Genomic DNA, 54,528 nt, shown 5'->3' with positions numbered 1-54,528 from the left:
CGGCGTGCTCGCCGCCCGCGCGGCCGGCATGGACGTCTACGGCTACACCGCGCTGACCGACCCGGCGAAGCTGACCGCCGCCGGCGCCACCGGCCTGATCGCCGACCTGGCCGAGGTCCCCGCCCTGCTCGGCTGAGCGCCCGGCCCCGGCCCGGCCCCGCCGTCGGCCGCGGGGGAGCGCCGGCGGTTTCCGGCGTGCGCACCCCCTCCCGGAAGCGGCCGTCCGGCCGTACGCTCTCGCCTCACCACCGCCGTACCGGCCAGTAGTGAGGTGCATGTGCGTACCGAGGGTCCCGCCGTCACGCCCCGGCTCCGGGCGGCCCGGGCCGCGCTGGCCGCGAGCTTCCTGCTCCAGGGCGTCACCTTCGCCCTGCTGGTCACCTGCATCCCGGAGATCCAGGACCGGTACGGGCTGAGCGACGCGCTGCTGCCGCTCTTCCTGGCCGCGGTGCCGGTCCTCGCCGGGGTGGGGTCGGTCGCCTCCGAGCGGCTGGTCCGCCGCACCGGCGCGCGGGCCGTGCTGCGGGTGGTCCAGCCGGCCGTCTGCGTCACCCTGGCGGCCGTCGGCCTCGGCGACGCGCTCTGGCAACTGGCCCTCGCCCTGGGCGCGTTCGGGCTGCTGGTCGGCGCGCTGGACGCCAGCATGAACATGCTCGGGGTCGGCCTCCAGCACCGCTACGGCCGCTCCGTGATGCTCGGCTTCCACGCCGCGTTCAGCCTCGGCGGGATCCTCGGCGCGGCCGTCGCCGGGCTCGGCGCGCACGCCGACCTCGGCCTGCCGGTGCTGTTCGGGACGGCGGCCGCGGTGATCGCCCCGTTCGCGCTGCTGGCCGGTCCCTTCCTCGCCGGGCCCGCCGACCTCGGCGACGGCGTCCGGAAGTCCGCCGAGGCCGCCGAGGCCGCCGCCCGGGCGCTCCCCTGGCGCCCGCTGCTGCCGCTCTGCCTGGCGATGGCCTTCGCGTACATCGCCGACGCCTCGGTCTCCAACTACAGCGTCAAGTACCTGACCGACGGGCTGGACAGCCCCGAGGACCTCGCCAAGCTCTCCTACCTCGGGTACATGGTGGCGATGCTGCTCGGCCGGGCGCTCGGGGACCGCGCCGTGCAGCGCTGGGGCGCCGTGCCGGTGGTGCGCACCGGCGCCGCGCTGGCCGCGCTCGGCTTCGCGGTGGCCGCCGCCGCACCGGGCGCCTGGGCCGGGATCGCCGGCTTCACCGTGCTGGGCCTGGGGATCTGCGCGATCATCCCGCAGGTCTTCGCGGCCGGCGGCCGGCTCTTCCCGGCCGACCGGGACGCCGCGGTGGCCCGGCTCAACCTGTTCAACTACGTGGGCTTCCTGCTGGGTTCGCCCCTGGTGGGCGTGCTGGCGGACGCCGGCTCCTACCGCTGGGCCCTGCTCGCGCCGATGCTCCTGGTGCTGGCCGTCCTCCCGCTCGCCGACCGCTTCGCCCCGGCCCCGGCGGCCGCCGTCCCCGCCCGGACGGCCGTCCGCGACCAGGTCTGACCGGCCCGTACGACCGGCGTCCGAGGACCCGTTGCCGGGCCGCGCCGCCCCCACCCGCTACGGTGGAGGCCATGCCCGAAGCCGAGCGTGACCCCTCCTGCGGCCTGCACCTCTTCTGGGACGAGGCGGTCACCGCCTACGACTTCGGCCCAGGCCACCCGATGGACCCGACCCGGCTGGCGCTCACCATGCGCCTGGTGGAGGACCTCGGCCTCGCCGCCGGACCGGGGGTCACCGTCCGCTCCGCCCCGCCCGCCGGCGAGTCCACCCTGCGCCTGGTGCACACCGCGGAGTACGTCGAGGCGGTCAAGTTCGCCGCCGCCCACCCCGAGCGGCAGGACCCGCGGCACGGCCTGGGCACCGACGACAACTGGTCCTTCCCCGCCGTCCACTCCGCCTCCGCGCTGATCGCCGGCCAGTCCGTGGCCGCCGCCGAGGCCGTCTGGCGCGGCGAGACCCCGCACGCCGTCAACTTCGCCGGCGGACTGCACCACGCCATGCCCGACCGCGCCTCCGGCTTCTGCGTCTACAACGACCCGGCGCTCGCCATCGCCCGGCTGCTCGAACTCGGCGCCGAGCGGATCGCCTACGTCGACGTCGACGTCCACCACGGCGACGGCGTCCAGGCGGCTTTCTGGGACGACCCCCGGGTGCTCACCGTCTCCCTGCACGAGCACCCCGCCACCCTCTTCCCGCAGACCGGCTGGGCCAGCGAGACCGGCGGCCCCGGCGCCGAGGGCTCCGCGGTGAACCTCCCGCTGCCGGCCGGCACCGGCGACACCGGCTGGCTGCGCGCCTTCCACGCCCTGGTGCCCGAGCTGCTCGCCGCCTTCCGCCCGCAGGTCCTGGTCACCCAGCACGGCGCCGACACCCACCTGGAGGACCCGCTCGCCCACCTCGCGGTCACCGTGGACGCCCAGCGGGCCATCGCCCAGGAGCTGCACGCGCTGGCCCACGAGCACGCCGACGGCCGCTGGCTCGCCCTCGGCGGGGGCGGCTACGCCGTCGTCGACGTCGTCCCGCGCACCTGGACCCACCTGGTCGCCACTGCGGCCGGCCGCCCCGTCGACCCGGCCACCGAGACCCCGGAGTCCTGGCGCGCCGAGGTCTACCGGCGCACCCGCCGCCCGGCCCCGCTGCGGATGACCGACGGCGCCCGGCCGGTCTGGCGCGACTTCGACGCGGGATACGATCCGGCGGACCGGCTCGACCAGGCGATCCTGGCCACCCGCCGCGCCGTCCTGCCGCACCACGGCCTGATGCCCTGACCCGGGCGGCCGAACCGGCGCCCCCGCTTGTGAAGACCTGGTGCCCGGTCGCGTTCCGTGCGCACGCCGACTAGTGCAGACCGCCGATCGGCTACGTACTGCAACCGGCTTATCCCTCACCGTACGAGGACTGCGCTTCCCCCTCTTCCCACTGGTACCACCCATAACTACTCTGGGGATACACGTGTGCCGGTGGAGTCACCGGAGGGGAAGCCGGTGCCTTGCACACGGGTAAGGGTCGGGTGATGGTCATGAGTTCCGGCGAACGCCCCTTGCAGGACGTCGTCTTCCTGACCGTGGCCGAGGTGGCCGCGGTCATGCGGGTCTCCAAGATGACGGTCTACCGGTTGGTGCACAGCGGTGAGCTGCCCGCCATCCGGGTCGGCCGCTCGTTCCGGGTGCCCCAGCAGGCAGTGCACGAGTACCTCAAGGAGTCCTACGTGCGGCTCGAAAGCGCGTAGGCGGGCCGGCCGGGTACGGGGTCCACCACGGTGGACCCCGTATCCGTTCGCCCCGGATTCGCCTTGAGTTCGCCCGCCTCGGGGAGCGCGATTACGGCCCTGGGCGTGTGGAATGTAGGCTAGGCCCTCCGTCAGTCGTATGGACTCCGTCTCTCACGGGCGAGAGTCTCAGTGAGCGAGGGTTGTTCCGTGGGCTCTGTCATCAAGAAGCGTCGCAAGCGTATGGCCAAGAAGAAGCACCGCAAGCTTCTCAAGCGCACGCGCGTCCAGCGTCGCAACAAGAAGTAAGCGCCCCCGGCCGCGCCCTGCGCGCCCAGCGCTTCGCACCGCCCGCCCCGGCCCTCGTGGCCCGGGCGGGCGGTGTCGTTTCCCGGCCCGCCGTGCGGGCGCGGTACGGTGCACGCAGGTCTCCCGGGCCGAGGAATGGGGTGCAGCGCTGTGGGAACGGTCGTGCTCGTCACCGGCGTGGCCCGCCACCTCGGCGCCCGCTTCGCCGCCGAGCTGCGCCGCCGTCCGGGGGTGGACCTGGTGGTCGGGGTGGACGTGCAGCCGCCGCCACCGGCGCTGCGCGCGCTCGCGGAGCCGGAGGGGCCCGCCGCGCCGTACCGCTTCCACCAGCTCGACCTGCGCCGCCCCGCCGTGTCGCGGGTGATCGCGGAGCACGGCGTCGACACGGTCGTCCACCTCGCGGTCAGTGCCACCGGTCTCGGCTCCACCCACCGCTCGGCGGTGAAGGAGGCCAATGTGATCGGCACCATGCAGCTGCTCGGCGCCTGCCAGAAGGCGGCCGGGGTGCGGCGGCTGGTGGTGAAGTCGACCACCGGCGTCTACGGCTCGGCGCCGCGCGACCCGGCGGTGTTCACCGAGCGGACCCAGCCGAAGGTCCTGCCGGGCGGCGGCTTCGCCAAGGACGCCGTCGAGGTGGAGGGCTACGTCCGCGGCTTCGCCCGGCGCCGCCCGGACGTCGCGGTCACCGTGCTGCGGTTCGCCAACATCGTCGGCCCGGGCGCCGACACCCCGCTCGGCGAGTACTTCGCGCTGCCGGTGCTGCCGACCGTCCTCGGCTACGACCCCCGGCTGCAGTTCGCGCACGAGGACGACGTGGTGGAGGTGCTCTGCCGGGCCTCCTTCCCGGCCGCGCCGGGCACCGTGAACACCGGCACCCTCAACGTCGCGGGGGAGGGCGTGCTGCTGCTGTCCCAGTGCGCCCGCCGGCTCGGCCGGCCGACCCTGCCGCTGCTGCTGCCCGCCGTGAGCTGGATGGCCGGGCTGGCCCGGCAGACCCGGCTGGTGGACGTCTCGCCCGAGCAGCTGCGGCTGCTGACCCACGGCCGGGTGGTGGACACCACGCGGCTGCGCGAGACGTTCGGCTACCGTCCGGTGTTCACCACCCCGGAGGCCTTCGCGGACTTCGCCGCCGCGCAGTCCCCCGGCCTGCTGCCCCCGCAGCGGCTCACCGCCGTCACCGACGGCCTGGCCGCGCTGCTGGCCGGGCCCGACGGGGCCGGCGCCACCGCCCGCCCGCACCGACCCAGGAGCTGAACCCGCATGAGTGCCGCCGCCGACAACGCGCCGGGTGAGGCGAAGGTCATCCCGATCGAGTCCGCGCCGAGCTGGAGCGAGCCGCCGGCCGACGGCCCGGGGTTCGCCGACCGGGTCGCCGGCGTGGTCGGGGGCGCGCTGGCCGGGCGGCTCGGCGCCGCCGCGACCCGGGCGTTCGGCAAGGGCTGGGAGGACCGGGCCGCCGACGGCCTGGCGTTCCTGCGCCGCCGGATCACCGGCGACTACGAGGTCGACGAGTTCGGCTTCGACCGGGAGCTCACCGAGGAGGTGCTGCTCGGGCTGCTGCGGCCGCTGGCGGAGAAGTACTTCCGGGTGGAGGTGCGCGGGATCGGGAACATCCCGGCCGAGGGCGGCGCGCTGATCGTCGCCAACCACTCCGGGACGATCCCGCTGGACGCCCTGATGACCCAGGTGGTGATACACGACCACCACCCGAGCCACCGGCACCTGCGGATGCTCGCCGCCGACCTGGTGTTCGTGCTGCCCGGCGTCAACGAGCTGGCCCGCAAGGCCGGGCACACCCTGGCCTGCAACGAGGACGCCCAGGCCCTGCTGGAGCGCGGCGAGCTGGTCGGCGTCTGGCCGGAGGGCTTCAAGGGGATCGGCAAGCCGTTCGCCGAGCGCTACAAGCTGCAGCGGTTCGGCCGGGGCGGGTTCGTCTCCTCGGCGCTGCGGGCGCGGGTGCCGATCGTGCCCTGCTCGATCGTCGGGGCGGAGGAGACCTATCCGATGATCGGGAACTTCCGGACGCTGGCCCGGCTGCTGGGCCTGCCGTACGTGCCGATCACGCCGACCTTCCCGTGGCTGGGGCCGCTCGGGGCGGTTCCGCTGCCGACCAAGTGGATCATCGAGTTCGGCGAGCCGATCGCCACCGACCGGCACCCGGCGGAGGCGGCGGACGACCCGATGCTGGTCTTCGACCTGGCCGACGAGGTGCGGGAGACCATCCAGCACACCCTCTACCAGCTGCTGGTGCGGCGGCGGTCGGTGTTCTTCTGAGCCGGTGTTCTTCTGAGCCGGTGTTCTTCTGAGCCGGTGTTCTTCCGACGGCGGGCGGACGCGGCCGGGCCCCGGCGGACGAGGTGTCCGCCGGGGCCCGGTGCGTTCTCCGCGCCCGGTCAGCCGCCGAGGATCCGCAGGCCGGGCAGCAGGCCCGGGATCAGCGGGGGCACCTCGACGCCCTGCTGGGCGGGGTCGGCGCTCGCGCTCGGCGGTGCCTCGGCCGACGGCGCCGGGGGCTGGTCCGGCGCCGGGGCGGGAGCGTCGGCGCTGGGCGAGGGCCTGGCGCCGGTGAGCCCGCTGGTGAGGTCGTCGACCAGTCCGCCGACCGGGGGCGGGACGACGTTGGCCGGGCCGCTCGGCAGCGGCAGGAGCGGGGCCGCGGGCGCCGCCGGGGCGGGGATGCCGCCCTGCGGCGGGACCTGCGGGGCTACGCCCGGCCGGCCGCCGGCGGGGCTGTTCGCCGGGCCGCCGCCGGCGCCGCCCTGGGCCGGTGTGCCGTCGGCGGCGGGGTTGCCGCCGGGCGCCGTCCCGGCGGACGGCGCGCCGGAGCCGCCGGTGCCGGGGGCGTGGGTGCCGCCGCCCGCCCCGCCGCCGGCCGGCGCACCGCTCTTGGCGGGCTGCTCGGCCAGGTGCAGGGGCGCGACGTCCTGGCTTATGTCGTCGAAGAGCTGGTCCACCAGGTGGGCCTGGGAGGTGAGCTGGACCGGGAGCCGGGACTGGAGCTCGGCCCAGGTGCCGTCCTCGTCCTGGGCGAAGCCGGCCAGGGTGCGCATCGGGTCGAGCGAGCCGTTGTTGCGGTAGACCGCGCGCAGCAGGTCGCGCCCCTTGAGGGCGTCGGCGTGCATCGCGTCCAGCGCCCTGCGGACCTGGTCGACGGTGCCCGGGCTGAGCGCGCCGGCGGCGTCGGTCCGGCCGACCAGGGACCTCGCCTCGCCGAGCCGGGTGGCCGCGTTGTCGAGGAGCAGTTCGCCGCGTTCGCTGTCGGAGCCCGCGAGGTTGAGCCGTAGCCCCTCCAGCCCGCGCTTCATGCCGTACAGCGGGTCGCCGGGAAGGGCGTTGCCGCTGGCGGCCGCGGCGCCGGCGAAGCTGCCGACGGCGAGGCCGGCGACCAGCCCGCCGATCGCGAACCGGCGGCTCCAGCGTCCGCGCGGCGCGGTCCGGACGGTCCGGTGGCGGCGCTGCCGCGGCACCGTCGCGCCCGGGCCGCCCGCGAAGGCCTGCTCGAACGCGGCCGTCAGCTGGGCGCGTTGGACGGTCCGGACCTCGCGGTCGAGTTCCGGGGCGGGCAGCGCGCGGAGCGCGCCGACCGTGTCGATGAGTTCCGCCATCGCGGCCGAACCGGCGTGTCCGCCAGCGGTGTTGGCCGTTCCGTCACCCTCGGCAGCGCGTTGCTCCGCCTGGTGGGCCTCCAGCGCATCGGCGAAGGCCTTCGCCCGCCGGTGCTCCAGCACGTTTGCCGTCACGGGCCACACCTCCCTTCGTCGTTGTCGACACCCCGGCCTGCCGGACGGTTGCCCCGGCAAGCCCATGCCACTCCATCGGGTGAGAGGTCGCAATTCGACTTGACCGTACGCCTGGTGGAGGCTTGCACGCTGGCCAACGAGCGGTGCGGGCGGTCGGTTACGCGCGGCTGATCATCGGATCGACCGTTCACCCGGATGTGTCGGGCCGCCCCGGAAGGTGACGGCCCGCCCCCCGTCGCTCCTGCCGTTCCCCGGGAGTCCGCCCCGGACGTCCGCCCGTTCACCGCGCGTCGGGCGGGAGCAGACGGGCCAGGGTGCGCACGGCGCGGTACTGGAGGGTCTTGATGGCACCCTCGTTCTTGCCCATGATCCGGGCCGTCTCGGCGACCGAGAGTCCTTGCAGGAAGCGGAGGGTGACGCACTCCTGCTGCTGCGGGTTCAGCCGGCGCACGGCCTCCAGCAGGGCGGCGTTGGAGAGCGACTCCAGCACCGACTCCTCGGGGCTGCGCTCGCACTCGTTGGAGTCGAGCATCTCGCCGGTGGTGACCTCCAGCCGGAAGCGGCTGGACTTGAAGTGGTCGGCGACCAGGTTGCGGGCGATGGTCACCAGCCAGGCGCCGAAGTCCCGGCCCTGCCAGGTGAACGTGCCGATCCGGCGCAGCGCGCGCAGGAACGTCTCGCTGGTGAGGTCCTCGGCGGTGGCCCGGCTGCCGACCCGGTAGTAGATGTAGCGGTAGACGGTGTCCGCGTAGTGGTCGTAGAGCCGGCCGAAGGCCTCGCTCTCGCCGGCCTGGGCCCGCTCGACCAGCTCCATGACCGGGTTGGGCTCGGTCTCGTAGCCGGGGCCGGTGGTGGTGCGGGCCCGGCCGCGGCCGCCGGTGGTGCCGGTGCGGCCGCGCGCGCCGGCGCCGGCCGATCCGGCGGCGGTGGTGCGCAGCAGCGGTCCGGCGGCGGGTCCGTGACCGGACGGCGCTCCGGCGGTCACCAGTTGGGGGGTGGCGGCGAGCCGGCTGCGGAGCAGGCTGCGCAGCAGGTCCAGTCCGGTGGTGATCTGCCGGGGCGGGACGGCGCGGGCGCGGGGGCCGGGGCGGGAGGGGCGCAGGGGCGCGGACGACGGGCGGGAGGGTGCAGGCGCGTCGTTCCGGACGGGTGGGTACACGGGACTCCCAGAGGCAGAACTGTGGACGGATCACCTCCGCCTGCGCGGAGAGCACGCCCGTCCCGCCCGGTCGTACGTGGGGCGGGTGGGTGACGTGCATCCAGGAGAGGATAACGCTTTGTGCAATGACAGCTACACCGTGTGGTCGAAGTGGTCGTTTGAGATCCGCGAAGGGTGCAAATCCGGCTGACACTGACCGAACGCGTCATCGATCGTCTGGCTCAACGTGACAGAACAGGTGCGCCAGGTGACCAATTCGGCGGTGCGGCGGGCGGTTTCCCGGCCTGAGGGTCGGATAATCCCCGACTTTCGCGAGCGGGCGAACGATCAGATCCGGTCACGGGGTGGCGGGTTCGGTCGCCGGGCCCCGACGGCCGCGCGGCGCGCGGCAGTTCGCCCGTACGAGCGGCCTGGTCAGCGTGCGGATTGACCGCCCTCACCCCGGCGGGGGGCGCCCGGACGGGCGGCCGCGGAACGGGTCCGCGGCCCGCCGCGGACCGGCCGCGAGGCGGCCCGGGTGCGCCCGCTCAGCCGCGGTGCCGGCGGTGCAGCGCCACCCCGGCCGCGGCCGCGCCGGCCGCCACGCCGAGCGCGGCGGCGGCCGGCAGGCCGACCCGGGCCGCCTTGCGGCCGGTCCGGAAGTCCCGCACCCGCCAGCCCTGCGCCCGGGCGTGCCGCCGCAGCGCGCCGTCCGGGTTCACCACGTACGGGTGGCCGACCAGCGAGAGCATCGGGATGTCGTTGGCGGAGTCGCTGTAGGCGGCGCACCGGTCGAGGTCGAGCCGTTCGCGCCGGGCCAGCGCGCGCACGGCGGCCGCCTTGGCCGGGCCGTGCAGCAGCTCGCCGACCAGCCGGCCGGTGTACGCGCCGTCGCGGGCCTCGGCCACCGTGCCGAGCGCGCCGGTCATGCCGAGCCGGGCCGCGATGATCCGGGCGACCTCCACCGGGGCGGCGGTGACCAGCCAGACCCGCTGCCCGGCGTCCAGGTGCATCTGCACCAGCGCGCGGGTGCCGGGCCACACCTTGTCGGCGATGACGTCCTCGAAGACCTCCTCGCAGAGCGCCTCCAGGTCGGCGGTCCGCTTGCCGGCCACCACGCCGAGCGCGGTGTGCTTGGCGTCCGCCATGTGCTCCGGGTCCTCGGCGCCGTGCAGCCGGAACCAGGCCTGCTGCCAGGCGAACCGGGCGATGTCCCGGCGGCTGAGGAAGCCGCGCCGGTAGAGGCCGACGCCGAGGTAGAAGATCGCGGCGCCGCGCAGGATGGTGTTGTCGCAGTCGAAGAAGGCGGCGGCGCGCGGGTCGTCCGGTTCGGGCGTGTGGTTGCCCTCGGGGGCCCTGGGCGCCTTGCCGCGCCTGGCCGGCGGCGCCTCGCCGGGCTCGTCGGCGGGCGGCGTCGCCCCGGTGGGCGGCTCCGGCGCGGCCCGCAGGGCGGCCTCCGCCGCCTCGGCCGCGGCCTCGCCCGCCAGGGCGGTCCGGGAGCTGGTGGATCGCCTTGTCGGGATGAGCCTTCGGAGCACGGCCATGTCACCGAGCATAGCCAGCGACCTGCGCGGTAGCCGTGACGGCGGGGTGCCCGGCGGGTGAACGGGCGGAAGGCAGGTCGTGTCCGGCCGGTCCGTAGGGGCGTCGCACAATGGCGGGGTGAGCCCACTGCTGCGACGTGACAAGAACCCGGGGCCGAAGCCGGCCGACCGGACGGTGACCCTGGTGGCCAAGCCCGGCTGCCACCTGTGCGACGACGCCCGGGAGGTGATCGTCCGGGTGACGGCCGAGCTGGGCGCGGCCTTCGAGGAGAAGGACATCACCCAGGACGAGGAGCTCTACCGGCGCTACTGGGAGCAGATCCCGGTGACCTTGATCGACGGCCGCCAGCACGACTTCTGGCGGGTGGACGAGAAGCGCCTGCGCACCGCCCTCGGCGCCTGACCCCGCCCGCGCCCCCGCCCGCCGGGGGGTGCCCCCCGACCCCCGCCGTCCGGCGGGGGCGGTTCGCCGAATCGTTGCGAAGATTCCGCGTGCTCGGCTTGGGGCGCCCCCCTGCGGTCGGCTTACGATCGAACTCGTTTGCGCCCATGGGGGGCTGAGCACGCGAGGAGTGCCGCCATGCTTCCCGGCCGTTCCCCGGCAGCGCCCGCCGACCCCCCGGTGCCGGCCGCGCGCGGGGGCTTCGCCGTGGTGGACGTGGAGGCGACCGGCCGCAGCCCCTGGCGGCACCGGGTGGTCGAGGTGGCCGTGGTGCTGCTGGACGAGCGGCTCCGCCCGCAGGGCGAGTTCTGCACCCTGCTGGACCCGCTGGGCCCGGTCGGCCCCACCCATGTGCACCGGATCGAGCAGGAGGACGTCGAGGGCGCCCCGCGGTTCCGGGAGATCGCGCCGAGGCTGCTGGAGCTGCTGGCCGGCCGGGTGCTGGTCGGCCATCACGTCACCTGCGACCACGCGTTCCTGGACCGCGAGTTCGCCCGGATCGGGGTGCCGCTGCCGCCGGTGCCGCTGCTCTGCACCATGCGGCTGGCCCGCGCCCACCTGCCGGAGGCCCGCGGTTTCGGCCTGGCGGCCTGCGTGGAGGCGGCCGGTCTCGGCGGCTTCGCCGCGCACACCGCGCTGGGCGACGCCCGGGCCACCGCGGGCCTGCTGCGGCACTGCCTGGACGCGCCCTCCTGCCCGCCGGGGGACTGGACCGGCCCGCTGCGGGAGGCGGCCCGGGTGCCGTGGCCGAGACTGGGGCGGGCGCGCTCGCGCCCGTCCGGCGAGCAGGTCCCGCTGGTGGCGCGCGACGTCACCCGCCCGCCCGCCGTCCCCGCCCCGCGCGACCTGCCGGACCGTCCTCCGTACGGTTCCCGGCCACCCGCTGCACCGCCCCCGGCGACGGCCCGGAAAGCGGCCGGTGCTATGGGCTCGACGGCGTGATGCGCATCACTGTGCGGGGACAAATCGGACACCATCTTTGTGCACACGTTCACAAACGCATAGCCTGGCTGCCAAAGCCCAGCTTCACCCACAGGAGCACCGTGGCAATCGGCCGATCACCACAGAGCAGTTCGCAGACGCCCGACCCGGGCGCCGCGCGCCGACCCTCGCGTGCCCGGGGAATCCCCGAGGCGACGGTCGCCCGGCTGCCCCTCTACCTGCGCGCGCTCACCGCTCTCTCCGAGCGCTCGGTGCCGACCGTCTCCTCCGAGGAACTGGCCGCCGCGGCCGGGGTGAACTCCGCCAAGCTCCGCAAGGACTTCTCCTACCTGGGCTCCTACGGCACCCGCGGTGTCGGCTACGACGTCGAGTACCTCGTCTACCAGATCTCCCGCGAGCTGGGCCTGACCCAGGACTGGCCGGTCGTCATCGTCGGCATCGGCAACCTCGGCCACGCGCTCGCCAACTACGGCGGCTTCGCCTCCCGCGGCTTCCGGGTCGCCGCCCTGCTCGACGCCGACCCGGCCGTGGTCGGCAGCAGCGCGGCCGGCCTGCCCGTGCGCCACATGGACGAACTGGAGTCCATCGTGGAGAGCCAGCATGTCTCGATCGGCGTCATCACCACCCCGCCCGGCGCGGCCCAGCAGGTCTGCGACCGGCTGGTCGAGGCCGGTGTCACCAGCATCCTGAACTTCGCCCCGACCGTGCTGACCGTCCCGGACGGCGTGGACGTGCGCAAGGTGGACCTCTCCATCGAGCTGCAGATCCTCGCCTTCCACGAGCAGCGCAAGGCCGGCGACGAGCCGGACCGCACCGAGTCCGTGCTCGACCGGGCCCCCGGCCCGGTGCGCGCCGCCGCCGCCAAGCTCCGCCGGGCCGCCGGGGGCAGCGCCAAGACGCGCACGGCCGCCGAGGACGCGGACCCGGCGGCGAAGGGCAAGCCCGGCAACGCCGGCGAGGGCGAGCTGTCCGCGGTGATGCCGGCATGAGCACCGAGATTCGTGGGACCAGGGAGCGGGCGTGAGTCTTCTCGTCGTAGGGCTGAGCCATCGCACGGCCCCGGTCGGCGTGCTGGAGCGCGCCGCGCTGACCGGTGCGGTGCCGACCCGGCTGCTGCACGACGCGGCCGCGTCCGCGACCGTCGCCGAGGCCGCGCTGCTGAACACCTGCAACCGGATCGAGCTGTACGCCGACGTGGACAAGTTCCACGCCGGCGTCGCCGAGCTGTCCCTGCTGCTCGCCCACCACAGCGGGGTGGACCTGGAGGAGCTGACCTCGCACCTCTACGTCCACTACGAGGACCGCGCCGTCCACCACCTCTTCTCGGTGGCCTGCGGCCTGGACTCGATGGTGGTCGGCGAGGGCCAGATCCTCGGCCAGCTGCGCGACGCCCTGGCCAAGGCCCAGGAGGAGCACACCGCCGGGCGCGGCCTGAACGAGCTGTTCCAGCAGGCGCTGCGGGTCGGCAAGCGGGCGCACAGCGAGACCGGCATCGACAAGGCCGGCCAGTCGCTGGTGACCTTCGGCCTGGAGCAGGTCGCGGTCGGCGCGGGCGAGATCGCGGGCAAGCGGGCACTGGTGGTCGGCGCGGGCTCGATGAGCTCGCTGGCCGCCGCCACCCTGGTCCGCGCGGGCGTGACCGACCTGCTGATCGCCAACCGGACGCCGGCCCGGGCCGAGCGGCTGGCCGAGATCCTCGGCTCCGACGTCGCCCGCACCCTGGAGCTCGCCAAGGTGCCCGAGGCGCTGGCCGACGTCGACCTGGTGATCTCCTGCACCGGCGCGGCCGGCGTGGTGATCAAGGCGGACGACGTCGCCGCCGCCGTCGCCGCGCGCGCGTCCTCGACCCCGCTCGCCTTCCTCGACCTCGCCATGCCGCGTGACGTCGACCAGGCCGTGCACGAGCTGCCCGGCGCCCTGCTGGTCGACCTGGAGAGCCTCTCGCACGCCCACGCCGCCACCCCCGGCGCGGGCGACGTCGACGCCGTCACCGGCATCGTCGCCGACGAGGTCACCGCCTTCGGCGCCGCCCAGCGGGCCGCGCGGATCGCCCCCACCGTGGTGGCGCTGCGCGCGATGGCCTCCGAGGTGGTGGCCTCCGAGCTGGGCCGCCTGGACTCCCGGCTGCCCGGACTGGACGAGCGCTCGCGCGCCGAGATCGGCCAGACCGTCCGCCGGGTGGTCGACAAGCTGCTGCACGCGCCCACCGTGCGGGTGAAGCAGCTGGCCGCCGAGCCCGGCGGCGCCTCCTACGCGGAGGCCCTGCGCGAACTCTTCGACCTCGACCCGGCCGCCGTGCACGCGGTCTCGGGCACCCCGATCGGCGCCCAGCAGCCTGCGGGCGGGAGCGCCGGATGAACCGTCAGCCATCCCACGAGTACCACCGGGACGATCACCTCATGAATGGTCAACCGCTCACCGGCCGGACGCCGGAAGCCACCGCGGCCCCCCTGCGGCTCGGCACCCGGCGCAGCGCGCTCGCCATGGCCCAGTCGGGCATGGTCGCCCGGGAGGTGACGCGCCTCACCGGACGCCCCGTCGAGTTGGTGGAGATCACCACCTACGGCGACACCTCCCGTGAGGCGCTGGCCCGGATCGGCGGCACCGGGGTGTTCGTCTCCGCGCTGCGCGACGCGCTGCTGGAGGGCCGGATCGACTTCGCCGTGCACTCCCTCAAGGACCTGCCGACCGCCGAGCCCGCGGGCCTGGTGCTGGCGGCCGTCCCGCAGCGCGAGGACAGTCGTGACGCCGTGGTGGCGCGCGAGGGCCTGGCGCTGGGCGAACTGGTGGAGAAGCTGGCCGGCGCGGGCCGCCCGGCCCGGATCGGCACCGGCGCGCCGCGCCGGATGGCGCAGCTGAACGCCTGGGCCCGGGCCAACGGTGCCCAGCTGGAGACGGTCGCGATCCGCGGCAACGTGGACACCCGGATCGGTTTCGTCACCTCCGGCGAACTGGACGCGGTGGTGCTGGCCACGGCCGGCCTGAACCGGCTCGGCCGCGACGCCGAGATCACCGAGCACCTCGGCCACGAGGTCATGATCCCGGCCCCGGGCCAGGGCGCGCTCGCCGTCGAGTGCACCACCGCCAACACCGGCCTGACCGCCGCCCTGTCGGCCCTCGACCACGCCCCCACCCGGGTCGCGGTGGCCGCCGAGCGCGCCCTGCTGGCCACCCTGGAGGCCGGCTGCTCCGCGCCGGTCGCCGCGCTGGCCGGCTGGAACCACCAGACCGAACTGCGGCTGGAGGGCGTGGTCGGCACCCCCGACGGCGCCACCCTGCTGAAGATGTCCGCCCACGGTCCGATCGTCCTCGACGAGACTGCCGAGCAGCAGGCGGCGGCCCTCGGCCGCGCGCTGGCCGCGCGGCTGCTCGACGAGGGCGCGGCCGCCCTGATGGGGGAGCGAGCCCGATGAGCCCCACCGCCGCCACCGACAGCCCGTTCCCGGCCGACAGTCCCTTCGGGGGCACGATCCCCTCCGCCGGCCGCTGCACCTTCCTGGGCGCGGGCCCCGGCGACCCGGGCCTGCTGACCCTGCGCGCGGTCGAGGTGCTGGCCTCCGCCGACGTACTGGTCGCCGACCCGCTGACCGCCGCCGCCGTGCGCAGCCACTGTCCGTCCGGCGTGCAGGTGCACGCCCCGGGCGCGGAGGGCCCGGACTTCGACCTGGCCCGCCTGGTCGCCGAGGCCGTGCGGTCCGGCAAGCACGTGGTGCGGACCGTCGACGGCGACCCCGGCCTGGACGGCTGCGCGGCCGAGGAGATGCTCGGCTGCGCCGGTGCCGGGATCGCCTTCGAGGTGATCCCGGGCGTCGCCCAGTCGGTCGGCGTGCCGGCCTACGCGGGCGTGCCGCTGCGCGGCGCGGCCGGCACCGACGTCCGCTTCGTGGAGGCCGCGGCGCTGCTGGCCGGCTCCCCGGTGGACCTGGGCGCGCCGGAGACCACCCTGGTGGTGCGCACCACCCTGGGCCAGCTGCCGGCCACCGCCAACGCGTTGGTGTCCAACGGCCGCAAGCCGGACTCCGCGCTGAGCGCGACGCTCTCCGGCACCACCACCCGCCAGCGCACCTTCACCGCGACCCTGGCCTCCATCGCGGCGGACCTCAAGGCCGCCCGGGTGCTGCCCTCCCCGGTCTCCGCCCCGGTCGACCCGGCGACCGCGGTGATAGCCGTGGTCGGCGAGCAGGTCGCCCACCGCGCCTCGCACTCCTGGTTCGAGACCAAGCCGCTGTTCGGCTGGAACGTGCTGGTGCCGCGCACCAAGGAGCAGGCGCACGGCCTCTCCGAGCAGCTGCGCTCCTACGGCGCGGTGCCGCAGGAGGTGCCGACCATCGCGGTCGAGCCGCCGCGCACCCCGCAGCAGATGGAGCGGGCGATCAAGGGCCTGGTCACCGGCCGCTACGAGTGGATCGCCTTCACCTCGGTGAACGCGGTGCGCGCGGTGCGCGAGAAGTTCGAGGAGTACGGCCTGGACGCCCGGGCGTTCGCCGGGATCAAGGTCGCGGCGGTCGGCGAGACCACCGCGCAGGCGCTGGTGGACTTCGGCGTGAAGCCGGACCTGGTGCCCTCCGGCGAGCAGTCCGCGGCCGGGCTGCTGGAGGACTGGCCGCCGTACGACCCGGTGTTCGACCCGATCGACCGGGTGCTGCTGCCGCGCGCCGACATCGCCACCGAGACCCTGGTGGCCGGCCTGGTCGAGCTGGGCTGGGAGGTCGACGACGTGACGGCGTACCGGACGGTGCGCGCCTCGCCGCCGCCGGCCGAGACCCGTGAGGCGATCAAGGGCGGCGGTTTCGACGCGGTGCTGTTCACCTCGTCCTCGACCGTGCGGAACCTGGTCGGCATCGCGGGCAAGCCGCACAACGTGACCGTCATCGCCTGCATCGGCCCGGCCACCGCCAAGACCGCCGAGGAGCACGGCCTGCGGGTCGACGTGATGGCCCCGGCGCCGTCGGCGGCCGCGCTGGCCCAGGCCCTGGCGGACTTCGGGGCCAAGCGCCGGGACACCGCGACCGCCGCGGGCGAACCGGTCTACCGCCCCAGCGAGCGCCGTCCCGGCTCGCGCCGCAAGGCGGCGCGCTGACGCGGCGCCGCACCAGGGACCGGGGGCGGCCCGACCGCCGCCCCCGGCATCGCACCATCGTCCGGAGAGAGAAGCCGTGTCCGCTGAATTCCCGTACGTCCGCCCCCGCCGGCTCCGTTCGACCCCGGCGGTGCGCCGGCTGGTCGCCGAGACCCGGCTGCACCCGGCGGAGCTGATCCTGCCCGCCTTCGTGCGTGAGGGGATCACCGAGCCGAAGCCGATCTCGTCGATGCCCGGCGTGGTCCAGCACACCCGGGACTCCCTGCGCAAGGCCGCGGTGGAGGCCGCCGAGGCGGGGATCGGCGGCATCATGCTGTTCGGCCTGCCCGAGGTGAAGGACGCCACCGGCTCCGAGGGGACCAACCCGGAGGGCATCCTCCAGCAGGCGATCCGCGACGTGGTCGCCGAGGTCGGCGACCGGCTCGTGGTCATGTCGGACCTCTGCCTGGACGAGTTCACCGACCACGGCCACTGCGGCGTGCTGGCCGCGGACGGCAGCGTGGACAACGACGCCACCCTGGCGCGCTACGCCGAGATGGCCGTGGTCCAGGCCGAGGCCGGCGTCCACATGGTCGGCCCCTCGGGCATGATGGACGGCCAGATCGCCGTGATCCGCCGGGCCCTGGACGAGGCCGGGCACCAGGGCGTGGCCGTGCTCGCCTACACCGCCAAGTACGCCTCCGCCCTGTACGGGCCGTTCCGCGAGGCCGTCAACTCCTCGCTCCGGGGCGACCGCAAGACCTACCAGCAGGACCCGGCCAACGCCCGGGAGGCGCTGCGCGAGCTGGAGCTGGACCTCGCCGAGGGCGCCGACATGGTGATGGTCAAGCCCGCCATGCTCTACCTGGACGTGCTGCGGCAGGTCGCCGACGCCTCCCCGGTGCCGGTGTCCGCGTACCAGATCTCCGGTGAGTACGCGATGGTCGAGGCCGCCGCCGCCAACGGCTGGATCGAGCGGGAGCGCACCATCCTGGAGACCCTCACCTCGATCCGCCGGGCCGGCGCCGAGCAGATCCTCACCTACTGGGCCGTCGAGGCCGCCGCGCTGCTGAAGTAGCGGCTGCCGCGGCAGCACCCGCGCACGCCGAAGGCCGGGCCCCTCCGACGGGAGGGACCCGGCCTTCGTGCGCGCGTCCGGTCAGTCGCCGAGGTGGGCGAAGCCGCCGCCACCGCCGAAGAGGGCGGTGGAGGTGGCGGCACCTCCGCCGAACTCGCCGGCCTCGATGTGCGAGGTGTGGGCGATGCCGCCGCCCCCGCCGGCCGCGAACACCGGGTCGGCGGAGGCGACGAACCCGCCGCCGCCGGCCACGCCGACGTGCGCGGACGCCGCCGGGGCGGCGACGCCGGCCAGCGCCAGCGCGCCGATCGCGGTCAGGGTGATCTTGCCCAGCATGCTCTTCATGGATCTGCCCTTTCTTCCGGAGCGCCCGGTGCGGACGCTCTGCCTTGGGGGGTGCCGTCGGAACGCCCGGAGGGCCCGGGGACCAGACGTCCCCGGGCCCTCCGTCGCGCCGTGCGGCTGGATCAGCCGATCAGGTGCGAGACACCCGCGTCGCCCGAGGACTGGGTGTTCTGGCCCACGTTGCAGATCTGCTTCGGGGTGCTGTTGAGGACCGGGACCTCGATCGGCACGGCGATGCCGATGATGCCGACCGCGACGTTGTGGATCTCCGGCAGGCAGATGTTCGGGTTGTCCAGCACGTGGGAGTTCGGGCTGTGGTCGCCGTAGGTGCCGGTGTGGTTGGTGCCGCCGTTGCCCTGGGCGGAGACGGCGGCGCCGTCCGAGTCGGCGATGGCGCCGGCCGAGCCCGCGGACATCGCGATGGCGGCGGCGGCCAGGCCCGCGGCGGCGAGGGACTTCTTGATCATTTCGGTGTTCCTCTCGGGGGGTGAATCGGGGAGCGATTCGAAGGTGGTCGGTTCGGGTTGTGACTCTGCCGGGACGGGCGGGTCAGCCGATCAGGTGCGAGACGCCCGCGTCGCCGTGGCTCTGGGTGCCCTGGCCCTGGGTGCAGTACTGCTTGCCACCGCTGTTCGCGATCGGGACCTCGACCGGGACGGCGACGCCGAGCACGCCGACCGCGATGTTGTGGATCTCGGGCAGGCAGACGTTCGCGTTGTCCAGGAAGTGGAAGTTCGGGCTGTGGTTGCCGACGGTGCCGGTGAAGTTGGTGCCGCCGTTGCCCTGGAACGACCCGGCGGCGCCGTCCGCGTCGCCGATGGCCGAGGCCGGCGTGGCGGCGGCGGCCAGCGCCGCGGCGGCCAGGCCGGCGGCGGCGAAGGACTTCTGGATCATGAGGAGATCCCTCTCTGAAAAGCTCGGTTTCCGTGCGGTTTCCGTGCGTACAACGCGTTCAACGCTCAGACCCGGTCTGCGGTCACTGACGTCCAGATCAAAGAATCACGGCTCGGAAGGTTACGGGGATTCCGGAAAAGAGTCCGGGAGGCGCGGCGGTGGAGAGATTCCGGTCGGATTATTAACCCGAACCGGTTAACCGCCGCCATCGGGGGCGCCGGTCGCTCGTTGAGCCCATTGCTTTCGGTCGCGCCCGCGCGGCCGACTCCCTCTTTGATCTCCAGTACGGACAGGCAGAACGGTGAAAAGCATGAGGTTCTCCAAGCGGGCCGGCGCGATGCTGCTGGCGGTCGGTGCGGGCGTGCTCGCCTCCCAGGGGGCGGCCTCCGCCGCCCCCGTCAGCCCCGAGCAGGTCGGGGCGCTGGAGGACCAGCTGGCCACCCAGCAGGTACCGGTGGACATCCCGCTGGCGCCGCTGGACAGCCGGATCTCGGGCGGCATCCCGACCTCGCTGCTGATGCCGCCGCCGCCCGCCCACACCACCGGGGACGCGCTGATCCCGGACCGCATCGTGCCGGCGCTCGGCATCGGCAAGGTCGCCCCGACCGCGAAGGCCGAGCTGCCGCTGCCGCTGGTCGACCGCAGCGCCGACCTCGGCGAACTGCTGCTGGACGCCCCGGCCGCGCCGCTGCACGCCGACACCCCCGCGGTCGGCATCGGCAAGCCGCTCGCGCTCGTCGAGGACGGCACCGGCCAGCTGGCCGACGGCCGGCTCAAGCTGGACGAGATCGACCCGCGGCTGATCACCGGAGCCGTCCAGGCGGTGCCCGGGGCCAAGGCCTCCCTGGGCAACGAGGACGAGCGGATCTCGGTCACCGACTCGCTGGGGACCCTGGCCGCCACCGCGACCGCCACCACCACCGGCGTCGTCTCGGAGACCGGCCTGGCGGGCCTGGCGCAGGCCTAGCAGGACGCCCAGGACGCCCAGGGCGCCTCGGGATCCCCGGGGACGCCCCGGGACTCCCCGGGACGGGCGAGAGCCCGGCACCCCCTCACGACGGGGTGCCGGGCTCTCGCGGGTCGTGGCGGCTCAGCCGGGCAGCGCCCCGAGCAGGCCGCCGACCAGCGGCAGGTCGCGCGGACCGCCGCCGGCGCTGAGCGGGCCGGTCAGGAGGTCGGTGCCGACCGGCGCCAGCCCGGAGCCCTCCGGCTGGACGGTCGCCCCGTTGTTCAGCACGTCGGCGGAGGAGTTGGCCCACGGGTCCAGCCGCAGGTCCTTGAGCGGCGCGATGCCGTAGCCGAGGCCGGTGGTGGTGCCGCCGAGCGCCTGGGCGAGGTCGGTCTTGGCCAGGGCGGCGCCGCCCCCGGTCGGGGCCGCGTGCGCCGCGCCCGCGCCGCCGAGCAGCATCGCGGCGCCCAGGGCGGCGGCGAGGCCGGCCCCGCTCTTCTTCGAAACCATGCGTCTTCACCTTCGGAGGGAGGGGTTCCCCGGGCTCGCGGACCGTGCCCGGGTACGCCGAACCGCCCCCCGGCCGACGGGCCGGGGGGCAGTGCGGGCGGAACGCGTGCCGATCGGAATCAGCAGTCGTCCTCGACGTGCTCGACGTGCTCGTGCTGCTGCGGGACCTCGCCGTTGATGCAGGTGTTGCCGAACGCCGGGTTCAGCACACCGATCAGGTTGATGGAGTTGCCGCACAGGTTGACCGGGATGTGCACCGGGATCTGGAGCTGGTTGCCGGAGATGACACCGGGGGAGCCGGCGGCGACGCCCTCGGCACCGGCGCTGGCGGCGGCGCCACCCGCCGCGCCCAGCACCAGGCCGGCAGCGGCGGCGGAGAGGACGACGGCCTTCTTCACGTTCTGCATGGGGGTTGATCTCCTCGATCACACACGGGTTGAGCGCGCCGCACCCCGCCCGGTGGCGGGGTGCGGCGCGGGTGCGGTGGAGCCGCGGCCGCCGGCTCGGCGGCCACCGGTTCAGCCGGCGTTGACGCAGGTGTTGCCGAACGCCGGGTTCAGCAGCGCGATGATGTTGATGGTGTTGCCGCAGAGGTTGATCGGCACGTGGACCGGCACCTGGATCTGGTTGCCGGAGATCACACCGGGGGAGTTGGCGGCGACACCCTCGGCGCCGGAGCTGGCGAACGCGCCGCCGGCCGCACCGACCACCAGGCCGGCGGTGGCGATCGACAGGGCGGCGGTCTTCTTGACGTGACGCATGTGTTCTTCCTCCGTATTCTTCCCGACCGTCTGTGGAAATAGTCGGGAGCCGGGCGAGGGGAAATCCTGGCCCGTTGGCTTCTGGGAATGCCGTGATTGTCACTCGGGTGGCCCAGATGGCGCGTTTCGCCCATGGCTCGGGCGATGAGCGGCCGCCGCGGCACCGTGCGCCTCGAACGATTCCCGCACGGCCGGGAAGCATTCGTGTCGACGCACGACCGGGAGAATTCCGGACGGGTTTGGACCGGCGGCGGATCTCCTCGTCGTAGCGGGGCGTGAAGCGTGTTCCGACTGGAGAACGAGGCAGGGCGCCGGGGGAAACGGTCGGATACGGGTGTCACCCGATTGCCCGGCGCCGGGGCCGCGTTCCTCCGGACGGGTGACAGTGGGGGTGCCGTCGCAACCGGCCCGAGGGGGTCTCGTTGGAGATGTCGCACTCCCCGTGCATCTCTGTCGAACAGTCAGGAGGCTCCCATGAGCATCAAGAAGACGGCCGTCGTCGGCGCCGCTGTGGTCGGCATCGTCGCCGCCGGCGCCGGTACCGCGCTGGCCAGCTCCGGCGCGGAGGGCGTCGCCGCGGGCTCCCCCGGTGTCGTCTCCGGCAACCAGATCCAGGTGCCGCTGCACATCCCGGTCAACCTGTGCGGCAACACCATCGACATCGTGGGCATCCTGAACCCGGCCTTCGGCAACACCTGCGTCAACGCCGGCTGATCAGCCGCGAGTCCGGCCGGTGCGAGCCGCCGCTTCCGTGTCTCCCTCCTGGGGCGCGAGGTGGCGGCTCTCGGCGTTTCCGGGGCCGGCCGCCGGCACCGGTGCCCCGGCCCGGCGCCGGCGGCCCACCGGGCCCGGCACCGCCCACCTGCGCGGTTGATCCGTCCCCGACCCGCCGCCCGTCCGCCGGGTGGGCTCCCCCTCCGCCCGGCGACGGCGGTGCCGTAGGCTCGCCCGGCGCCGCGGTGTCGGTCGGCGCGCACCGGTCACGAGTGGGGCGGGGAGTACCAGAGCTGATGAGCGCGGCATCGAGCACCGGATCGTCGGGCGGTGGCGCGGGCGTGTCCCCGTCGTCCGCCACCCCTCCCCGGGACGCCCAGGAGGCACCGGAGACGCCGGAGACGTCCGAGGCGCCCGAGGCGCCCGAGGCGTCGGGCGCCACGGCCGTGTCGGCGGCGGGGCGGGCCCCGGGCCGGTTCGGCGCGGCGGTGGACCGCTACGCGCCCGCGCTCGGCGCGTACGCGGTGGTCAAGGCGACCGGCCTGACCGTCTTCCTGCTCCTGCTCTCGCACACCGAGGACTTCCTGAAGAAGGACCCGGGGCGCGGCGGCGGCGCCCGGCCCTGGGACGTGCTCGGCACCTGGGACGGCATCTGGTACCAGCGGATCGCCGAGAACGGCTACGACCCGCAGCTGATCCCGCTGCACGGCTACCCGCTGGCCACCTACTACGAGAACTCCTCCGCGTTCTTCCCGCTCTACCCGTGGCTGATGCGGCTGGTCGGGGCGGTCACCGGGCTCGGCCCGTACGGCTCGGGCATCGTCGTCTCGGTGCTCGCCTCCTTCGTGGCGGCGGCCGGGATCTTCGCCGTCGCCGAGCGGCTCGGCGGCTTCCGGGCCGGGGTGATCGCGGCGGTGATCTGGGGCCTGTTCCCCGGCTCGGGCGTGGAGTGGGCGGTCTATTCGGACTCGCTGTTCGTCGCCCTCTCGGCCTGGGCCTGCTACTGCGTGATGACCCGGAACTGGCTCGCCGCCGGCGTGCTGGCCCTGGTGGCCGGCCTCAACCGGCCGACCGCGGCCGCGCTGATCGCCGCCGTCTCGATCTCCGCCCTGGTGGCGCTGGTGCGGCGCACCGACGGGGTGGCCCGCCCGCTGACCGCGATGCTGATCACCCCCTGGGGCCTGCTCGGCTACGTCGCCTGGGTCGGCTGGCGGATGGGCGACTGGACGGGGTACTTCAAGCTCCAGCGCGGCGCCTGGAACCGCTACTTCGACTGGGGCGCCTCCACCGCCCGCAGCACCCTGGACACGGTCACCGGGCACTGGACGTTCTGGCAGTCCAACCCGGCGCCGGACCTCATCGCGGTGGGCCTGCTGATCGCCCTGCCCGGGCTGCTGGTGCTGCTGCTCCGGCTGCGGCCGCCGCTGGTCCTGGTGCTCTACACGCTGCTGACCGTCGTCCTGGCGCTGAGCAGCAACCAGATCTACGGCAACATCTCGCGCTACCTGCTGCCGGCCTTCCCGCTGTTCATCGGCCTGGCGGTGGCGCTGCGCCGGCTGCGGCCGTCGACGCTGGGCGGCCTGGTCGCGATGCCGGCGGTGGCGGCCGGCTGGTACGCGGGGTACGCGCTGTTCGAGCTCGGCATCCCGTAGGGAGTCGGCGCCGCGGGGCCGCGTAACCTCGACGCATGACGACCAGCCGCACGCCGCCCGTGCGTCAGATCCGCGACCTCTCCGGGCTGCTGGACCACGCCAGCCACGTCCTGGCGACCCGGATGGCGGCGGCGTTCACCGAGCTCGGCGTCACCCCGCGCGCCTACGGCGTGCTCTTCCACGCGCTGGCGGCCGAGCGCACCCAGATCCAGCTGGCCGAGCTCGCCGACCTCGACAAGACCACCATGGTGGTGACCGTCGACGAGCTGGAGAAGGCCGGGCTGGCCGAGCGGTGCCCGTCCGTGGCCGACCGCCGGGCCCGGATCGTGCGGGTCACCGAGGCGGGCGCGCAGGCCGTCGAGCGGGGCACCGCGATCGCCGACCGGGTGCACCGGGAGGTGCTGGAGTCGCTGCCGCCGGACGAGCGGGCGGTGTTCGTGACGGCGCTGGGCCGCCTGGTGGACGGGGGCGGGGCGCTGTCCGATCCGGTCGGGGGCGAGCGGACGGTGCGCCGCGCGCGCCGTGCCCGCGGCTGAGCCGGGGGGCCAGGCCCGGGCGCGGCGGTAGTCGGTTTCCGGTCGGCTTGTATGCTCCACCTGGCGCCAGGGGGGACGTCCTGGCCGCTGATCGTTCGATGGCACAGCCGTGAAGAGGTGCGGGGATGTCGGGTCGCCGAGACAGGAGTCAGCCCAGCGTGGCCCGGCCGCGTCCGGAGGGTTCGACCGGCTCGGCGGGTTCGACCGGTGCCCGGAGCGGTTCGCCGCGCACCGGTTCGTCCGGTTCGGCCGGTTCGTCCGGGTCCGTCCCGGCGCCCCGGCCGGGCGGCCGGGCCGAGGCCAGGCGGGCCGCGCAGTCGAAGGGCCGCGGCGGAGCGGGTGGTGACGGAGGGTCGAACGGCCAGGGTCACCGCCGGTCGGGCGGCCGGGGCAAGAAGCCCCGGCGCAACGTCAAGAAGATCGTCGGCTGGACCGCGGTCGGCGCGCTGGTGCTGATAGCCGGCACCGGCGGCGCGATCTACTTCAAGCTCAACGGCAACATCAAGACGATCGACGCCGACGCGCTGAGCAAGGACCGCCCGCCGGAGGCGCAGGCCGACGCCAACGGCAACAAACCGGTGAACATCCTGCTGATCGGCTCCGACAGCCGCGGCGGCGACAACTCGGACCTGGGCGGCGGCGACAGCGAGGGTGCCCGCTCGGACACCACGATCCTGCTGCACGTCTACGCCGACCACAAGAACGCCATCGGGGTCTCGATCCCGCGCAACACCCTGGTCACCATCCCGCCGTGCAAGCTCCCGAACGGGAAGTGGACCAAGGAACAGAAGGGCAAGGACGTCCTGTTCAACGCCGCCTTCACGGTGGGCGGCACGGCGGAGGGCAACCCCGCCTGCACCCAGAACACCGTGGAGAAGCTCACCGGCATCCGCGTCGACCACACCATCGTGGTCGACTTCCAGGGCTTCGCGGCGATGACCAAGGCCGTCGGCGGCGTCGAGGTCTGCCTGCCCAAGGACATCTACGAGAAGGACCTCAACGAGAAGCTGCCCACGAAGGGCTCCCTCGTCCTGAAGAAGGGTCCGCAAAAGGTGGAGGGCCAGCCGGCGCTCGACTACGTCCGGCTGCGACACGGCATCGGCGACGGTTCCGACATCGGCCGGATGAAGCGTCAGCAGGCCTTCATGAGCTCGATGATCAGCACGGTGAAGAAGAAGGGCCTGGAGCCCACCACCCTGCTGCCGCTGGCCGACGCCGCCACCAAGTCGCTGCGCGTCGACGAGGGGCTCGACACCGTCGACAAGCTGATGTCCTTCGCCCTGTCGCTGAAGAACATCGACCTGCACGACCTCAAGTTCGTCACCCCGCCGTGGCGTTACAACGAGGCCAACCTCGACCTGGTGAAGCCGGACGTGGACCGGCTGTGGGAGGCGATCCGCGCCGACCGCACCCTGGACGGCAAGGACGCCACCGGCGAGCAGCCCGACGCGCCCGCCACCCCGGCGCCCCCGGCCACCCCGGAGGCCCCGCCGACCACCACCGCGCCCCCCGCGCACACCGCCCCGGCGGTCCCGATCAAGGTCTTCAACGGCACCACCTCCAACGGACTGGGCGCCAGGGCGGGCGAGGCCCTGAAGGCGGCGCAGTTCACCGTCGGCTCGGTGGGCCAGGCGAAGTCCACCAACAAGCTCACCACCACGATCGAGTACGGCGCCGGGCAGAAGGCCAACGCCGAGAAGGTCGCCGAGCTGTTCCCCGGCGCCACCCTCACCCCCACCTCGGCGGCCGGCATCAGCGTCGTGCTCGGCAAGGACTACGCCGACGCCAACGGCGGCGCCGCCGCGGCCGGGACCACCGCGCCGGGCACCCCGACCGCACCCGCCCCGCTGCCGACCTCGGTCACCGACGACGCCCGCTCGGCGGACGACGACATCTGCGCCAACACCACCTACGGGTCCGGCGGCTGAGCCCGCGTCGGCCCGCAGGCGCGGACCGACGGAAACGGGGCCCCCGGCGTGCAGCCGGGGGCCCCGCTCGTGTTCCCGTCGGTCAGGGCCAGACCAGGCAGTACAGCTGGTGGCCGGCCTCGTGCAGGCGGTTGGCGAAGTCCTGCCACTCGTGCAGCATGCTGTAGATCACGAAGGCGTCGCGCGGGCCGCGCCGGTCCGGCACGGTGGACCAGATGAACGCGGCGGCGCCGAGCTCGGTCTCGTCCGCCTTGCGCAGCGGTTCGACGACGTTCTGCGGCAGCTGGACGACGGCGTAGTCCGGGTGCAGCACGACCAGCTCCAGCGGCGGCACCTGGTGCAGCGGCACGCCCTGGATGCCGGTGAGGACCATCGCGCTCATGGTCTCCGGTTTGATCTTGGTGGAGAGGTGGCCGTTGGGGGAGCCACTGGTCTCCATCAGGTCGCCGAGCCGGCCGAGCGAGCCGAGCTCGCCCGCGTCCAGCCCGAGCCCGCCCGGCCCGAGAGCGGTCGGGACCCGGGCCGCGGTCGCCCGGTCGGGTGCGCCGAAGTACTTGTACGTCACCCCCACGCGTCCCTCACCCCGCCTCTCACGGCCGCGGCCGCTACGGCCCGTTCCCGCTCCCTTACCCCCGCGTGCGGCCCCGGCGGGCCGGCGGGAGCCACCCGCGGCCTCGTCGTGGCCGTCCTGCGCCTCGGACACTCGGACCATCCTCACCGGAATTCGCCGGAATCGACAGACCCCCGCACGTCCGGTGTCCCTCCGGACGTGCTCCTTACCCGTCATGCGCCGCCGTACCCAGTCGCGGTACGCGGCAGTCCTCTCCACACCCCTGCATCGACCCGGAGCTCCCGTCCGCCCTCGCGGCCGGAGGAACTCCGGAGACACCCCGGGTACACAGTCTGACTGGTCCGGGCAGCCGGAGCAGTCAGGGGCCCCGTTGTATGGATAACCGTACAGATTCGGGCGCCAGGATCATCGTTCCAGATGATGAGGTCCGACATGCAGAGGTGAAGGACACGATTTGAGACCATGTCTTCCGTGAGCTATCCCTACGAAGCACCCCAGTCCCAGTCGCTCTTCGACCGCGCGTCGGTCGTGACCCCCGGCGGCGTCAACTCGCCGGTGCGCGCGTTCCGCGCCGTCGGCGGTACGCCGCGCTTCATGGTGTCCGGCACCGGCCCCTACCTGACCGACGCCGACGGCCGCGAGTACGTCGACCTGGTCTGCTCGTGGGGTCCGATGATCCTCGGCCACGCGCACCCGGCCGTCCTGGACGCCGTGCAGCAGGCGGTGACCCGCGGCACCTCCTTCGGCACCCCCGGACAGGGCGAGGTCGAGCTGGCCGAGGAGATCGTCTCCCGGGTCGCCCCGGTCGAGCAGGTCCGCCTGGTCTCCTCGGGCACCGAGGCCACCATGTCGGCGATCCGGCTGGCCCGCGGCTTCACCGGCCGCGCGAAGGTCGTGAAGTTCGCCGGCTGCTACCACGGACACGTGGACGCCCTGCTGGCCGCCGCCGGTTCCGGCGTCGCCACCTTCGGCCTGCCGGACACCCCGGGCGTCACCGGCGCCCAGGCCGGCGACACCATCGTGCTGCCGTACAACGACCTCGCCGCCGTCGAGGAGGCCTTCCGGGCCCACCCCGGCGAGATCGCCTGCGTGATCACCGAGGCCTCGCCCGGCAACATGGGCGTCGTCCCACCGCTGCCCGGCTTCAACGGCGGCCTGGCCCGGCTCTGCCGGGAGAACGGCGCGCTGTTCATCTCCGACGAGGTGATGACCGGCTTCCGCGTCTCCAAGGCCGGCTGGTACGGCCTGGAGGCGGCGAACGAGGGCTGGGCGCCCGACCTGCTGACCTTCGGCAAGGTCATGGGCGGCGGCTTCCCGGCCGCGGCCTTCGGCGGCCGCGCCGACGTGATGGCCCACCTCGCCCCGGCCGGCCCGGTCTACCAGGCCGGCACGCTGTCCGGGAACCCGATCGCCACCGCGGCCGGCCTGGCCCAGCTGCGCGGCTGCACCGACGAGGTGTACACGGCCGTCGACCGGGTCGCCGCCGAGGTCTCCGGCCTGGTCGCCGCCGCGCTCGCCAAGGAGGGCGTGGCGCACCGGCTGCAGACCGCCGGGAACATGTTCTCGGTGTTCTTCACCGAGGACGCCGTGACGAACTACGCCGAGGCGAAGACCCAGGAGGCGTTCCGCTTCACCGCGTTCTTCCACGCGATGCTCGCCGAGGGCGTCTACCTGCCGCCGTCCGCCTTCGAGTCCTGGTTCGTCTCCGCCGCGCACGACGAGCGGGCGCTGGAGCGGATCGCCGCCGCCCTGCCCGCCGCCGCCCGGGCCGCCGCCGAAGCCACCGCCTAGGCCCGCCGCCCTTACGAGCACCAGGAGTACTGAGAAGTGAGCGCCAAGGACATCACCGTCGTCCACCTGATGCGGCACGGTGAGGTGCACAACCCGGAGGGCGTCCTGTACGGGCGGCTGCCGGGCTACCGGCTGTCCGAGCTGGGCCGCGAGATGGCCGAGCGGGTCGCCGAGGACCTGGCCGGGCGGGACATCACCCACGTGGTGGCGTCCCCGCTGGAGCGCGCCCAGGAGACCGCCACGCCGATCGCCGAGTCGCACGGCCTGGACCTCGCGGTGGACGAGCGGCTGATCGAGGCGGAGAACATCTTCGAGGGCAAGACCTTCGGAGTGGGCGACGGCTCGCTGCGCAACCCGTCCTACTGGAAGTACCTGACCAACCCGTTCAAGCCCTCCTGGGGCGAGCCCTACCTGGAGCAGGCGGTGCGGATGATGGGCGCGCTGGCCGCCGCCCGGGACGCCGCGCGCGGGCACGAGGCGGTCTGCGTCAGCCACCAGCTGCCGATCTGGATCGTCCGCTCCTTCGTGGAGCGCCGCCGGCTCTGGCACGACCCGCGCAACCGGCAGTGCTCGCTGGCCTCGCTGACCAGCTTCACCTACGAGGGGGACCGGATCGTCTCGGTCGGCTACCGCGAGCCGGCCCGCGACCTGCTGCCGGCCCACCTGGTCGGCAAGGGCGGCAAGAGCAAGCCGGTCGGCAAGAGCTTCGGCGCCTGAGGGCAGGCCGGCGCCGGCCCCGGGGCGACCCGGATCCGGGTACGCCGAGGAAGCCCGGACGCGCGGAACGGTGTTCATGGTTCCCGATCCGGTGTAAGAGCCGTGTGAGTAAGAGCTGCGTCACACTCCCGCGACACCAGGGCCAATGGTCCCGCCGCAGGTCAGAGGGGGTCCGGCAGAGAAGGCCGGACCCCCCGGGGCCCGGCCGCGACTCCATGCGAAACTTTTCACATGTCTGGCATGACGCGCCCCCGTCCCCGTCTCGCCGCCGCCGCGGTCACCGCCGCCGCTGCCGCGCTGGTCCTCACCGGTTGCAGCTCCTCCGGCTCCTCGGCCAGTGGTGACGGGCAGATCGGCTTCGTCACCGCCAAGGGCAGCAACATCTCGACCGCGGCCGCCGGCCACCGCCAGGACGCGCCGGACATCGGCGGCACCACCCTGGAGGGCACCCCGGCCAAGCTCTCCGACTACCGGGGCAAGGTCGTCGTGCTCAACGTCTGGGGCTCCTGGTGCGGCCCGTGCCGCTCGGAGGCCGACGACCTCCAGCGGGTCTGGGAGAAGTACAAGGACCAGGGCGTGCAGTTCCTCGGGATCAACACCCGGGACACCGAGATCAAGAACGCCGTCCGCTTCGAGCAGGAGAAGGGCGTCACCTTCCCCAGCCTCTACGACCCGGCCGGCGAGGAGCTGCTCAAGTTCCCCAAGGGCAGCCTCAACCCGCAGTCCATCCCGACCACCCTGGTGGTCGACCGGGACGGCAGGCTCGCCGCGCGCGCCGTCGGCGGCCAGACCGACGACGCCCTGGAGTCGATGCTCCAGCCGGTCGTGGCGGAGCAGCAGAAGTGAGCGCGGCGCAACAGCTCGCCGACAACGTCGGGACCATCCAGAGCGGGGCGCTGCTGATGGCGGCGCCCATCGCGCTGGTGGCCGGCCTGGTGTCCTTCTTCTCGCCCTGCGTGCTCCCGCTCGTCCCCGGCTACCTGTCGTACGTCACCGGCTTCTCCGCCTCGGACCTCGCCGACGCGCGCGGCGCCCGCCGTGGCCGGATGCTGGCGGGCGCGCTGCTGTTCATCCTCGGCTTCACCGCCGTCTTCGTCTCCGGCGGAGCGCTGTTCGGCTTCTTCGGCCAGACGCTCCAGGAGCACAAGCGGGTCATCTCGATCGTGCTCGGTGCGGTGACCGTCGTGATGGGCCTGGCCTTCATGGGCCTGGTGCCCGGGCTGAGCATGCGTGAGCTGCGCTCGCACCGCCGCCCGGCCGTCGGGCTGCTCGGCGCGCCGATGCTGGGCGTGGTGTTCGGCGTCGGCTGGACCCCCTGCCTCGGCCCGACCATGTCGGCGATCCAGACGCTGGCCTTCAACGAGGCCGATGCCGGCCGCGCCGCCCTGCTGATGACCGTCTACTGCCTGGGCCTGGGCGTACCGTTCGTCGTGGCGGCGCTGGCCTTCCGCCGGGCGCTGGGCGCCTTCGGCTGGGTCAAGCGGCACTATCCGCTCGTGATGCGGATCGGCGGCGGCATGCTCGTCGTGGTCGGTCTGCTGCTGGTCACCGGGGTCTGGGACTCGATGGTGAGTGACCTGCAGAACCAGTTCGCCGACTTCCAGATCGGAATCTGACCCGTGACCAACACCACGACCGATCGCGAGCGGTCCGGGACCGCCGTCGCGCAGGGCGCGGACGAGGACGCGGCCGAGCGGCTCACCACCGCCCCGGCCGAGTCCGACGGCCCCACCGGCATCGGCGTGCTCGGCTGGCTGCGCTGGATGTGGCGCCAGCTGACCTCGATGCGGGTCGCGCTGATCCTGCTGTTCCTGCTCTCGCTGGCGGCCATCCCGGGCTCGCTGATCCCGCAGAACGGGCAGAACCAGTTCAAGGTCGAGACCTGGAAGGCGCAGCACACCACGGTCGCGCCGATCTACGAGAAGCTCCAGCTGTTCGACGTGTACAGCTCGGTCTGGTTCTCGGCGATCTACATCCTGCTGTTCGTCTCGCTGGCCGGCTGCATCGTCCCGCGCACCTGGCAGTTCGTCGGCGTGCTGCGCTCGCGGCCGCCGGCGGCGCCGCGCAACCTGACCCGGATGCCGGTGTACGCGGCCTGGCGCACCGACGCCGACGCCGCGGCCGTCAACACCGCCGCCCACCGGCTGCTGCGCGCGCGGCGGTTCCGGGCGCACCTGGACGGCGGCGCGGTGGCGGCCGAGAAGGGCTACCTGCGCGAGGTCGGCAACCTGGTCTTCCACCTGTCGCTGTTCGCGCTGCTCGGCGGCTTCGCCTGGGCGAGCCTGGCCAGCGGCACCGGCGGCAAGCTGCTGGTCGAGGGCGAGGGCTACTCCAACACCATCACCCAGCTGGACGACTTCACCGGGACCCGCTTCTACGGCAGCGACGACCTCGACCCGTTCTACGTGAAGCTGAACAGCTTCACCTCGAAGTTCCAGAACAACGGCTCCCAGATCGGCAGCGCCCGGGAGTTCACCGCGGGCGTCGAGTACTACGAGGGCAGCGACCCGTCGAAGCTCAAGCAGGGCAAGATCGAGGTGAACCGCCCGCTGGAGATCGGCGGCAGCAAGTTCTACCTGATCGGCCACGGCTACGCCCCGGTGATCACGGTCCGCAACGCCGCGGGCGACGTCGTCTACACCGGCGCCACCCCGTTCCTGCCGCAGGACGGCAACCTGACCTCCACCGGCGTCATCAAGGTCTCCGACTACGGCGAGAAGGACGGCAAGCGGACCCAGCTGGGCCTGTCCGGCTTCTTCCTGCCGACCGCCCCGGTGGCCTTCGACAAGAACACCGGCCCGCGTTCGCTGTTCCCCGGTGACGCGGCCCCGGTGCTGGTGCTCAACGCCTACGCGGGCGACCTGGGCACCGACTCCGGCCTGCCGCAGAACATCTACCAGCTCAACACCAAGAACCTGACCCAGCTCCAGCGGGACGGCGAGCCCGCGAAGGCCAAGCTGGACCCCAAGCAGGTCTGGGAGCTGCCGGACGGCTACGGCACGGTCACCTTCGAGGGCTACAAGAAGTGGGCCAGCTTCAACGTCTCGCACCGTCCGGGCAACGGCATCGCGCTGGCCGGCGCGGTGGCCGCGATCGCCGGCCTGATCGGCTCGCTGTTCATCCAGCGGCGCCGGATCTGGGTGCGGGCGGTGGCGCTGCCGGACGGCGGGACCCTGGTCGAGCTGGCCGGGCTGGGCCGCAGCGAGTCGGCGAAGATCGCCGAGGAGCTGGCCGCACTGGCGGTGGACCTCCAGGACGACGCTCCCGCGCTCGACGACGAGCCCGATGAGGGGCCCGACGACGGCACCACCGGGGCCGACGAGGCCCCGGTGCCCGAAGAATCCGCAGTCCCCGCCGACCAGAACTCCAAGGAGTAGACGGTGCACCTCGCCTCGTCGGTCGACCCGCAGCTGGCCGACCTGTCCAACAAGCTGATCTATTCGGCGATGGCGGTCTATCTGATCGCCATGTTCGCCTACATGTTCGAATGGACCTTCGGCTCGAAGGGCGCCGTCGCCGTCCGCTCCATCCAGCAGGCCGGTCTGGCCGAGACCGTCGCCGACGCCGACGCCAGGACCAAGGGCGCCAAGAAGGTCACGGTCACCGTCGCCTCCGCACGCGGCGGCACCACGACCCTGACCCGCACCGCGCTGGCCGGCGAGGGTGCCACGGTGGTGACCAGCGGGCGCGGCGACGAGGACGTCGACGGCCCCGGCGCGGCCGGCACCAGCGAGAAGGCCGACCTGGCCGGCCGGATCGCGGTCTCGCTCACCGTCCTCGGCCTCCTGCTGCACACGGGTGGCGTCCTCACCCGCGGCCTCTCGGTCTCCCGCTGGCCGTGGGGCAACATGTACGAGTTCTCCTGCGCCTTCGCGCTCGCCATGGCGGTGGCCTTCGTCGGCCTGCTGGCCGCGAAGAAGCCGGTCCGCTGGCTCGGCCTGCCGGTCACCCTGGCGGTGGTGCTCACCCTCGGCATCGCCACCGAGGTGCTGTACACCGAGTCCGAGCAGCTCGTCCCGGCCCTGCACTCGTACTGGCTGGCGATCCACGTCTCCACCGCGATCGTCTGCGGCGGCGCCTTCTACGCGGCGTTCGTCACGACGCTGCTGTACCTGGGCAAGGACTCCTTCGACAAGCGGATGGCCGCCGGTCTGACCCGGGGCCCGCTGGGCACCTCGCCGTCGATCTGGCGCCGGCTGCCCGCCGCGGCCACCCTGGACAAGCTCTCCTACCGGATCAACGCCCTGGTCTTCCCGCTGTGGACCTTCACCATCATCGCGGGCGCGATCTGGGCCGAGGCCGCCTGGGGCAAGTACTGGGAGTGGGACCCGAAGGAGACCTGGTCGTTCATCACCTGGGTCGCCTACGCGTGCTACCTGCACGCCCGCGCCACCGCCGGCTGGAAGGGCCGCAAGGCCGCGTACCTGGCGCTCGCCGCCTTCGCCTGCTGGCTGTTCAACTACTACGGCGTGAACATCTTCGTCACCGGCAAGCACTCCTACGCGGGGATTTGACCGGGACCGGAAACCACCCACCGGCCCGGCACTCCAGACGAGGAAGCCGGGCCGAGGTGCGACAGGGGTAGTTCGTGCCGGCCGCCCGGTCCGGCACGGGGAGGAACTGAGGAGGAAATCGCGCAATGGAGTGCGACGAGGTCATGCTGACCGTCCGAATCACCGCCGCCGAGCACCTGCTGCTCCGCCGGCTCGCCCAGGGACACCGCAGCGACGTGTCCGAGGTGGTGGCCGACGGGCTGCTGGACATCATCCCCACGGTCAGCTCGCCGGCCGACGCCTACCGGCTGCTGGGCGCCCTCGCGGCCCCCGCGCCGTGCGCGCTGACCGTCTGGCTGCCGGCGCCGCTGGCCGACCTGCTGGTGCCGGGCGCGGCCCGGATCGCCCAGGTGACGCAGGTGCGGATCGGCTCGGCCAGCGCGATGCTGGGCGCCGCGCTGCGGCTGTGGCTGGCCCAGGACCCGGGGCGGCTGGCGGAGAACCTCTCCGTGATGCACGCCGGGCGGCCGTCCGCGCTGGTGGCCGCCTGAGTCCGTGCCCCGGCACGGCCTGCCCCCGGCCGGGGCGGGCTCAGCTGGCGAGCGGCAGGCCCCGGCGCGCCGGGGCCGGCTCGGCCCGGGCCGGGCCGCCGTCGGCCGGCCCGGTGAGCAGCCGGGCCTCGGCCACCGTCCGGCCCTCCTGCACCAGCAGGACCCGCAGCGCCGCCCGCCGTCCGCTGCCGCCGCCGGTCTCCTGACCGCCCTCCCGGACCGCCCGCACCACGCAGGGGCGGTCCGGCGCGATCGGGTCGTGGAACGAGGTGACCAGTTCCAGCGGCACCACCCGGTCCGGGTGGTGCAGCCGCTGGGCGGCCTGCCGGGCGGCCTCCAGGACGAGCATCCCGGGCAGGTGGCCGGGCGCCGGGTCCATCGGGTCGAACAGCACCGGGTGGCGGGTGTCCGCGTGCAGCAGCCAGCTGCCGGGCAGCAGGGCCGGACCGAGCACGACGTCGGCGGCCTGCTGACGGCCCACCAGCTCCGGCGCGGTGGCCTGGCCCGGCAGCCTCGCCGGTGCGGCGGCCGGACCGGGGCCGCGCAGCCGGTCGTAGGCGGCGGGGGAGAGGATCCGCAGCCCGCCGAAGCCGCGGGCGACCGGGCGGCCGTCGCGTTCGACCTCGGCGTCCACCCGCAGCGCGAGCAGCCGGCCGTGCCGCATCCGGACGTCGTGGCAGGTGATCCGGAGCATCAGCTCGGTGGGGGCGGTGGTGACCGCCAGACCGTCCAGTCCGGCCGGGCCGAGGGTGTAGCCGAGCTCGTCGAGCACCGCGTGGTGGTCGTGCGGCACGCCGAACCCGGCGTGGCCCACCAGCAGGGCGGCCTGCCGGACCGTCTCGGCCATCAGCACCGGGTCGTGGTGGCGGTCGCCGGGCAGCCGGTAGAAGCCGTGCAGCCGCGGCCACTGGGCGCCGAGCAGGAAGTCGTAGGGGCCGGTGGCCTGCCAGCCGGTGATGAGCACCTCGGCGACCGAGGAGCGGCGCACCAGGTGGCGCGAGACGGTGCGCTCGTGGAAGTCGTAGCGCCCCGGGCCCGCGGGGACGGGGCCGGGGTGGGGATACGGGGTGTCGCCGTCCGTCGCGGTGAACACTGGCATGACTGGCCCCACTCCCGGGTGTCGGTCGGCCGGCCGTGCGGGCGGCCCTGGAAAAACATACAGGCCACCCGGTTTCTGCTCCCCCTGCGGGGTCGTCACTTGTGTGCGCCCCGCCGGGCCCACCGTACCCGGGCGCCGGCCTGCGGCAACGCCCGGCCGGCCCGGTCCGGCCCCCGGGCGGGGGCCCGGGCGGCGGCCCGTCCCCTCTGGACGGCGGGGGCCGGACAGGGGCTAGATTAGATACCAACCATGCGGTTTCGGGCGGTCGCGGCGCGCCACCGACGGTCCGCAGACGGGGCGCCGCGGAACCGACGGCGGCGCCGTGACAGCAACCGGGCGGGCCGCAGCCCGCCGCGGCCGGGGCCGGAGGGGCCGAGTGGCTAAGCAGGAACGGGCGGGGCGTACCAGGCAGGCCGTGCTGCTCGCCGCGGCGGACACCTTCGCCGACGCGGGTTTCGAGTCGGCCAGCCTGGTCGACATCAGCCGCCGGGCGGGCGTCAGCAAGGGCGCCCTCTACTTCCACTTCGTCTCCAAGCAGGCCCTCGCGGACGGCGTCCGCGCCGAGGCCGCCGACACCGTCGGCCTGGCCGTGCTGCGGGCGCTGCGCGGCGGCGGGCCGGCCGTCCAGGAACTCGTCGACCTCACCCACGAACTGGCCCGGCTGCTGCGCGAGGACGTGGTGGTCCGGGCCGGCGTGCTGCTCGGCCTCGGCGGCCGTCCGGCGGGCTGCGCGACCGGTGCGGTGGTGGCCCCGGCCGGCTCGCCGCCGGAGCCCTCGGCGGACGCCTGGCGGCGTCTGACCGCCGTCTTCCGCACCCTGCTCGACCGGGCCTCGGCGGCCGGCGAACTGCGCCCCGGGCTCGACCGGGAGCAGGCGGCCGGGCTGCTGGCCACCCTGGCAGCCGGACTGGTCCTGTTCGCCGCCGAGGCCACCGGCCGGCTCGCCCCCGCCGCGATCAGCGGCCTCTGGTCGGCCGCCCTCCCGTCGCTCGTCCCGGCCGAGCGCCTGACGGACTACCGCTTCTAGGCGCCCCCGCCTCCGCGCCCGCCCCCGCCCCGTCCCGTCCCGCCCCGTCCTAGCCGTGCGGGCGGGTGGTGGTCCGGTCGACGGTGTCGAGGCGGGCCAGGGCGCCGGGCTCGACCAGGCCGGGCAGCAGCAGCGCCCAGAGGTCGGCCATCCGCTGCAGCAGGTCCCTGCGGTCCGTCAGCACCTGCGAGTTGAGCTGGATGCCGGCCACCGCGCCGGTGATCACCCCGGCGGCGGCCGCCGGCCGCACCCCGGGGCGGAGTTCGCCGACCTCCAGCGAGCGCTCCAGCAGCTCGCGCGCCGCGTCCGCCCAGCCCTGGTAGGCGCCGACCTGCGGCTGGGTGAAGGTGCCGTGCTCGATCGTCAGCCGGATCGCGCCGCGCAGCAGCGGGTCGTCCAGCAGCGAGTGCGCGAACGCGTAGCCGAGGTCGATGACCGTCTGCATCGGGCTGTCGGTGGCGGGCTGCCAGGTGGCCAGCCAGGCGCTCTGACCCTCGATCACGGCGAGCGCCAGCTCCTCCTTGGACGGGAAGTGGAAGTAGAGCGCGCCCTTGGTGACACCGGCCCGTTCCAGGATCTCGGCCATGGTGGCGCCCGCGTAGCCGCGTTCGTCGAACACCTCGGCCGCGGCGCGCAGCACCGTCTGGCGGGTCGCCAGCGCCCGGGCCTGCCTGGCCATCGCAGCCTCCCTGCTCTCTGTCGTCGGCAGCGGCTGGATCCTACGGCGGCGGACCGGGCACTGGCCCCCGTACCGTGCGGTAGCGATCCTTTCGAGCCGTTCCGGGCGCCGGTGCGCGCCGGTCGCGCGCGCTCGCCCCGGGCCTGGAACGCCGCCGGCCGGCCCCCCCCGGGGGGGGGGGGGCGGGCCGCGGGGGGGCCGGTGTGCGGGGCCGCCGTAGTGCCGGCGCGCGGCCCCCAGCCCGCGGGCCGGCGAGTAGTACGCCGGGCGGCGCTCCAGGCGCTGCCAGTTGGCGATCGGCTCGACCGGCGAGGCGGCGGCCGCCGCCTGCTGGGCGGCCGCGGCGCGGGCCATCAGCACGGCGGTGAGGGCGGCGAGCTCCTCGTCGGTGAGCGAGCCGCGGACGATGCGGACGAGTGGTTCGGCGGAAGCGGTCATGGTCCGGTTCTCTCCCGGCGGATGGTGGTGGGTCGGTCGGCGTCGGCGTCGGCGTGCCCGGCGGTGCGCTGTGCGGCCGGGCGGCGCGGCCGCTACATCGGCGGGTTGCCGTGCTTGCGGCTCGGCAGGTCCGCGTGCTTGGTGCGGAGCATGGCCAGCGAGGACACCAGGACCTGACGGGTCTCGGCGGGGTCGATGACGTCGTCCACGAGGCCGCGCTCGGCCGCGTAGTACGGGTGCATCAGTTCGCTCTTGTATTCCTTGATCTTCTGGTTGCGCATCGCGTCCGGGTCGTCGGCGGCGTTGATGTCCCGGCGGAAGATGACGTTGGCCGCGCCCTCGGCGCCCATGACGGCGATCTCGTTGGTCGGCCAGGCGAAGGAGAGGTCGGCGCCGATCGAGCGCGAGTCCATGACGATGTAGGCACCGCCGTAGGCCTTGCGCAGGATCAGCTGGATCCGCGGCACGGTCGCGTTGCAGTAGGCGTAGAGCAGCTTGGCGCCGTGCCGGATGATGCCGTCGTGTTCCTGGTCGACGCCGGGCAGGAAGCCGGGGACGTCGAGCATGGTGACCAGGGGGATGTTGAAGGCGTCGCACATCTGGACGAAGCGCGCGGCCTTCTCGCTGGCGTTGATGTCCAGCACGCCGGCCAGCGACTGCGGCTGGTTGGCGATGATGCCGGTGACGTGGCCGTCGATCCGGGCGAGCACGCAGAGCACGTTGGTGGCCCAGCGCTCGTGGACCTCCAGGTACTCGCCGTGGTCGACGATCTCCTCGATGACCTTGCGCATGTCGTACGGCCGGTTGCCGTCGGCGGGCACCAGGTCGAGCAGTGACTCGTTGCGGCGGTCCACCGGGTCGTCGTTGACGGCCGACGGGGGCATCTCGCGGTTGTTCTGCGGCAGCAGCGAGAGGAGGTAGCGGACCTCCTCGATGCAGGACTGCTCGTCGTCGTAGACGAAGTGCGAGACGCCGGAGACCCCGGCGTGCACGTCGGCGCCGCCGAGCCCGTTCTGGCTGATCTTCTCGCCGGTGACGGCCTGGACGACGTCCGGGCCGGTGATGAACATCTGCGAGGTCTCGCGGACCATGAAGACGAAGTCGGTGAGAGCCGGCGAGTAGGCCGCGCCACCGGCGCACGGGCCGAGCATCACGGAGATCTGCGGGATGACGCCGGAGGCCCGGGTGTTGCGCTGGAAGATGCCGCCGTAGCCGGCGAGCGCGGTGACGCCCTCCTGGATGCGGGCGCCGGCGCCGTCGTTCAGGGAGACCAGCGGGGCACCGGCCGCGATGGCCATGTCCATGATCTTGTGGATCTTCTGGGCGTGGGCCTCGCCCAGCGCGCCGCCGAAGATCCGGAAGTCGTGGGCGTAGGTGAAGACCGTCCGGCCGTGCACGGTGCCCCAGCCGACGACGACGCCGTCGGTGTGCGGCTTCTTCGCCTCCAGGCCGAAGCCCTGGGCGCGGTGCCGGCGCAGCGGCTCGACCTCGTGGAACGAGCCCTCGTCGAGCAGGAGGTCGATGCGCTCGCGGGCGGTCAGCTTGCCCTTGGCGTGCTGGGCCTCGGTGGCCTTCTCGCTCGGCCCGCGCCGGACCTGCTCGCGCAGTTCGTGCAGCTCCGCGACCTTGCCCCGTACGTCCGCGGGGACTTCGGGGGCGTCGTCGTCGACCGGCGCCTGGTGCACAACCGTCATCTCGAACCACTCCAAAGGTGAGGGAACTGTCCGACAGCCAACGTCTGCGATGCCCCCGGCTGCGAATCACTTCTTCACTTATGACTGTACGAGGGGCCGCACGCTGGTTTCGGCGTCGATTCCGTACAAGGTCGCGTCCGTTTAGATGTCAGGGCTGCACAGAAACAGAAGCGATTCAGCCTGCCCGTACGGTAGCTGTTCGATTACCCCGAGCTGTCGTCCGGATGGCTGCCGGGTGAGCTGGACATGAGGAAACGCGCAGGTCAGCGCTGTCCCGCCGGATGCCGTCCGGCTGCGGTCCGGGGCCGTCCGAGGGGCGCCCGGGAGACCCGCGAAGGGCGCGCCGCTGCGTGGCCGGTGGCCGGTGAGTCGTAGGGATGCGCCAAAAACACCGCAGCCCACCCGGTGGATGCCGGGTGGGCTGTCCGAGCGACCGGGGTCAGGCCCGTCGTCCCTCGTCCGGGTCCTCCTTGCCGCGCAGCTCGTCCTCGCGGCGGCGCAGATCCGCCTCCCACTGCTTGAGCATGTCCTCGTGGCCGTCGTCGCGCCTGTTCAGCGAGGCGAGGAACTCGGGGTCGTCGTCCGGGGCGAGCGGGCGGCCGTCGCGCCGGCGGTCGTACGCCGGGCCGCCCGCGCCGTGGCCGCCGGCCGGGGCGGTGCGCACCCCGCGCTGCTTGCCGGCCACCAGCCAGGCGATCGAGCCGACCAGCGGGAAGAGCAGCACGATGATCACCCAGACCACCTTGGGGAGGTGCTTCACCTCCTCCTCGGGGGTGGTCAGGCAGTCGATGAAGGCCCACACCCACAGGGCGAGCGGGAGCACGAAGGTCAGGATCCTCAGCACGGCGGCGATCTCCCCCGGGCGGCGTCGGTGGCGGTCGGGCCCTCGGAGCGGCGGCCGCTGGCGGTGCGCGCTCCAAGGGGGCCCTTGACACAGGCCAGGCTATCGGGTGGCGGATACTGGCTGGCATGGCATACGACGATCTCCGCTCGTTCCTGCGGGCCCTCGACCGCGAAGGCGACCTCAAGCGCATCAAGGCGGAGGTGGACCCCTATCTGGAGATCGGCGAGATCGTCGACCGCGTGCAGAAGGCCAAGGGCCCGGCCCTGCTGTTCGAGAACGTCAAGGGCTCCACGATGCCGCTGGCGATGAACGTCTTCGGCACCGAGCGCCGGCTCGCCAAGGCGCTCGGCCTCAAGGGCCCGGAGGAGATCGGCGACAAGATCTCCGGCCTGCTGAAGCCGGAGCTGCCGCAGGGCTTCACCGGCTTCCGGGACGCCTTCGGCAAGCTCGCCTCGATGGCCCACGTGCCGCCGAAGCACGTCAAGTCCGGCGACGCTCCGGTGCACGAGGTGGTGCTGACCGGCGAGGACGTCAACCTGGACGAGCTGCCGGCGCTGTTCACCTGGCCGCTGGACGGCGGCTCCTTCTTCAACCTGGGCCTCACCCACACCAAGGACCCGGACTCCGGCATCCGCAACCTCGGTCTGTACCGGCTGCAGCGGCACGACCGCCGCACCATCGGCATGCACTGGCAGATTCACAAGGACAGCCGCAACCACGCCGCGGTGGCCGCCAGGCGGGGCGAGAAGCTGCCGGTCGCGATCGCCTTCGGCTGCCCGCCGGCCGTCACCTACGCGGCCACCGCGCCGCTGCCGGGCGACATCGACGAGTACCTGTTCGCCGGGTTCGTCGCGGGCGAGCGGGTGAAGATGGTCGACTGCAAGACCGTCCCGCTGCAGGTCCCGGCCGACGCCGAGGTGGTCCTGGAGGGCTGGCTGGAGCCGGGCGAGCTGCTGCCCGAGGGGCCGTTCGGCGACCACACCGGCTTCTACACGCCGCAGGAGCCGTTCCCGGCGCTGACGATCGACTGCGTGACGATGCGCCGCCGGCCGATCCTGCAGTCCATCGTGGTCGGCCGCCCGCCGACGGAGGACGGCCCGCTGGGCAAGTTCACCGAGCGCTTCTTCCTGCCGCTGCTGAAGATCATCATCCCGGACATCGTCGACTACGACCTGCCCGAGGCCGGCGGCTTCCACAACTGCGTGATCGTCTCGATCGACAAGAAGTACCCGAAGCACGCGCAGAAGACCATGCACGCCATCTGGGGCGCGCACATGATGTCGCTGACCAAGCTGATCATCGTGGTGGACGCCGACTGCGACGTCCACGACTACCAGGAGGTCGCCTGGCGGGCCTTCGGCAACGTCGACTACAGCCGCGACCTCACCGTGGTGGAGGGCCCCGTCGACCACCTCGACCACGCCTCCTACCAGCAGTTCTGGGGCGGCAAGGCGGGCATCGACGCGACCCGCAAGCTGCCCGAGGAGGGTTACACCCGCGACGGCGGCTGGCCCGAGATGGTCACCTCCGACCCGGCGACCGCCGCCCTGGTGGACCGGCGCTGGAAGGAGTACGGGCTGTGAGCACCGCCGCCGCGCTCCCCGAGGTCCCGCCCGGCAAGGTGAAGTCCTTCCTGCGGCTGGTGATGATCGAGCACTCGGTCTTCGCCCTGCCCTTCGCCTACATCGCGGCGCTGACGGCGATGTTCCTGGCCGACGGACGGGTGCACTGGGGCGAGCTGTTCATCGTCACGGTCTGCATGGTGGGCCTGCGGACCTTCGCCATGGCCGCCAACCGGATCATCGACCGCGAGATCGACGCCCGCAACCCGCGCACGGCGGGCCGCGAACTCGTCACCGGCGTCGTCTCGCTGAAGACCGCGTACATCGGCTCGGCGATCGCCCTGGTGGTCTTCCTCGGCGCCGCGGCCCTGCTCAACCCGCTCTGCCTGGCGCTCGCGCCGGTGGCCGTGGTGCCGATGGTGGTCTACCCGTACGGCAAGCGGTTCACCGACTTCCCGCAGGCGATCCTGGGCCTGGCCCAGGCGATGGGCCCGGTCGGCGCCTGGCTGGCCGTCACCGGCACCTGGTCCTGGGACGCCGTCGTGCTCGGCGCGGCGGTCGGCATCTGGATCGGCGGCTTCGACCTGATCTACGCCTGCCAGGACGTCGCCTCCGACCGGGAGGGCGGCGTGCGCTCCGTCCCGGCCCGGTTCGGCGTCCCGGCCGCGATCCGCGGGGCCCGCGGCTGCCACGTCGTCACCACGCTGCTGCTCGGCTGGTACGCGGTGCTCACCGACGCGGGCGTCGCGTTCTGGATCGGCCTGCTGGTGGTGGCCGGCGCCTTCGTCTACGAGCACACCATCGTCAGGCCGAACGACCTGTCCCGGCTGAACCGGGCGTTCTTCCAGACCAACGGCTTCGTCGGCATCTCGCTGTTCTTCTTCGCGCTGGTGGACCTGGTGGTGCGCGGCCTCGGCGTCTGAGGCCGCGCCCCGCGCGGGCCCTACTTCCCGCCCTCGTCGAGCGTGTGCTTGACGAGGGCGTTCGCGTGCCCGTGGCCGAGCCCGTGCTCCTCCTTGAGCCAGGCGACCAGCTCCATGTGCCGGGTCAGCGGCGAGGAGCGGATCAGCTCCTTCCAGTGCGCGATCGGCTGCCCGTACGTCTTCTCGATCGACGGGAAGTAGCTGGCGGGGCCCTTGGCGGCGGGGGTGGTCATGGCGGGGTTCTCCTTCGTTCGTCGCTCCATAGGACCGGACCCGGAACGGAAACTCATCGGCGCCGCGGTGTGATCCGGGTCACGCCGCGGGGGCCCCGGCCGGGGGCGCGGATCGGCCAGTCCGCGCGGTCCGCCGGCCTGCGCGGATGCGGTCGGACCTCGCGCGCCGGGGTGTGCGGGGGTGGCCGGAAATCATATGTCATATGACCTGTGACATTGTTCTGATCTCCGGCCGGTGACAGGATCCACGCCACATCTCCTTCCTCCAGCCCGACCCCACGTCGGACTGCCCCCACTCACGAAGGATTCGGCGTGCTCCTGCGCACCAGACTCTCCATGCTCGCGGCAGGCGTCGTCGCCTGTTGCGCCACGGCCACCGCCGTGCTGCCGACCCAGGCCGCCTTCGCGGCACCCCCCGCCGCCACCGCCGCCCCGGCCCCGACCGGGGGCGGCCCGGTCGGCCTGACGGCCCCGGCCGTGACGACGGGGTCCGAGGACCTCGCCGAGCCCGCCGCCCCGCTGCCCCCGGCGCTGATCGGCGCGACCCGCCCGGCCGACCCGGCCGAGGCGAGCGCCCCCGTCCTGTCCAAGTCCCTCGCCGTGCAGAGCTGCACCGCGGCCGACTTCGCGGCCCGCACCGGGGCCGACCTGGTCGCGTTCATCAGGAGCTCGACCCCGGACTGCATCAAGTCGCTGTACAGCGAGGGCAAGGCCGACCCGAGCATCTTCCAGCAGTCCCGGATGCTGTCCGTCGCGGCCGCCCTCAAGGACCTGGCAGCCGGCTACACCGGCGACAACTCGACCGGCGTCGCGCAGCTGGTGAAGTACCTGCAAGTGGGCTACTACATCCAGTTCTACTACCCGGCCGCGGCCGGCCCGTACACCCCCGCGCTCACCGCCGCCGTCTCGTCCGCCCTGGACACCCTCTTCGCGGGCACCCGCTGGCGTGACGTCACCGAGGACAACGGCCGCATTCTCAAGGAGGTGGTGTGGCTCACCGACAGCGCCAACCTCCAGGCCCGCTACGCGGGCGTCTACAAGCGGATCCTGGACGAGTACGACAACTCCTACAACGCCTTCCCGCAGATGATCAGCGCGGTCAACTCCGTGCTGTTCTACCCGCTCTGGGCGGGCTACCGGAACGCGGACTTCGTCCGGGCGCTCGCGGCCGATCCGGGCCTCGTCAACTCGCTCGCGAACTTCGCGATCAACCACCGGGACCTGCTCACCGGGCCCCACGCCGTCCTCGACACCAACGCGGGCAACGACCTGGCCCGGTTCGCCGGAACCAGCCCCGCCGCCGAGGCCCTGGCCAAGCCGCTGGTCAAGAAGGTGCTGGACTCCGCGCCGCTCCTCACGCCGCACGCACCGCTGTACGTGTACACGGCCGTCCAGGCCAACTACTACAACGGCGGCCAGTGCTCGTACTACGGCACCTGCGACCTGCCCGCCAAGCTCACCTCGGTGGTCCTGCCGAACCAGCTGGTCTGCGACAACCGCATCCTCCAGGCGCAGGCCCTGTCGGCCGCCGAACTGGCCACCGTCTGCGCGAGCCTGCGCAGCCAGGACGCGCTCTTCCACAGCACGGTCAAGGACAACGGGGCCATCCCGAACCAGTACGCCAAGAACGTCACCTTCGGGATCTTCGCCAACAAGACCGACTACACCACCTACTCGTGGGCGATCTTCGGCAACGACACCGACAACGGCGGCCAGACCGTCATGGACGCGACCGACCCGAACAGCCGGGCCGTGACCGTGATGTACCAGAAGGCCTGGAACGTCAACGACCCCGCGCGGGTGTGGAACCTCAACCACGAGTACACCCACTACCTCGACAGCATCTACAACCTCAAGGGCAACTACACCACCCAGTCGTCCGTCCCGAACAAGTGGTGGGTCGAGGGCCTCGCCGAGTACGTCTCGTACCTCCACCGCGGCGCCACCGACGTCGACGCGATGGCCCAGGCCGCCAAGCACACCTACAAGCTCAGCACCCTCTTCCAGAACACCTACGCCAACTCGGACTCGACCCGCACCTACCCGTGGGGCTACCTGGCCGTCCGGTACATGCTGGAGAAGCACCCGGCCGACGTCCGGGCCATGCTGGAGCGCTTCCGCGTCGGCGACTACCCCGGCGGCTACGCGGTCTACAACGGCCTCGGCACCTCCTACGACGCCGACTTCGACGCCTGGCTCACCGCCTGCGCCGCCGGCGCCTGCTACGCGGCCGGGCCGACCGCCCTGTTCGACACCTCGGTGAACGGCGCCACCGTCACCGCGAACGAGCGGGCCGTGCAGACCGGCCCCGGCCGGATCACCGCCTGGCACTGGACCTTCGGCGACGGCACCGCCTCGGACGAGCGCAACCCGAGCCACACCTACGCGGCGGCCGGCTCGTACACCGTCGCCCTGACCGCCACCGACGACACCGGCCGGTCCGCCACCACCGCCGCCACGGTCACCGTCACCACCGGCGGCCCGGTCACCCTGCCGGCCTGCACCGAACCCCGCAACGACGCGATGGGCCGCAACTGCTCGCGCACCGGCCGCGCCGCGACCGCCGGCAACTCCGATTACCTGTACGTCTACCTGCCGGCCGGCACCACCACCCTGAAGGTCACCACCTCCGGCGGCACCGGCACCGCGCACCTGTACTACAACGCCGACACCTGGGCCTCGCCGAACGCCTTCACCGCCTCCTCCACCGGCACCGGCACCACCCAGTCCCTCACCGTCACCAACCCGGCAGCCGGCTACCGCTACCTCAGCCTGTACGCCGCCACCGACTTCAGCGGCGTCACGGTCAGCACCGAGTTCTGACCCGCCCCGCCCCCGCGCGACCGACGCCCGGCCGGACCCTCCGGCCGGGCGTTCCGCGCGGCCGGACCGGTCGTGGGGGCCGTCCGGCGGCGGGCGGTCACTAGCATCGGCGCATGACCGAGCAGCACAGTGACTGGAAGGCCGACCGCGTCGGCAGTGCCCTGCGCGGGGAGAACCCCACCGTCGTCCGGCGGCTGGCGGCCGGGTTCGCCGTGATCGGGGACGTGCAGTTCCTGCCCGGGTACGCGATCCTGCTGACCGACGAGCCCGGGGTGCAGCGGCTCTCCGACCTGCCCCGCCCCCGCCGGCTCGCCTACCTGGAGGACCTCGACCGCCTCGGCGAGGCCGTCGAACGCGCCTGCCGGGCGGCCGATCCGGCCTTCCGCCGGGTCAACCTGGAGATCCTCGGCAACACCGACCCGATGCTGCACGCCCACGTCTGGCCCCGCTACGACTGGGAACCCGCCGACCTCGTCCGCCTCCCCGTCTGGCTCTACCCCCGCGACCGCTGGACCGACCCGGCCCACGCCCTCGCCCCCGCCCAGGACCCCCTCCGGGCCGCCATCGGCGCGGAGCTGGATGCGCTGGGGTAAAGGCCGGTGGTGCAGACCACTCGATCTCGTGAATCCGCTGACCGGGGGCGGTACGGATGGCCAACTCCCGCTTACGCTGCGGGACATGGACATCGTCATCCCGCTCTTCGAGGACTTCGAGCCGCTCGACGCGATCGGCCCGTACCAGGTGCTCGGCTATCTGCCGGGGGCCACCGTGCGCTTCGTCGCGGCGGGGGAGCGGGGGGCGGTGGCCGACAGCATCGGGGGGATGCGGCTGGACGTGCCCACCCGGTACGCGGACGTCGCGGGGTGCGACGTGCTGCTCGTGCCGGGCGGGCACGGCACCCGGCCGCTGATGGACGACGAGGCCTTCCTCGACTGGCTGCGCCGGACGCACGCGACCACCCGGTTCACCGCCTCCGTGTGCACCGGCGCGCTGCTGCTCGGGGCCGCCGGACTGCTCGACGGCCTCGCCGCCACCACCCACTGGGCGGCGGCCGGCGAACTGGCCGCGTACGGCGCCGCGTACACCCCCGAGCGGGTGGTGCACCGGGGCCGGATCGTCACGGCGGCCGGCATCTCCGCCGGCATCGACATGGCGCTGCGCCTCGCCGCCCTGCTCACCGACGAGACCACCGCCCGGGCGATCCAGCTGCACGCCGAGTACGACCCCAGGCCGCCCTTCGACAGCGGCAGTTGGGCGAAGGCCTCACCGGCCGTACGGGAGCGGATCAAGCAGCTCTAGGGAACACTCCGCGGACCTAGCTAGGGTCTGTCTCTTGGATTTTGTCGGATCAGGCCGCGGCGTCTGGGTGCGTGCATCGCAAGGCGGAGGAGGGAGCCACTGCGGAGCATTGGCGACCGACGACAACGCGGCGAGGTGCGTGCCCAGGCGTCGCGGACCCGGCAAGGATCCAAGAGACAGACCCTAGGCCCCGAGGAAGGCCTCCAGCGCCGAGGCGAGGGCGACCGGGGTCTCGTGCATCGGGTAGTGGCCGGAGGCGGGAAGCTGCTCCACCGTGGCGTTGGGGTAGTGGACGAGGAAGGTGCCGCGCATCGCCTCGGCGGTCAGCAGCAGGTCGTGCTCGCCCACGAACACCCGCACCGGCACCGGGTTCCCGGCGATCCGGTCCACCAGGTCGGCGGTGGTCCAGTCCCGCACGTACCCGCCGAAGGCCTCGGGGGTGGAGAGCTCCAGCGAGCGGTCGACCATCCCGTCGAGCCAGACCCGCCCGGCCCGTCGCCCGGTCACCCGGTCCAGGATCTCGTACCGCTTCGCCCGGTCCTCGGCCGCGCCGTAGAACAGCGCCTCGCCGTCCGCGTCCATCGGGTACGGCCCCGCCGGGACCGGCGCCAGCCCGGCCAGCCGGCGCACCCGCTCCGGCGCCCGGGCGAGCACCTGCTGGACGGCCTTGCCGCCCATCGAGTGCCCGACCAGGGAGAACTCCGCCCAGCCGAGCTGGTCGGCCAGCGCGAGCGCGTCGTCCGCGATCTCGGCCAGGGTGTAGGCGCCGGGGACGTCCTTGCGGTCGCCGTAGCCCCGGTAGTCGAGGAAGGCGTAGGTGAAGGCGGAGCCGTCCAGGTAGTCCGGGAACGGGCCCCAGCCCGCGCTGGTGCCGAACCAGTCGTGCAGCACCAGGACCTTGTGGGAGCCGGTGCCGATCAAGCGGTGAGGGATCGTCATGCGGGGCTTCCTGCCCGGTGACGGTGATCGTCGAACCCCGGGCCCGGCGCTCCGCCGGCGTCCGGGCCGGGCTGGAAACCCATCGGGCCGAAAACCCGTCGACAGCGCGGCCCCGGCGCGCTGGACTGGGGACATGACGTCCCGGACCCCGGTGATCGACACCGCGCTGGTGCGGCGGCTGCTCGTGGAGCAGTTCCCGCAGTGGGCCGAGCTGCCCCTGCGGCGCGTGCAGCCGGGGGGCTCGGACCACGTGATCCACCGGCTCGGGGACGAACTGGCCGTCCGGCTGCCGCGCGGGGCGTGGGCGGCCGGGCAGGCGCGGAAGGAGATGCGCCTGCTGCCCCGGCTCGCGCCGCACCTGCCGCTGGCGGTGCCGGCGCCGCTGGCCGTCGGCGAGCCCGCGCACGGCTACCCGTGGCACTGGTCGGTCGCCCGCTGGCTGTCCGGCGGGACACCCGCCGGCCCCGCCGGACTCACCGACCTGCCCGCCGACGCGGTCCGCCTCGCCGGGTTCCTGGCCGCGCTCCGGGAGCTTCCGACGCTCCCGGGCCTCGCTCCGGGGGCGCACAACGACCACCTGGGCGCCCCGCTGGCCGGTCGTGACGCCGGAACCCGGGCGCAGATCGCGGCGGCCGGGGGTGCGTTCGACGCCCGCGCGCTCACCGCGCTCTGGGACGCCGCGGTGCGCGCCCCCGTCCACCGCGGTCCACCGGTCTGGTTCCACGGCGACCTGCACACCGGGAACCTGCTCGCCGTCGACGGACGGCTCACCGCCGTCATCGACTTCGGCGGTCTCGGCGTCGGCGACCCGGCCTGCGACCTGGTCCTCGCCTGGACCCTGCTGGACGCCCCCGCCCGGGCCGCCTTCCGCGCGGCCCTCGGCGTCGACGACGCCGCCTGGCTGCGCGGCCGCGGCTGGGCCCTCACCACCGGCCTCAACGCGTACACCCACTACGCCGCCACCCACCCCCGGATCGCCCGCGCGACCCGCCACCAGATCGAGGCGGCGCTCTGCGAGCCGTACCGTCCCCCCGAGGAGCCCCGATGATCGGCCGGTTGGAGTGCATCGTCCTGGACTGCCCGGAACCCGCCGTGCCGGCCCGGTTCTACGCGGGGCTGCTCGGCGGCGAGGTGGACCGGCCGGACCCGCGCTGGTCGCTGCACGCCGACTGGTCCACCCTGCACACCCCGTCCGGCCCGGTGCTCTGCTTCCACGGCGTCGCCGACCACCGCCCGCCCCGCTGGGGCGACCCGGCGAGCCCCCAGCAGGTCCACCTCGACGTCCACGTCCCCGACCTGGCCGCCGCCGAGCCCGCCGTCCTCGCCCTCGGCGCCACCCTCCTCCACGACGCCGGCCGCTGGCGCATCTACGCCGACCCGGCCGGCCACCCCGTCTGCCTCCTCCCGGCCCGCCACTGAGCCGCCACGGCGACGGGAGGCGGCCGCCTCCCCGCATCTCAGGAGATCCGGCGGACCCGGCGGACGGTGGGGGTGACGGTCAAGCAGTGAAGGAACGCGTGGAATTGACGCGGTGTGAGGGGGCGGTTCAGGCCAGTGTCAGGGTGTCGCCGACCGCGAGCCGGCCCGGGGCGGCGACCTCGGCGAGCGCGTCCAGGCGGGAGTCGTGGTACGCCGCGAGGGCCTTGAGGATCTCCGGGGCGTGCGGCAGCCCGGGCTGGGCGGCGGTGGTCATCACGCAGCGCTCGCTGGAGCGGACGAAGGCGAGCCGGGCGGCGGAGCGTGCGGAGCCGTGCGCCTCGCGCCCGAACCAGGCGTCCTCGGTGAACGGCGGGGTGCCCGGCGGGGTGCGCAGCAGGACGTTCGGGCGGAACCGGCGGACGTCCACCACGGCGGACGGCGCGGCCTCGGCGACCCAGTCCAGGGTGGCGGTGGTGAGCACGCTGACCGGGAGCTGGTCGAAGTGCGAGACGGCGTCCTCGCGGGCCAGCTCGACGTCGTCGCGCTGCAGGTAGGCGCGCAGGAACGCGGTCGGGTCGAGGACCGGCCGGCCGAGCGGGTCGAACAGCTCGGGGCCGTCGAGCCGGTGGCCGAGCCGGGCGGAGAGGCGCAGCAGGCCGTCCATCCGCCGGAACCGGCGGCTGTTCTTGCCGGAGCCGAGCTTGCCGTTGCCGTCGCGCACGGCGTAGAGGCGGTCGCCCGCGAGCCCGCGGTCGTCCACCTCGACGGAGTCGAGCCGCTCGCCGCCGGTGGACTTCACGGGGTAGCGCCAGAGCTGCTCGATGACTCCGATGATCTCTGCCATGGCCGGACAGCGTACCGCCGTGCGCCAATGTTGGTCTAGACCAAGTGCCGGGCTCCGGCCAGGTGTTCCCGCCCGGCCGCGGTGCGGCCGCTCACCCCAGCCGGGCGACCGCCCGCACCGGGGCCCCGTCCGCCGCCACCAGCCGCAGCGGGAAGAGCGAGACCTCGACCGGCCGGCCGGCCTCCTGCGCCGCCAGCAGCGGCCGCAGATCGGTCAGGTTCTCCGCGATCACCCCGCCGCCCGGCGCCCCGAGCAGCACCCGGTGCGCCGCCAGCGTCGGCTCCTCGGCGGCCGGCTGGTCGTGCTCGTCGGTGAGGTCGGCGAGCAGGGCGGCGACCGCCGGGTCGCCCGGGCCGGGGTCGGGCGTCGGGTCGACGCTGAGCGCGTCCACCCCGACCGTGCGCACCCCGGCGGCGACGATCGCCTCGGCGGCCCGCGCGGTCAGGCTCGGGTGGGCGAGGTAGGCGTCGGTGCCCCAGTGCCGGGCCCAGCCGGTGGCGAGCAGCAGGACGGTGCCCTCGCCGGCCCGCTCCAGCGCGGGGGCGAGCAGCTCGGCGGTGATCGCGGCGCGCGGCTCCAGCCCGCGCAGGTCGGCGACGACGGCCGGCCCGGTGAACCGCTCCAGCGGCAGGCCGTCCAGCGTCGGCCAGGTGACGTCGACGTGGTACGGCGCGTCCACGTGGGTGCCGGACTGCGAGCCGAGGTGCAGGGCGAGCACGTTCACCCCGGCGGTGGCGGTGGTGAGGGCGGGCTCCAGGAGGACGGCCGGATCGCCGGGGTAGACCGGCATCGCGGTGGTCACCTGGTGGGTGAGGTCGACGAGGGTCGTGGCCATGCCGCCATCCTCGCAGGGCGGGCCGGGGCGGAGTGAGGGGCGGAGTGGGGATAGAAAGTAACCACTATGGAAAAGCCTGAGCAGCCAGTCCGCCGTCCCTGGGTCGTGGGGGTCTCCGGCGCGTCCGGCACCCCGTACGCCGCCGCGGTGATCCGCGCCCTCCTCGCCGCGGGCGAGTCGGTCGACCTGGTGGTCAGCCGGGCCGCCCGGCTGACCATCCTCGACGAGACCGGCATCGCCTTCCGGGACGCGCACTGGCGCGCCGACCTGGCCGCCTGGCTGGGCACCGGCGGGGAGGAGCTGGAGGACGTCCGGTACTGGCCGGCGGGCGACTTCGCGGCGGGCCCGTCCAGCGGCTCGTACCCCGCGAAGGGGATGCTGGTGGTGCCCGCCACCACCGGCGCGGTGGCCGGGATCGCGCTCGGCCTCAGCAAGGACCTGCTCCAGCGGACGGCCAGCGTCACCCTCAAGGAGCGGCGTCCGCTGGTCGTGTGCGTCCGCGAGACACCACTCAACGGGGTGACGTTGAAGCACTTGGTGGAACTGGACGCGCAGGGCGCCGTCGTGCTCCCCGCCTCGCCCGGTTTCTACGCCGGCGGCTCCACCGTCGGCGAGCTGGTCGGTTTCGTCGCCGGACGGGTGCTGGACGCCGTCGGCGTGCCGCACACGCTGTACCGCCGCTGGGAGGGCGAGTTGGGTGCGGCGGCGCGCGCGACCGGACGCCCGGCCTGAGGGGGAGTGAGATCCCGCAGGACGGGAGAGTATGTTCTCTGCGATATCCGGGTTGGTCCGCGTACGGCGCCTTTGAATCCGGATAATGATCTGTGGGTCTGGCGAGGTTCGGAAGGACGCGACGGTATATGGACACGGTGGACAGACAGCTCATCCAGGCGCTGCGGGAGAACGGCCGCGCCTCCTACGCCGAGCTGGGCCGGCTGGTCGGCCTCTCCGGCCCGAGCGTCACGGACCGCATCAACCGCCTGGAGCAGGCCGGGGTCATCACCGGCTACCGGGCGACGGTCAACCCGGCCTCGCTCGGTTTCGGGGTCACGGCCCTGATCGGCCTCCAGCTGACCGACGCGGCGGACCACGAGGACGTCGCGTTCCGGCTGAAGGACCTCGGCGAGGTCGAGGACTGCTGGTTCATCGCCGGTGACGACTCGTACATGCTCAAGGTCCGGGTGCCGGACGTCGAGGGCCTGGAGTCGGTGGTGAAGCGGATCTCGGGCACGAAGGGCGTGGCCCGCACCCGGACGACCGTCGTACTCTCCACGAAGTGGGAGAGCCGGGTCAGCGAGCTGCCGCTCGGCGACGCCGAGTAGCACCCGGACGCACGACGGAAGCACGGGGGAAGTGACGGTCATGGCACTGGTCGGCCTGGAGGAACTGCACGCGGCCCGGGAGCGGATCGCGGGCGTCGCGGTGCGCACCCCGCTGGTCCCCGCCCCCTGGGCGGCGGACGGCGGGCGCCGGCTCTGGCTCAAGCCGGAGAACCTCCAGCCGACCGGGGCGTTCAAGACCCGCGGGGCGTACAACCGGCTCGCCGCGCTGAGCGGGGAGGAGCGCGCCCGGGGCGTGGTCGCCCAGTCCAGCGGCAACCACGCGCAGGCGGTGGCGTACGCCGCGCAGCTGCTCGGCATCAAGGCCGTGATCGTGATGCCGGACACCTCTCCGGCGGTCAAGGTCGAGGCCACCCGGTCGTTCGGCGCCGAGGTGCTGCTGGTCACGCCGGAGGAGCGGGACACCGTGCCCGGCGAGCTGGCCGAGCGGCACGGCTACGTCTGGGTGCCGCCGTACGACGACCCGTTCATCATCGCGGGCCAGGGCACGGTCGGCCTGGAGATCGCCGAGGACGCCCCGGCGGAGCTGGACACGGTGCTCGTCCCGGTCAGCGGCGGCGGGCTGATCGGCGGCACGGCGGCCGCGCTCAAGCTGACCCGCCCGGGCATCCGGGTGGTCGGCGTCGAACCGGAGCTGGCGGCCGACGCGCAGGCCAGCCTGCGGGCCGGGCGGCGGATCGGCTGGCCGGTCGCCGACACCTACCGGACGATCGCCGACGGCCTGCGCACGCCCTCGGTCGGCGTGCTGCCGTACGAGCACCTCGCCGCCTACGTGGACGACATCGTCACGGTCACCGAGGACGAGATCCGCGCCACGGTGGCGCTGCTGGCCCGGCGCGGGCGGATCGTCGCCGAGCCGTCCGGCGCGGTCGCCCCGGCGGCGTACTTCCACCGGGCCGCCGAGCTCGGCGGGCAGGCCGTCGCGGCCGTGGTGAGCGGCGGCAACATCGAACCGTCGCTGCTGGCGGAACTGCTCGCCGGCTGACCCGCGCGGGGCGGCTGCCCGCGAACCGCCACGGGTGGGGGCGTACGCTCGTTCCGGCAACGATTCGAAGTCGGAGGAGGCGGGGCACCGCATGGACGCAGGGCTCAAGCGCGAGCTGGAGGCGAAGGTCTACGCGGGTGAGCGGCTGACCCGGGAGGACGGGATCGCGCTCTACGAGAGCGACGACCTGGCCTGGCTGGGCGGGCTCGCCCACCACGTGCGGACGCGGAAGAACGGCGACGTCGTCCACTTCAACGTCAACCGCCACCTCAACATGACCAATGTGTGCAACGCGTCCTGCGCGTACTGCTCGTTCCAGCGCAAGCCGGGCGAGAAGGACGCCTACACGATGCGCATCGAGGAGGCCGTCCGCCTCGCCAAGGCGATGGAGGTCGACTCCCTCACCGAGCTGCACATCGTCAACGGGCTGCACCCCACCCTGCCGTGGCGCTACTACCCGCGCTCGCTGCGGGAGCTGAAGGCCGCGCTGCCGAACGTCTCGCTCAAGGCCTTCACCGCCACCGAGATCCACTGGTTCGAGCGGATCAGCGGCCTGCCCGCCGACGAGATCCTCGACGAGCTGATCGACGCCGGTCTGGAGTCGCTGACCGGCGGCGGCGCGGAGATCTTCGACTGGGAGGTCCGCCAGCACATCGTCGACCACGACACCCACTGGGAGGACTGGTCGCGGATCCACCGGCTCGCCCACAGCAAGGGCCTCAAGACGCCGGCCACCATGCTCTACGGCCACATCGAGGAGCCCCGCCACCGGGTGGACCACGTGCTGCGGCTGCGCGAGCTGCAGGACGAGACCGGCGGCTTCCAGGTCTTCATCCCGCTGCGCTACCAGCACGACTTCCACGACTCCAAGGACGGCGTGGTGCGCAACAAGCTGATGGCGCGCACCGAGATGGCCACCGGCGCGGAGGCGCTGAAGACCTTCGCGGTCTCCCGGCTGCTGTTCGACAACGTGCCGCACGTCAAGGTCTTCTGGGTGATGCACGGCGTCACCACCGCCCAGCTGGCGCTCAGCCACGGCGCGGACGACATGGACGGCTCGGTGGTCGAGTACAAGATCACCCATGACGCGGACAACTTCGGCACCCCGAACAAGCTGAGCCGCGAGGACCTGCTCGACCTGATCCGGGACGCCGGTTTCCGCCCGGTGGAGCGCAACACCCGCTACGAGGTCATCCGCGAGTACGAGGGCCCCGACCTGACGCGCCGGGAGGCCCCGCAGGCGATGCGCCTCTGACCACGGCCTCCGGTCGCAGGAGCCGCCGTCCCGGGCCCGATCGGCCGGGGGCGGCGGCTTCTTCACGGGGCCCGCACAGGGCCCCGGCTTTCGCAACCCGGCCTCCGTTTGGCAGGATCGGCCACATGTCCGGTTACCGTCACGCCTCTCCGTACCCGTCGTACGAGCCGGTGTACGAGGCGCCGCAGCAGCCGTACGGCGGCCACCAGGAGTACGACGTCCCGCTGTACGAGGGACCGCACGAGGACCACGGCTTCCAGGACCACGGCCACCAGGGCCACCCGGACCACGCCCACCAGGGCCACGGCTTCCACGGCCACGGCTTCCAGGACCCGGCCGAGCACGACGTCTACGACCGGCCGTTCCAGGAGCACCGGGCCGAGCCGGAGTTCCGGCCCGAGCCGCCCCCGGCGC

General features: G+C 73.7%; 56 protein-coding genes and 2 pseudogenes (1 of these 58 only partly in view). 39 read left to right on the top strand and 19 right to left on the bottom strand.

All coding sequences use genetic code 11. The annotated features are described in order from the left end of the window. The 7 genes from ACFVVL_RS09425 to ACFVVL_RS09395 form a co-directional block, all read left to right on the top strand. On the top strand, positions 1-136 hold the 3' end of the coding sequence (locus ACFVVL_RS09425; RefSeq protein ID WP_387672855.1) for an HAD family hydrolase. It extends 518 nt beyond the left edge of the window; 136 of the gene's 654 nt are visible here — the last part of the coding sequence; its start codon lies beyond the left edge, outside the window; its stop codon occupies positions 134-136. A gap of 141 nt (positions 137-277) precedes the next feature. Next, positions 278-1,504 (top strand): MFS transporter, encoded by a 1,227-nt coding sequence (locus tag ACFVVL_RS09420; protein ID WP_387672852.1) that lies wholly within the window; start codon positions 278-280, stop codon positions 1,502-1,504. A 71-nt stretch (positions 1,505-1,575) separates the two neighbouring features. Further along, positions 1,576-2,772, top strand: coding sequence for an acetoin utilization protein AcuC (locus ACFVVL_RS09415; RefSeq protein WP_380295964.1), 1,197 nt, complete (start codon positions 1,576-1,578; stop codon positions 2,770-2,772). Between the two features lie 251 nt (positions 2,773-3,023). Next, positions 3,024-3,233, top strand: a complete 210-nt coding sequence (locus ACFVVL_RS09410; RefSeq protein ID WP_045937940.1) for a helix-turn-helix domain-containing protein — start codon at positions 3,024-3,026, stop codon at positions 3,231-3,233. 189 nt (positions 3,234-3,422) lie between these two features. Next, on the top strand, positions 3,423-3,521 hold the full coding sequence (locus ACFVVL_RS09405) for a 30S ribosomal protein bS22 (RefSeq protein ID WP_003948845.1): 99 nt from the start codon (positions 3,423-3,425) through the stop codon (positions 3,519-3,521). A 150-nt stretch (positions 3,522-3,671) separates the two neighbouring features. Further along, positions 3,672-4,775, top strand: coding sequence for an NAD-dependent epimerase/dehydratase family protein (locus ACFVVL_RS09400; protein ID WP_380295966.1), 1,104 nt, complete (start codon positions 3,672-3,674; stop codon positions 4,773-4,775). A gap of 6 nt (positions 4,776-4,781) precedes the next feature. Beyond that, complete coding sequence (locus ACFVVL_RS09395) at positions 4,782-5,795, top strand: lysophospholipid acyltransferase family protein (protein WP_380295968.1); 1,014 nt, start codon at positions 4,782-4,784, stop codon at positions 5,793-5,795. Between the two features lie 119 nt (positions 5,796-5,914). Here ACFVVL_RS09395 and ACFVVL_RS09390 read toward each other — a convergent pair whose 3' ends face one another. From ACFVVL_RS09390 to ACFVVL_RS09380, 3 genes are all read right to left on the bottom strand, one after another. Further along, positions 5,915-7,261, bottom strand: coding sequence for a DUF5667 domain-containing protein (locus ACFVVL_RS09390; protein ID WP_387672846.1), 1,347 nt, complete (start codon positions 7,259-7,261; stop codon positions 5,915-5,917). Positions 7,262-7,541: 280 nt separating this feature from the next. Next, positions 7,542-8,312, bottom strand: a complete 771-nt coding sequence (locus ACFVVL_RS09385) for an ECF subfamily RNA polymerase sigma factor, BldN family (RefSeq protein WP_387673181.1) — start codon at positions 8,310-8,312, stop codon at positions 7,542-7,544. 635 nt (positions 8,313-8,947) lie between these two features. Then, entirely contained in the window at positions 8,948-9,943 is a 996-nt protein-coding gene (locus ACFVVL_RS09380) for an HAD-IB family hydrolase (protein WP_387672843.1), read from the bottom strand. A gap of 118 nt (positions 9,944-10,061) precedes the next feature. Between ACFVVL_RS09380 and ACFVVL_RS09375 the strand changes: the two genes are divergently transcribed. From ACFVVL_RS09375 to hemB, 7 genes are all read left to right on the top strand, one after another. Beyond that, entirely contained in the window at positions 10,062-10,346 is a 285-nt protein-coding gene (locus ACFVVL_RS09375; RefSeq protein WP_380297428.1) for a glutaredoxin family protein, read from the top strand. A 177-nt stretch (positions 10,347-10,523) separates the two neighbouring features. Continuing rightward, positions 10,524-11,327 carry an exonuclease domain-containing protein gene (locus ACFVVL_RS09370; RefSeq protein ID WP_380297430.1) on the top strand — a complete coding sequence of 268 codons (804 nt, stop codon included), beginning with the start codon at positions 10,524-10,526 and terminating at the stop codon, positions 11,325-11,327. A gap of 101 nt (positions 11,328-11,428) precedes the next feature. After that, positions 11,429-12,316, top strand: a complete 888-nt coding sequence (locus ACFVVL_RS09365; RefSeq protein WP_380297432.1) for a redox-sensing transcriptional repressor Rex — start codon at positions 11,429-11,431, stop codon at positions 12,314-12,316. Positions 12,317-12,347: 31 nt separating this feature from the next. Continuing rightward, positions 12,348-13,685, top strand: a complete 1,338-nt coding sequence (locus tag ACFVVL_RS09360) for a glutamyl-tRNA reductase (RefSeq protein WP_387672839.1) — start codon at positions 12,348-12,350, stop codon at positions 13,683-13,685. 41 nt (positions 13,686-13,726) lie between these two features. Further along, positions 13,727-14,740, top strand: coding sequence for a hydroxymethylbilane synthase (gene hemC / locus ACFVVL_RS09355; protein ID WP_380297436.1), 1,014 nt, complete (start codon positions 13,727-13,729; stop codon positions 14,738-14,740). Continuing rightward, on the top strand, positions 14,737-16,407 hold the full coding sequence (locus ACFVVL_RS09350) for a uroporphyrinogen-III synthase (RefSeq protein WP_380297438.1): 1,671 nt from the start codon (positions 14,737-14,739) through the stop codon (positions 16,405-16,407). The genes hemC and ACFVVL_RS09350 overlap by 4 nt, the downstream gene beginning before the upstream one ends. 76 nt (positions 16,408-16,483) lie before the next feature. Further along, positions 16,484-17,464 carry a porphobilinogen synthase gene (gene hemB / locus ACFVVL_RS09345; protein ID WP_387672834.1) on the top strand — a complete coding sequence of 327 codons (981 nt, stop codon included), beginning with the start codon at positions 16,484-16,486 and terminating at the stop codon, positions 17,462-17,464. 81 nt (positions 17,465-17,545) lie between these two features. On the opposite strand, the gene ACFVVL_RS09340 is transcribed toward hemB, so the two are convergent. From ACFVVL_RS09340 to ACFVVL_RS09330, 3 genes are all read right to left on the bottom strand, one after another. Then, entirely contained in the window at positions 17,546-17,809 is a 264-nt protein-coding gene (locus ACFVVL_RS09340; protein ID WP_380297442.1) for a hypothetical protein, read from the bottom strand. Between the two features lie 122 nt (positions 17,810-17,931). After that, positions 17,932-18,276 (bottom strand): rodlet layer protein, encoded by a 345-nt coding sequence (locus ACFVVL_RS09335; RefSeq protein ID WP_380297444.1) that lies wholly within the window; start codon positions 18,274-18,276, stop codon positions 17,932-17,934. 82 nt (positions 18,277-18,358) lie between these two features. After that, entirely contained in the window at positions 18,359-18,703 is a 345-nt protein-coding gene (locus tag ACFVVL_RS09330) for a rodlet layer protein (protein ID WP_380297446.1), read from the bottom strand. 310 nt (positions 18,704-19,013) lie between these two features. On the opposite strand from ACFVVL_RS09330, the gene ACFVVL_RS09325 reads away from it, so the two are divergent. Continuing rightward, the gene (locus tag ACFVVL_RS09325) at positions 19,014-19,670 is read left to right on the top strand and encodes a hypothetical protein (protein ID WP_380297448.1); all 657 of its coding nucleotides are present in this window, start codon (positions 19,014-19,016) and stop codon (positions 19,668-19,670) included. A gap of 123 nt (positions 19,671-19,793) precedes the next feature. Here ACFVVL_RS09325 and ACFVVL_RS09320 read toward each other — a convergent pair whose 3' ends face one another. The 3 genes from ACFVVL_RS09320 to ACFVVL_RS09310 form a co-directional block, all read right to left on the bottom strand. Next, positions 19,794-20,162, bottom strand: coding sequence for a hypothetical protein (locus tag ACFVVL_RS09320; protein WP_380293173.1), 369 nt, complete (start codon positions 20,160-20,162; stop codon positions 19,794-19,796). A 119-nt stretch (positions 20,163-20,281) separates the two neighbouring features. Continuing rightward, positions 20,282-20,569 (bottom strand): chaplin, encoded by a 288-nt coding sequence (locus ACFVVL_RS09315; RefSeq protein WP_380293171.1) that lies wholly within the window; start codon positions 20,567-20,569, stop codon positions 20,282-20,284. A 111-nt stretch (positions 20,570-20,680) separates the two neighbouring features. Continuing rightward, positions 20,681-20,923 (bottom strand): chaplin, encoded by a 243-nt coding sequence (locus tag ACFVVL_RS09310; protein WP_380293169.1) that lies wholly within the window; start codon positions 20,921-20,923, stop codon positions 20,681-20,683. Positions 20,924-21,397: 474 nt separating this feature from the next. Here ACFVVL_RS09310 and ACFVVL_RS09305 point away from each other — a divergent pair, with 474 nt between their 5' ends. The 4 genes from ACFVVL_RS09305 to ACFVVL_RS09290 all read left to right on the top strand — a co-directional run bounded on the left by ACFVVL_RS09305 (position 21,398) and on the right by ACFVVL_RS09290 (position 25,753). Then, positions 21,398-21,637 carry a chaplin gene (locus tag ACFVVL_RS09305; RefSeq protein WP_380293167.1) on the top strand — a complete coding sequence of 80 codons (240 nt, stop codon included), beginning with the start codon at positions 21,398-21,400 and terminating at the stop codon, positions 21,635-21,637. Positions 21,638-21,978: 341 nt separating this feature from the next. Next, positions 21,979-23,289 (top strand): hypothetical protein, encoded by a 1,311-nt coding sequence (locus ACFVVL_RS09300; RefSeq protein ID WP_387672826.1) that lies wholly within the window; start codon positions 21,979-21,981, stop codon positions 23,287-23,289. 35 nt (positions 23,290-23,324) lie between these two features. Further along, positions 23,325-23,825, top strand: a complete 501-nt coding sequence (locus ACFVVL_RS09295; protein ID WP_387672823.1) for a MarR family winged helix-turn-helix transcriptional regulator — start codon at positions 23,325-23,327, stop codon at positions 23,823-23,825. 158 nt (positions 23,826-23,983) lie between these two features. After that, positions 23,984-25,753: an LCP family protein gene (locus ACFVVL_RS09290; protein ID WP_380293161.1), complete on the top strand. Its 1,770-nt coding sequence runs from the start codon at positions 23,984-23,986 to the stop codon at positions 25,751-25,753. An 82-nt stretch (positions 25,754-25,835) separates the two neighbouring features. Here the strand turns inward: ACFVVL_RS09290 and ACFVVL_RS09285 are convergent, their stop codons facing one another. Beyond that, entirely contained in the window at positions 25,836-26,465 is a 630-nt protein-coding gene (locus tag ACFVVL_RS09285; RefSeq protein WP_380293159.1) for a hypothetical protein, read from the bottom strand. Between the two features lie 321 nt (positions 26,466-26,786). On the opposite strand from ACFVVL_RS09285, the gene hemL reads away from it, so the two are divergent. From hemL to ACFVVL_RS09250, 7 genes are all read left to right on the top strand, one after another. After that, positions 26,787-28,115, top strand: a complete 1,329-nt coding sequence (gene hemL, locus ACFVVL_RS09280) for a glutamate-1-semialdehyde 2,1-aminomutase (RefSeq protein WP_380293157.1) — start codon at positions 26,787-26,789, stop codon at positions 28,113-28,115. Between the two features lie 69 nt (positions 28,116-28,184). Beyond that, entirely contained in the window at positions 28,185-28,832 is a 648-nt protein-coding gene (locus tag ACFVVL_RS09275; RefSeq protein ID WP_380293175.1) for a histidine phosphatase family protein, read from the top strand. A gap of 231 nt (positions 28,833-29,063) precedes the next feature. Then, positions 29,064-29,678 (top strand): TlpA family protein disulfide reductase, encoded by a 615-nt coding sequence (locus tag ACFVVL_RS09270; RefSeq protein WP_387672818.1) that lies wholly within the window; start codon positions 29,064-29,066, stop codon positions 29,676-29,678. A 56-nt stretch (positions 29,679-29,734) separates the two neighbouring features. Continuing rightward, positions 29,735-30,448, top strand: a complete 714-nt coding sequence (locus ACFVVL_RS09265; RefSeq protein WP_387673178.1) for a cytochrome c biogenesis CcdA family protein — start codon at positions 29,735-29,737, stop codon at positions 30,446-30,448. Between the two features lie 3 nt (positions 30,449-30,451). Beyond that, a complete protein-coding gene (locus ACFVVL_RS09260) occupies positions 30,452-32,209 on the top strand; it encodes a cytochrome c biogenesis protein ResB (protein WP_387672815.1) in 1,758 nt (585 codons plus the stop codon). A gap of 3 nt (positions 32,210-32,212) precedes the next feature. Then, positions 32,213-33,346: a c-type cytochrome biogenesis protein CcsB gene (gene ccsB, locus ACFVVL_RS09255; RefSeq protein ID WP_387672812.1), complete on the top strand. Its 1,134-nt coding sequence runs from the start codon at positions 32,213-32,215 to the stop codon at positions 33,344-33,346. A 143-nt stretch (positions 33,347-33,489) separates the two neighbouring features. Beyond that, positions 33,490-33,876 (top strand): hypothetical protein, encoded by a 387-nt coding sequence (locus ACFVVL_RS09250; protein WP_380685029.1) that lies wholly within the window; start codon positions 33,490-33,492, stop codon positions 33,874-33,876. 40 nt (positions 33,877-33,916) lie between these two features. Here ACFVVL_RS09250 and ACFVVL_RS09245 read toward each other — a convergent pair whose 3' ends face one another. Next, entirely contained in the window at positions 33,917-34,975 is a 1,059-nt protein-coding gene (locus ACFVVL_RS09245) for a ScbA/BarX family gamma-butyrolactone biosynthesis protein (RefSeq protein ID WP_387672808.1), read from the bottom strand. 376 nt (positions 34,976-35,351) lie between these two features. On the opposite strand from ACFVVL_RS09245, the gene ACFVVL_RS09240 reads away from it, so the two are divergent. Continuing rightward, a complete protein-coding gene (locus tag ACFVVL_RS09240) occupies positions 35,352-36,002 on the top strand; it encodes a ScbR family autoregulator-binding transcription factor (protein ID WP_387672805.1) in 651 nt (216 codons plus the stop codon). Positions 36,003-36,051: 49 nt separating this feature from the next. Here the strand turns inward: ACFVVL_RS09240 and ACFVVL_RS09235 are convergent, their stop codons facing one another. The 4 genes and pseudogenes from ACFVVL_RS09235 to ACFVVL_RS09220 all read right to left on the bottom strand — a co-directional run bounded on the left by ACFVVL_RS09235 (position 36,052) and on the right by ACFVVL_RS09220 (position 39,657). After that, positions 36,052-36,681, bottom strand: a complete 630-nt coding sequence (locus ACFVVL_RS09235; RefSeq protein WP_380293141.1) for a ScbR family autoregulator-binding transcription factor — start codon at positions 36,679-36,681, stop codon at positions 36,052-36,054. A 261-nt stretch (positions 36,682-36,942) separates the two neighbouring features. Next, a pseudogene (locus ACFVVL_RS09230) lies at positions 36,943-37,119 on the bottom strand (acyl-CoA carboxylase subunit epsilon); the annotation flags it as partial. Between the two features lie 92 nt (positions 37,120-37,211). Beyond that, positions 37,212-38,813: an acyl-CoA carboxylase subunit beta gene (locus tag ACFVVL_RS09225; RefSeq protein ID WP_387672802.1), complete on the bottom strand. Its 1,602-nt coding sequence runs from the start codon at positions 38,811-38,813 to the stop codon at positions 37,212-37,214. Positions 38,814-39,252: 439 nt separating this feature from the next. After that, complete coding sequence (locus tag ACFVVL_RS09220; RefSeq protein WP_387672799.1) at positions 39,253-39,657, bottom strand: PLD nuclease N-terminal domain-containing protein; 405 nt, start codon at positions 39,655-39,657, stop codon at positions 39,253-39,255. A 125-nt stretch (positions 39,658-39,782) separates the two neighbouring features. On the opposite strand from ACFVVL_RS09220, the gene ACFVVL_RS09215 reads away from it, so the two are divergent. After that, complete coding sequence (locus ACFVVL_RS09215; RefSeq protein WP_387672796.1) at positions 39,783-41,240, top strand: menaquinone biosynthesis decarboxylase; 1,458 nt, start codon at positions 39,783-39,785, stop codon at positions 41,238-41,240. Then, positions 41,237-42,142 (top strand): menaquinone biosynthesis prenyltransferase MqnP, encoded by a 906-nt coding sequence (gene mqnP / locus ACFVVL_RS09210; RefSeq protein WP_387672793.1) that lies wholly within the window; start codon positions 41,237-41,239, stop codon positions 42,140-42,142. The genes ACFVVL_RS09215 and mqnP overlap by 4 nt, the downstream gene beginning before the upstream one ends. Before the next feature lie 20 nt (positions 42,143-42,162). Here mqnP and ACFVVL_RS09205 read toward each other — a convergent pair whose 3' ends face one another. Beyond that, entirely contained in the window at positions 42,163-42,375 is a 213-nt protein-coding gene (locus tag ACFVVL_RS09205) for a DUF4287 domain-containing protein (RefSeq protein ID WP_380293131.1), read from the bottom strand. 312 nt (positions 42,376-42,687) lie between these two features. Between ACFVVL_RS09205 and ACFVVL_RS09200 the strand changes: the two genes are divergently transcribed. The 3 genes from ACFVVL_RS09200 (at position 42,688) to ACFVVL_RS09190 (ending at position 46,497) form a co-directional block, all read left to right on the top strand. Further along, the gene (locus tag ACFVVL_RS09200; protein WP_387672789.1) at positions 42,688-45,198 is read left to right on the top strand and encodes a collagenase; all 2,511 of its coding nucleotides are present in this window, start codon (positions 42,688-42,690) and stop codon (positions 45,196-45,198) included. Positions 45,199-45,311: 113 nt separating this feature from the next. Then, on the top strand, positions 45,312-45,791 hold the full coding sequence (locus ACFVVL_RS09195) for an HIT family protein (RefSeq protein WP_380293127.1): 480 nt from the start codon (positions 45,312-45,314) through the stop codon (positions 45,789-45,791). A gap of 85 nt (positions 45,792-45,876) precedes the next feature. Further along, positions 45,877-46,497, top strand: coding sequence for a DJ-1/PfpI family protein (locus ACFVVL_RS09190; protein ID WP_380293125.1), 621 nt, complete (start codon positions 45,877-45,879; stop codon positions 46,495-46,497). Between the two features lie 183 nt (positions 46,498-46,680). Here ACFVVL_RS09190 and ACFVVL_RS09185 read toward each other — a convergent pair whose 3' ends face one another. Beyond that, positions 46,681-47,436, bottom strand: a complete 756-nt coding sequence (locus tag ACFVVL_RS09185; RefSeq protein WP_387672785.1) for an alpha/beta fold hydrolase — start codon at positions 47,434-47,436, stop codon at positions 46,681-46,683. A 133-nt stretch (positions 47,437-47,569) separates the two neighbouring features. Between ACFVVL_RS09185 and ACFVVL_RS09180 the strand changes: the two genes are divergently transcribed. Next, a complete protein-coding gene (locus ACFVVL_RS09180; protein ID WP_387672782.1) occupies positions 47,570-48,484 on the top strand; it encodes an aminoglycoside phosphotransferase family protein in 915 nt (304 codons plus the stop codon). Further along, positions 48,481-48,855: a VOC family protein gene (locus ACFVVL_RS09175; RefSeq protein WP_387672779.1), complete on the top strand. Its 375-nt coding sequence runs from the start codon at positions 48,481-48,483 to the stop codon at positions 48,853-48,855. Before ACFVVL_RS09180 ends, ACFVVL_RS09175 begins: the two co-directional genes overlap by 4 nt. A gap of 127 nt (positions 48,856-48,982) precedes the next feature. On the opposite strand, the gene ACFVVL_RS09170 is transcribed toward ACFVVL_RS09175, so the two are convergent. Continuing rightward, complete coding sequence (locus tag ACFVVL_RS09170; protein ID WP_380293117.1) at positions 48,983-49,699, bottom strand: MOSC domain-containing protein; 717 nt, start codon at positions 49,697-49,699, stop codon at positions 48,983-48,985. Between the two features lie 91 nt (positions 49,700-49,790). After that, positions 49,791-50,534: a cyclase family protein gene (locus tag ACFVVL_RS09165; RefSeq protein WP_387672776.1), complete on the bottom strand. Its 744-nt coding sequence runs from the start codon at positions 50,532-50,534 to the stop codon at positions 49,791-49,793. Between the two features lie 66 nt (positions 50,535-50,600). On the opposite strand from ACFVVL_RS09165, the gene ACFVVL_RS09160 reads away from it, so the two are divergent. From ACFVVL_RS09160 to ACFVVL_RS09140, 5 genes and pseudogenes are all read left to right on the top strand, one after another. Next, positions 50,601-51,266: a UbiX family flavin prenyltransferase gene (locus tag ACFVVL_RS09160; RefSeq protein ID WP_380293113.1), complete on the top strand. Its 666-nt coding sequence runs from the start codon at positions 50,601-50,603 to the stop codon at positions 51,264-51,266. A 128-nt stretch (positions 51,267-51,394) separates the two neighbouring features. Beyond that, positions 51,395-51,856: an Lrp/AsnC family transcriptional regulator gene (locus tag ACFVVL_RS09155; protein ID WP_380293111.1), complete on the top strand. Its 462-nt coding sequence runs from the start codon at positions 51,395-51,397 to the stop codon at positions 51,854-51,856. A gap of 40 nt (positions 51,857-51,896) precedes the next feature. Then, entirely contained in the window at positions 51,897-52,859 is a 963-nt protein-coding gene (locus ACFVVL_RS09150) for a threonine/serine dehydratase (RefSeq protein WP_380293109.1), read from the top strand. Positions 52,860-52,950: 91 nt separating this feature from the next. Further along, on the top strand, positions 52,951-54,114 hold the full coding sequence (gene mqnE, locus ACFVVL_RS09145; protein WP_380293107.1) for an aminofutalosine synthase MqnE: 1,164 nt from the start codon (positions 52,951-52,953) through the stop codon (positions 54,112-54,114). A gap of 125 nt (positions 54,115-54,239) precedes the next feature. After that, a pseudogene (locus tag ACFVVL_RS09140) lies at positions 54,240-54,528 on the top strand (hypothetical protein); the annotation flags it as partial.

Origin of the sequence: Kitasatospora sp. NPDC058115 (assembly GCF_042884635.1) — a bacterium.
Taxonomy (GTDB): Bacteria; Actinomycetota; Actinomycetes; order Streptomycetales; family Streptomycetaceae; genus Kitasatospora.
This window is presented reverse-complemented; position numbering and strand designations above follow the sequence as displayed.

Coding starts and splice junctions, on each gene's coding strand:
- ACFVVL_RS09180 (WP_387672782.1), top strand. CDS start 47,570: ATGACGTCCCGGACCCCGGTGATCGACACCGCGCTGGTGCGGCGGCTG.
- ACFVVL_RS09165 (WP_387672776.1), bottom strand. CDS start 50,534: ATGGCCACGACCCTCGTCGACCTCACCCACCAGGTGACCACCGCGATG.
- ACFVVL_RS09415 (WP_380295964.1), top strand. CDS start 1,576: ATGCCCGAAGCCGAGCGTGACCCCTCCTGCGGCCTGCACCTCTTCTGG.
- ACFVVL_RS09150 (WP_380293109.1), top strand. CDS start 51,897: ATGGCACTGGTCGGCCTGGAGGAACTGCACGCGGCCCGGGAGCGGATC.
- ACFVVL_RS09315 (WP_380293171.1), bottom strand. CDS start 20,569: ATGCAGAACGTGAAGAAGGCCGTCGTCCTCTCCGCCGCCGCTGCCGGC.
- ACFVVL_RS09265 (WP_387673178.1), top strand. CDS start 29,735: ATGGCGGCGCCCATCGCGCTGGTGGCCGGCCTGGTGTCCTTCTTCTCG.
- mqnE (WP_380293107.1), top strand. CDS start 52,951: ATGGACGCAGGGCTCAAGCGCGAGCTGGAGGCGAAGGTCTACGCGGGT.
- ACFVVL_RS09295 (WP_387672823.1), top strand. CDS start 23,325: ATGACGACCAGCCGCACGCCGCCCGTGCGTCAGATCCGCGACCTCTCC.
- ACFVVL_RS09350 (WP_380297438.1), top strand. CDS start 14,737: ATGAGCCCCACCGCCGCCACCGACAGCCCGTTCCCGGCCGACAGTCCC.
- ACFVVL_RS09205 (WP_380293131.1), bottom strand. CDS start 42,375: ATGACCACCCCCGCCGCCAAGGGCCCCGCCAGCTACTTCCCGTCGATC.
- ACFVVL_RS09175 (WP_387672779.1), top strand. CDS start 48,481: ATGATCGGCCGGTTGGAGTGCATCGTCCTGGACTGCCCGGAACCCGCC.
- hemL (WP_380293157.1), top strand. CDS start 26,787: ATGTCTTCCGTGAGCTATCCCTACGAAGCACCCCAGTCCCAGTCGCTC.
- ACFVVL_RS09335 (WP_380297444.1), bottom strand. CDS start 18,276: ATGATCAAGAAGTCCCTCGCCGCCGCGGGCCTGGCCGCCGCCGCCATC.
- ACFVVL_RS09195 (WP_380293127.1), top strand. CDS start 45,312: ATGACCGAGCAGCACAGTGACTGGAAGGCCGACCGCGTCGGCAGTGCC.
- ACFVVL_RS09325 (WP_380297448.1), top strand. CDS start 19,014: ATGAGGTTCTCCAAGCGGGCCGGCGCGATGCTGCTGGCGGTCGGTGCG.
- ACFVVL_RS09250 (WP_380685029.1), top strand. CDS start 33,490: ATGCTGACCGTCCGAATCACCGCCGCCGAGCACCTGCTGCTCCGCCGG.
- ACFVVL_RS09235 (WP_380293141.1), bottom strand. CDS start 36,681: ATGGCCAGGCAGGCCCGGGCGCTGGCGACCCGCCAGACGGTGCTGCGC.
- ACFVVL_RS09310 (WP_380293169.1), bottom strand. CDS start 20,923: ATGCGTCACGTCAAGAAGACCGCCGCCCTGTCGATCGCCACCGCCGGC.
- hemC (WP_380297436.1), top strand. CDS start 13,727: ATGAATGGTCAACCGCTCACCGGCCGGACGCCGGAAGCCACCGCGGCC.
- ACFVVL_RS09245 (WP_387672808.1), bottom strand. CDS start 34,975: ATGCCAGTGTTCACCGCGACGGACGGCGACACCCCGTATCCCCACCCC.
- ACFVVL_RS09285 (WP_380293159.1), bottom strand. CDS start 26,465: ATGGTCCGAGTGTCCGAGGCGCAGGACGGCCACGACGAGGCCGCGGGT.
- ACFVVL_RS09185 (WP_387672785.1), bottom strand. CDS start 47,436: ATGACGATCCCTCACCGCTTGATCGGCACCGGCTCCCACAAGGTCCTG.
- ACFVVL_RS09370 (WP_380297430.1), top strand. CDS start 10,524: ATGCTTCCCGGCCGTTCCCCGGCAGCGCCCGCCGACCCCCCGGTGCCG.
- ACFVVL_RS09190 (WP_380293125.1), top strand. CDS start 45,877: ATGGACATCGTCATCCCGCTCTTCGAGGACTTCGAGCCGCTCGACGCG.
- ACFVVL_RS09155 (WP_380293111.1), top strand. CDS start 51,395: ATGGACACGGTGGACAGACAGCTCATCCAGGCGCTGCGGGAGAACGGC.
- ACFVVL_RS09380 (WP_387672843.1), bottom strand. CDS start 9,943: ATGGCCGTGCTCCGAAGGCTCATCCCGACAAGGCGATCCACCAGCTCC.
- ACFVVL_RS09270 (WP_387672818.1), top strand. CDS start 29,064: ATGTCTGGCATGACGCGCCCCCGTCCCCGTCTCGCCGCCGCCGCGGTC.
- ACFVVL_RS09225 (WP_387672802.1), bottom strand. CDS start 38,813: ATGACGGTTGTGCACCAGGCGCCGGTCGACGACGACGCCCCCGAAGTC.
- ACFVVL_RS09305 (WP_380293167.1), top strand. CDS start 21,398: ATGAGCATCAAGAAGACGGCCGTCGTCGGCGCCGCTGTGGTCGGCATC.
- ACFVVL_RS09275 (WP_380293175.1), top strand. CDS start 28,185: ATGCGGCACGGTGAGGTGCACAACCCGGAGGGCGTCCTGTACGGGCGG.
- ACFVVL_RS09395 (WP_380295968.1), top strand. CDS start 4,782: ATGAGTGCCGCCGCCGACAACGCGCCGGGTGAGGCGAAGGTCATCCCG.
- ACFVVL_RS09410 (WP_045937940.1), top strand. CDS start 3,024: ATGAGTTCCGGCGAACGCCCCTTGCAGGACGTCGTCTTCCTGACCGTG.
- ACFVVL_RS09215 (WP_387672796.1), top strand. CDS start 39,783: ATGGCATACGACGATCTCCGCTCGTTCCTGCGGGCCCTCGACCGCGAA.
- ACFVVL_RS09340 (WP_380297442.1), bottom strand. CDS start 17,809: ATGAAGAGCATGCTGGGCAAGATCACCCTGACCGCGATCGGCGCGCTG.
- ACFVVL_RS09160 (WP_380293113.1), top strand. CDS start 50,601: ATGGAAAAGCCTGAGCAGCCAGTCCGCCGTCCCTGGGTCGTGGGGGTC.
- ACFVVL_RS09170 (WP_380293117.1), bottom strand. CDS start 49,699: ATGGCAGAGATCATCGGAGTCATCGAGCAGCTCTGGCGCTACCCCGTG.
- ACFVVL_RS09330 (WP_380297446.1), bottom strand. CDS start 18,703: ATGATCCAGAAGTCCTTCGCCGCCGCCGGCCTGGCCGCCGCGGCGCTG.
- ACFVVL_RS09320 (WP_380293173.1), bottom strand. CDS start 20,162: ATGGTTTCGAAGAAGAGCGGGGCCGGCCTCGCCGCCGCCCTGGGCGCC.